General features: G+C 59.1%; 44 protein-coding genes and 1 pseudogene (2 of these 45 running past the window's edge). 20 read left to right on the top strand and 25 right to left on the bottom strand.

What is annotated here, in order from left to right; all coding sequences use genetic code 11:
* A protein-coding gene (locus tag ACYZTM_RS28670) for a beta-ketoacyl synthase N-terminal-like domain-containing protein (protein WP_461985997.1) crosses the window boundary here: on the bottom strand, positions 1–3,383 show its 5' portion. The gene continues 1,369 nt to the left of window position 1, outside the view; the window shows 3,383 of its 4,752 coding nt (coding positions 1–3,383); the start codon lies at positions 3,381–3,383; its stop codon lies beyond the left edge, outside the window.
* A gap of 473 nt (positions 3,384–3,856) precedes the next feature.
* Between ACYZTM_RS28670 and ACYZTM_RS28665 the strand changes: the two genes are divergently transcribed.
* The 5 genes and pseudogenes from ACYZTM_RS28665 (at position 3,857) to ACYZTM_RS28645 (ending at position 11,271) form a co-directional block, all read left to right on the top strand.
* Positions 3,857–5,290 carry a DHA2 family efflux MFS transporter permease subunit gene (locus ACYZTM_RS28665; protein WP_461985995.1) on the top strand — a complete coding sequence of 478 codons (1,434 nt, stop codon included), beginning with the start codon at positions 3,857–3,859 and terminating at the stop codon, positions 5,288–5,290.
* A 37-nt stretch (positions 5,291–5,327) separates the two neighbouring features.
* Positions 5,328–5,537 (top strand): annotated as a pseudogene (locus ACYZTM_RS28660) (BatD family protein); the annotation flags it as partial.
* Between the two features lie 258 nt (positions 5,538–5,795).
* Positions 5,796–7,040, top strand: coding sequence for an exonuclease SbcCD subunit D C-terminal domain-containing protein (locus tag ACYZTM_RS28655; protein WP_461985993.1), 1,245 nt, complete (start codon positions 5,796–5,798; stop codon positions 7,038–7,040).
* On the top strand, positions 7,037–10,678 hold the full coding sequence (locus ACYZTM_RS28650) for an AAA family ATPase (protein WP_461985991.1): 3,642 nt from the start codon (positions 7,037–7,039) through the stop codon (positions 10,676–10,678). The genes ACYZTM_RS28655 and ACYZTM_RS28650 overlap by 4 nt, the downstream gene beginning before the upstream one ends.
* Positions 10,675–11,271 (top strand): glutathione S-transferase, encoded by a 597-nt coding sequence (locus ACYZTM_RS28645; RefSeq protein ID WP_461985989.1) that lies wholly within the window; start codon positions 10,675–10,677, stop codon positions 11,269–11,271. The genes ACYZTM_RS28650 and ACYZTM_RS28645 overlap by 4 nt, the downstream gene beginning before the upstream one ends.
* A gap of 7 nt (positions 11,272–11,278) precedes the next feature.
* Here the strand turns inward: ACYZTM_RS28645 and ACYZTM_RS28640 are convergent, their stop codons facing one another.
* The 8 genes from ACYZTM_RS28640 to ACYZTM_RS28605 form a co-directional block, all read right to left on the bottom strand.
* Positions 11,279–11,536, bottom strand: coding sequence for a hypothetical protein (locus ACYZTM_RS28640; RefSeq protein WP_461985987.1), 258 nt, complete (start codon positions 11,534–11,536; stop codon positions 11,279–11,281).
* Positions 11,533–11,745: a hypothetical protein gene (locus tag ACYZTM_RS28635; protein WP_461985985.1), complete on the bottom strand. Its 213-nt coding sequence runs from the start codon at positions 11,743–11,745 to the stop codon at positions 11,533–11,535. The genes ACYZTM_RS28640 and ACYZTM_RS28635 overlap by 4 nt, the downstream gene beginning before the upstream one ends.
* A gap of 321 nt (positions 11,746–12,066) precedes the next feature.
* The gene (locus ACYZTM_RS28630) at positions 12,067–12,246 is read right to left on the bottom strand and encodes a hypothetical protein (protein WP_461985983.1); all 180 of its coding nucleotides are present in this window, start codon (positions 12,244–12,246) and stop codon (positions 12,067–12,069) included.
* A gap of 155 nt (positions 12,247–12,401) precedes the next feature.
* Complete coding sequence (locus tag ACYZTM_RS28625; protein ID WP_461985981.1) at positions 12,402–13,577, bottom strand: lactonase family protein; 1,176 nt, start codon at positions 13,575–13,577, stop codon at positions 12,402–12,404.
* Positions 13,564–13,860 carry a DUF5629 family protein gene (locus ACYZTM_RS28620; protein ID WP_461985979.1) on the bottom strand — a complete coding sequence of 99 codons (297 nt, stop codon included), beginning with the start codon at positions 13,858–13,860 and terminating at the stop codon, positions 13,564–13,566. The genes ACYZTM_RS28625 and ACYZTM_RS28620 overlap by 14 nt, the downstream gene beginning before the upstream one ends.
* Positions 13,861–14,000: 140 nt before the next feature.
* On the bottom strand, positions 14,001–15,581 hold the full coding sequence (locus ACYZTM_RS28615) for an aldehyde dehydrogenase (NADP(+)) (RefSeq protein WP_461985977.1): 1,581 nt from the start codon (positions 15,579–15,581) through the stop codon (positions 14,001–14,003).
* A gap of 10 nt (positions 15,582–15,591) precedes the next feature.
* Positions 15,592–16,584 carry an AraD1 family protein gene (araD1, locus tag ACYZTM_RS28610; RefSeq protein WP_461985975.1) on the bottom strand — a complete coding sequence of 331 codons (993 nt, stop codon included), beginning with the start codon at positions 16,582–16,584 and terminating at the stop codon, positions 15,592–15,594.
* 150 nt (positions 16,585–16,734) lie between these two features.
* A complete protein-coding gene (locus ACYZTM_RS28605; RefSeq protein ID WP_461985973.1) occupies positions 16,735–18,057 on the bottom strand; it encodes an MFS transporter in 1,323 nt (440 codons plus the stop codon).
* Positions 18,058–18,250: 193 nt separating this feature from the next.
* Between ACYZTM_RS28605 and ACYZTM_RS28600 the strand changes: the two genes are divergently transcribed.
* From ACYZTM_RS28600 to ACYZTM_RS28590, 3 genes are all read left to right on the top strand, one after another.
* Entirely contained in the window at positions 18,251–19,987 is a 1,737-nt protein-coding gene (locus ACYZTM_RS28600; RefSeq protein ID WP_461985971.1) for an IlvD/Edd family dehydratase, read from the top strand.
* Between the two features lie 180 nt (positions 19,988–20,167).
* Positions 20,168–20,887: a FadR/GntR family transcriptional regulator gene (locus ACYZTM_RS28595; protein ID WP_131062060.1), complete on the top strand. Its 720-nt coding sequence runs from the start codon at positions 20,168–20,170 to the stop codon at positions 20,885–20,887.
* 322 nt (positions 20,888–21,209) lie between these two features.
* Complete coding sequence (locus tag ACYZTM_RS28590; protein WP_461985969.1) at positions 21,210–25,796, top strand: dermonecrotic toxin domain-containing protein; 4,587 nt, start codon at positions 21,210–21,212, stop codon at positions 25,794–25,796.
* A gap of 78 nt (positions 25,797–25,874) precedes the next feature.
* Here ACYZTM_RS28590 and ACYZTM_RS28585 read toward each other — a convergent pair whose 3' ends face one another.
* The 8 genes from ACYZTM_RS28585 to ACYZTM_RS28550 all read right to left on the bottom strand — a co-directional run bounded on the left by ACYZTM_RS28585 (position 25,875) and on the right by ACYZTM_RS28550 (position 36,190).
* Positions 25,875–28,259, bottom strand: coding sequence for an efflux RND transporter permease subunit (locus ACYZTM_RS28585; RefSeq protein WP_131062059.1), 2,385 nt, complete (start codon positions 28,257–28,259; stop codon positions 25,875–25,877).
* Between the two features lie 28 nt (positions 28,260–28,287).
* Positions 28,288–29,361, bottom strand: coding sequence for a WD40/YVTN/BNR-like repeat-containing protein (locus tag ACYZTM_RS28580; protein WP_461985967.1), 1,074 nt, complete (start codon positions 29,359–29,361; stop codon positions 28,288–28,290).
* A gap of 314 nt (positions 29,362–29,675) precedes the next feature.
* Positions 29,676–32,333, bottom strand: coding sequence for an aminopeptidase N (gene pepN / locus ACYZTM_RS28575; RefSeq protein WP_461985965.1), 2,658 nt, complete (start codon positions 32,331–32,333; stop codon positions 29,676–29,678).
* Positions 32,334–32,343: 10 nt separating this feature from the next.
* Positions 32,344–33,174: a DUF2797 domain-containing protein gene (locus ACYZTM_RS28570; RefSeq protein WP_461985963.1), complete on the bottom strand. Its 831-nt coding sequence runs from the start codon at positions 33,172–33,174 to the stop codon at positions 32,344–32,346.
* Positions 33,171–33,431 carry a YeaC family protein gene (locus tag ACYZTM_RS28565; RefSeq protein WP_090183249.1) on the bottom strand — a complete coding sequence of 87 codons (261 nt, stop codon included), beginning with the start codon at positions 33,429–33,431 and terminating at the stop codon, positions 33,171–33,173. Before ACYZTM_RS28565 ends, ACYZTM_RS28570 begins: the two co-directional genes overlap by 4 nt.
* Before the next feature lie 31 nt (positions 33,432–33,462).
* Positions 33,463–34,332 (bottom strand): rhomboid family intramembrane serine protease, encoded by an 870-nt coding sequence (locus tag ACYZTM_RS28560; protein WP_461985961.1) that lies wholly within the window; start codon positions 34,330–34,332, stop codon positions 33,463–33,465.
* Complete coding sequence (locus ACYZTM_RS28555) at positions 34,329–35,303, bottom strand: metallophosphoesterase (RefSeq protein WP_371928431.1); 975 nt, start codon at positions 35,301–35,303, stop codon at positions 34,329–34,331. The genes ACYZTM_RS28560 and ACYZTM_RS28555 overlap by 4 nt, the downstream gene beginning before the upstream one ends.
* Entirely contained in the window at positions 35,300–36,190 is an 891-nt protein-coding gene (locus ACYZTM_RS28550; protein ID WP_010459816.1) for an NAD(+) kinase, read from the bottom strand. Before ACYZTM_RS28550 ends, ACYZTM_RS28555 begins: the two co-directional genes overlap by 4 nt.
* A 107-nt stretch (positions 36,191–36,297) precedes the next feature.
* Here ACYZTM_RS28550 and ACYZTM_RS28545 point away from each other — a divergent pair, with 107 nt between their 5' ends.
* Entirely contained in the window at positions 36,298–37,248 is a 951-nt protein-coding gene (locus ACYZTM_RS28545; RefSeq protein WP_131062052.1) for a DUF1853 family protein, read from the top strand.
* A gap of 104 nt (positions 37,249–37,352) precedes the next feature.
* Here ACYZTM_RS28545 and ACYZTM_RS28540 read toward each other — a convergent pair whose 3' ends face one another.
* From ACYZTM_RS28540 to ACYZTM_RS28530, 3 genes are all read right to left on the bottom strand, one after another.
* Complete coding sequence (locus ACYZTM_RS28540; RefSeq protein ID WP_461985958.1) at positions 37,353–38,636, bottom strand: arsenic transporter; 1,284 nt, start codon at positions 38,634–38,636, stop codon at positions 37,353–37,355.
* A gap of 31 nt (positions 38,637–38,667) precedes the next feature.
* Entirely contained in the window at positions 38,668–39,015 is a 348-nt protein-coding gene (locus ACYZTM_RS28535; protein ID WP_461985956.1) for a metalloregulator ArsR/SmtB family transcription factor, read from the bottom strand.
* Positions 39,016–39,283: 268 nt separating this feature from the next.
* The gene (locus tag ACYZTM_RS28530; protein ID WP_131062904.1) at positions 39,284–39,844 is read right to left on the bottom strand and encodes an NADPH-dependent FMN reductase; all 561 of its coding nucleotides are present in this window, start codon (positions 39,842–39,844) and stop codon (positions 39,284–39,286) included.
* Between the two features lie 174 nt (positions 39,845–40,018).
* Between ACYZTM_RS28530 and ACYZTM_RS28525 the strand changes: the two genes are divergently transcribed.
* Positions 40,019–40,279, top strand: a complete 261-nt coding sequence (locus ACYZTM_RS28525; RefSeq protein ID WP_131062905.1) for a hypothetical protein — start codon at positions 40,019–40,021, stop codon at positions 40,277–40,279.
* Between the two features lie 88 nt (positions 40,280–40,367).
* Positions 40,368–41,261, top strand: coding sequence for a LysR substrate-binding domain-containing protein (locus ACYZTM_RS28520; protein ID WP_461985953.1), 894 nt, complete (start codon positions 40,368–40,370; stop codon positions 41,259–41,261).
* On the opposite strand, the gene ACYZTM_RS28515 is transcribed toward ACYZTM_RS28520, so the two are convergent.
* The 3 genes from ACYZTM_RS28515 to dnaQ form a co-directional block, all read right to left on the bottom strand.
* Entirely contained in the window at positions 41,227–41,841 is a 615-nt protein-coding gene (locus ACYZTM_RS28515) for a GNAT family N-acetyltransferase (RefSeq protein WP_461985951.1), read from the bottom strand. The genes ACYZTM_RS28520 and ACYZTM_RS28515 overlap by 35 nt on opposite strands.
* A gap of 14 nt (positions 41,842–41,855) precedes the next feature.
* The gene (locus ACYZTM_RS28510; protein WP_461985949.1) at positions 41,856–44,111 is read right to left on the bottom strand and encodes an Orn/Lys/Arg family decarboxylase; all 2,256 of its coding nucleotides are present in this window, start codon (positions 44,109–44,111) and stop codon (positions 41,856–41,858) included.
* A 349-nt stretch (positions 44,112–44,460) separates the two neighbouring features.
* Positions 44,461–45,219, bottom strand: a complete 759-nt coding sequence (gene dnaQ / locus ACYZTM_RS28505) for a DNA polymerase III subunit epsilon (protein ID WP_131062909.1) — start codon at positions 45,217–45,219, stop codon at positions 44,461–44,463.
* Positions 45,220–45,409: 190 nt separating this feature from the next.
* Between dnaQ and ACYZTM_RS28500 the strand changes: the two genes are divergently transcribed.
* Positions 45,410–45,712, top strand: coding sequence for a DUF2388 domain-containing protein (locus ACYZTM_RS28500; protein WP_131062910.1), 303 nt, complete (start codon positions 45,410–45,412; stop codon positions 45,710–45,712).
* Positions 45,713–45,893: 181 nt separating this feature from the next.
* Here ACYZTM_RS28500 and rnhA read toward each other — a convergent pair whose 3' ends face one another.
* Positions 45,894–46,346: a ribonuclease HI gene (gene rnhA, locus ACYZTM_RS28495; protein WP_008028618.1), complete on the bottom strand. Its 453-nt coding sequence runs from the start codon at positions 46,344–46,346 to the stop codon at positions 45,894–45,896.
* A gap of 89 nt (positions 46,347–46,435) precedes the next feature.
* Positions 46,436–47,194 (bottom strand): class I SAM-dependent methyltransferase, encoded by a 759-nt coding sequence (locus ACYZTM_RS28490; RefSeq protein WP_131062911.1) that lies wholly within the window; start codon positions 47,192–47,194, stop codon positions 46,436–46,438.
* Between the two features lie 65 nt (positions 47,195–47,259).
* Between ACYZTM_RS28490 and gloB the strand changes: the two genes are divergently transcribed.
* The 8 genes from gloB to ACYZTM_RS28450 form a co-directional block, all read left to right on the top strand.
* Complete coding sequence (gloB, locus tag ACYZTM_RS28485) at positions 47,260–48,027, top strand: hydroxyacylglutathione hydrolase (RefSeq protein WP_131062912.1); 768 nt, start codon at positions 47,260–47,262, stop codon at positions 48,025–48,027.
* A 99-nt stretch (positions 48,028–48,126) separates the two neighbouring features.
* Positions 48,127–49,584: a transglycosylase SLT domain-containing protein gene (locus ACYZTM_RS28480; RefSeq protein WP_131062913.1), complete on the top strand. Its 1,458-nt coding sequence runs from the start codon at positions 48,127–48,129 to the stop codon at positions 49,582–49,584.
* Between the two features lie 457 nt (positions 49,585–50,041).
* Positions 50,042–51,457 (top strand): group II intron reverse transcriptase/maturase, encoded by a 1,416-nt coding sequence (ltrA, locus tag ACYZTM_RS28475; RefSeq protein ID WP_461985512.1) that lies wholly within the window; start codon positions 50,042–50,044, stop codon positions 51,455–51,457.
* Between the two features lie 330 nt (positions 51,458–51,787).
* Positions 51,788–53,620 carry an extracellular solute-binding protein gene (locus ACYZTM_RS28470; protein ID WP_461985946.1) on the top strand — a complete coding sequence of 611 codons (1,833 nt, stop codon included), beginning with the start codon at positions 51,788–51,790 and terminating at the stop codon, positions 53,618–53,620.
* A complete protein-coding gene (locus ACYZTM_RS28465) occupies positions 53,617–55,458 on the top strand; it encodes an extracellular solute-binding protein (protein WP_461985944.1) in 1,842 nt (613 codons plus the stop codon). The genes ACYZTM_RS28470 and ACYZTM_RS28465 overlap by 4 nt, the downstream gene beginning before the upstream one ends.
* Positions 55,459–55,462: 4 nt before the next feature.
* Positions 55,463–56,536, top strand: coding sequence for a microcin C ABC transporter permease YejB (locus ACYZTM_RS28460; protein WP_461985942.1), 1,074 nt, complete (start codon positions 55,463–55,465; stop codon positions 56,534–56,536).
* Between the two features lies 1 nt (position 56,537).
* The gene (locus ACYZTM_RS28455; RefSeq protein WP_461985940.1) at positions 56,538–57,557 is read left to right on the top strand and encodes an ABC transporter permease; all 1,020 of its coding nucleotides are present in this window, start codon (positions 56,538–56,540) and stop codon (positions 57,555–57,557) included.
* A gap of 1 nt (position 57,558) precedes the next feature.
* Positions 57,559–57,671: the 5' portion of an ABC transporter ATP-binding protein gene (locus ACYZTM_RS28450; protein ID WP_010459782.1), read on the top strand. It continues 1,498 nt past the right edge of the window; only the first 113 of its 1,611 coding nucleotides appear in the window; its start codon is at positions 57,559–57,561; its stop codon lies beyond the right edge, outside the window.

The raw sequence follows: 57,671 nt of genomic DNA, 5'->3' as shown, positions 1-57,671 counted from the left end.
GAGAACCTGGCCTGCAGCGTGGCGTAGTCGGCACCTGTTCCTGCGATATAGCAGCCGGTTCGACTGCCGGCCAAGGCGTGCGGTGCATACCCGGCGTCTTCAAGTGTGCGCCAGGTCGTCTGCAAGAGCAGGCGTTGACGCGGATCCATGTAATTGGCTTCCAGCGGTGAAATGGAAAACAACTTGGCATCGAACGCCTTGATATTTTTTAGAAAACCGGCCTGAAGCGGCGCGGTAAAACCGGGACGCAAGGTGCTGGAGATCAGGTTTCGATTGTCCAGCAAAGCCTGCCAGAAACCTGGGGCCTCAAGGTCTGAGGGCATCAATACGGAAAAACCGATGATCGCGATCTGATCGTCCCGTTCAGTTCGGGTCGCTGGCTGCGACGTCTCACTCGCCTGCTGGCTATCGGCATCTCCGTTCAGCGGCTGGCGGTCCGACAGCTCTTCGGTGATGGCAGCCAGCGTGTTGAGGGCATAGAAACGATGGGGGGCGATTCTAACCCCTAGTTCGTCGGACAGTGACTGTGACAACAGATTGTAGGAAATCGAATTCAGGCCCAACCATCCCAGAGGCAGTTGCCTATCGTGGACATCCACCCCAAGACAAGAAAGGATAATGGCCCGGACTTTGGCCTCGCGGCCCTCAGACTCGTGGTTTGATGGTGCCAGCGCAGAAACAGGCTTGACGGCGCCAGAGGGCAAGATGCTCAGCAGCTCCAGTGGGTCGCTGGCCAGGCTTCGTAAATCGACCTTGCCACTCGTAGTCAGCGGGATCGCCTCCAGACGCAAGAGAGCAGCCGGGATCATGTAAAGCGGAACTACTTTTTTCAGTTCAGCCAGGACGCGAAGCTCATCCACTGCATCGCCCTGCCCGGACCAGTAAAAGCTGTACAAGTGAGGGACGGCGCCGGTACGCACGACCGTGAACACCTCCACCGGCCCGAGCAACGCGGCAAGACGAACATTGATTTCGTCAAGTTCGATCCGATGTCCATTGAGTTTGAGCTGACTATCGGCCCGCCCCAGATAGGCCAACTGCCCCTCGCCGAAATGTCTGACCTGATCGCCCGTACGGTAGACTTTGCCGTGGATGCCGGGCACATCGATGAACGCCTTACGGCTGTCGACATTAAAATAACCCGGCGCCACGCTGGCTCCGCTGATCAGCAGTTCCCCTGCCTGGCCGTTGGCGACGGTTCGCAGGTTTTCGTCAACGACATAAAAGCGACTGTTGAGTACAGGACGGCCGAGGTAAATGACATCGGGATCGTCAATACGCGCACAAGAAGCCCAAACCGTTGCCTCCGTAGGACCATAAACGTTGTACAACAAGTGCCGGTCCCGGAGCAGGAACTGCGCGATATCAGCCGTCAATGCTTCTCCACCGCAAACAATCGTCAGCCTGCGAGGGCAGGACCATCGGGCATTCTTAAGCAATCGCCAGGTGGCGGGAGTAGCCTGGACTACCGTGGCGGCAGAGTCATTGATGTGCCGGGCGAGTGCCGTCGCCGAGCGACGAGTCTCGTCATCGACAATTTCCACTGTGCCGCCGACAACCAGTGGCAGCAGCAGTTCGAGAATCGAAATATCGAAACTAATGGGCGTCAACGCCAGGAAATGGTCTTCTTCACAGAACCCAGGCTCAAACGTCATGGCCATCAGAAAATTCGAAAGGTTGTCTCGGGTCGGTGCGACGCCCTTGGGCACACCAGTCGAGCCTGAGGTGAACAGAATGTAGGCCTGATCGCAGCCCAACTCCCGAAGCGGTTCCTCACTGATACTCGACAGCGTGCCGGAGTGAGGTAATTCGATCACCAGCACCCCAGGATGGCGAGCCTTTAATTCCGCGACATCCACCAGCCCATCGCTGAGCACCACCGCCAATCGCGTCGAGACAATGATCGCGTCTAGCCGTTGGCCCGGCAGCGCGCTGTCCAGGGGAATAAATGGGACCTGAAGATTCAATGCGGCGAGCATCGACACCGGTAGCCAGGAGGAGCGCCCTAGCAACAGGCCGATACCGTGCCGCAGCGGTGCTCCTTCGACAACTGCCTGAATTTGCCGGGCCAGATTTAGCGACTGGTCTGACAATTGAGCATACGTCAGCGCCTGATGTGGCGACTGCACGGCGGTTTTTTCCGGGCGCAATTGCACCTGTTCACGCAAGCGTGCAACCACACTATCAGTCTCGGTCAACGCCACTACATCGCCGCATGCCGCCGGGTGCAGGGGTTGGGTAAACTCGATGGCGTCGATGGGGGTATCGCCGTCACTCACGAAGCGATTCAACACCTGCATGAGGTTATCGGCCCACTGTTGGACCAGGGCGACAGTAGCAAGGCTTTCGGGGATATCGACACTCAGAGAAAGCCCCTCGGCATCGTAATGGAAATTCACCCCTAGATCGTATGGCCCCCCGGTCAATGGCGTTTCGATCAATTCGACCTTGAGCCCTTCCAGCTCAGGGCAGACGCTTGGCAACAGTCCCTCGGACTGGTTGACCACGACGTTCAGGACCGGACGATTACGATTTAGACGCTCATCCGCAAGCCCCAACATCGTCTGGGGTGCCAACAGTTGATGCGCCCTGAGGGCGCGGCGTTCCTGATCCACATGGCTCAGGTACTGGCGAGGCGACCACTCCGGGTGGTGTGGAATCCACAAGGGCACCAGGCTGGTGAAGCATCCCAGCGCACCGGGCTGCTGCCGAGTGTCGAGCGTATGCGCAATGCTGACCCCTTCAAGGTCCTGATCCTTGCTGTAACGGGCGATTGTTATGGCCGTCGCGGCTACGATCAATCTGAACAACGTACTGTTTGACGCCGCAACAAACGCCTGGAGGGCTGCGTAGTCCGAGCCGCTCAGCGAGCGTTTGACAGTCACAAAGAGGGATTCACCCCGATATCGCGCCTTGAGAAACGTCAACGTTTGGCCGAGCGGATATCGGCTCAGCCGGTCCTTCCAGAAAGCGACCGAGTCGGCCGATTGAAGGGACCTCGCCTCAAGAGGAATACATTGGGTACGTTGAGCTTCATCGACCGGGTCGGGTCGGACACGCGCTTGTCCGTAAAGTCGGGTTAGCAACGTACAAAATATCCGATAGCTCTGCCCGTCGAAAATCAGATGGCTGAACGTCAATCGAAGATGGTGGAGATGCTCCGAGTGTTTCGTCAGCGTGAAGCTATACAGCCGGCTGTCCGGGAGTGAAATCGTAGAACCGGGCATGAAAAAAGGCTCACTACGGGAGGTACACTCTACATATTCCAGTACATTCTTCGGCATTGCAGCCGGATAAACATGAAGACCAGACTCTCTTCTAACGAATGTGCTTAATGCCGTTCGATAATCTCGAAAAATCAATGTGTACAGTGCATCATTCAACACACTTGCCACTATTTCGCCACGAAGTAGAAAGGCATATGACAGCGTGCAACCGGGATCACCCCGATTTTTCTCTATTCGGTCGAATATAAGTTCCTCATGGCAACTCGCGAGCCTGTGCATTGTATATCGGCCCTCCCGGCCATTCTACGACGCCTTATTAAACGTCCAGTCCATAAATTACTAAAAATCACCTGAATACAACATGTTATGACTACTCAGCGAATTATAACCCTTTGCGAAATATCAACTATTGACGAAGAGCCTACAGCACAAAAAGCGTAGGAAGCAACCCGACTTGCAAATATCAAATATTGGGCTACATTAACTGCGAAACCACTTTCCTACATCTGCAATCCATTTAAAAACCACGATATTTGACTGACTTAACCTTCAGCAAATTCCCACATCAGCCAATGAATTCGGCACTTCGAAGACCTTTCACTCAGCAACTTCCTACATGGATATTTTTTATGGATGATATAAACACAAGCTCACTACCGCTGAGCTTGGAGCAGGACGCTTATCGTGAGAAACGCTGGCAAGCGTTAGTAATTGTCTGCCTGGCCACATTGATGATTGTGCTAGACACCACGATCGTTAACGTCGCGCTGCCCTCGATCAAATTAGAACTGGGCTTCAGCGATGTTTCGCTGGCCTGGATCATCAATGCGTATTTGCTGACGTTTGGAGGTTTCTTGCTGTTGGGCGGTCGTTTGGGCGACTTATACGGTCAGCGCAATCTTTTCATTGGTGGAGTCACCCTCTTCACGCTGGCATCACTGGCCTGCGGGCTGGCATCGACGCAATGGACCCTTGTGGCCGCGCGGGGTTTCCAGGGCCTAGGCGGCGCACTGGTCACAGCCACCGCGCTGTCGCTGATCATTCATTTGTTCACCGACCCGATCGAGCGCGCGAAAGCCATCGGCGCCTACAGTTTCGTATGTGCCGGCGGCGGCAGCATCGGTGTGTTGTTGGGGGGCGTCCTGACCAATACCTATAATTGGCATTCGATTTTCCTGGTTAACTTGCCCTTGGGGATCATCGTTCTAGGCCTGACCAACCGCTTGCTTCCGCCTGCCGAAAAAATCAACAAAGGTAAGCTCGATGTGGCCGGCGCCATCACAATCATTGCTGCACTGATGCTGGCGGTGTACGCGATCATGAATGGCAATCACGCAGGCTGGGGTTCCAAGCAGACGCTTGGCTTACTGGCACTGGCGGTCTTTATGTTCGTGCTGTTTTTAGCGATAGAGTTTCGCGTGAAGGAACCGTTAGTACCGCTGCGTCTGTTCCGCTTACGAAACCTGAGCACAGCCAACCTGATCGGTATCCTCTGGGCAACGTCGATGTTCGCTTGGTTTTTTCTGTGCGCCCTCTACCTGCAACAGATTTTGGACTACAGCCCGCTTGAAGTAGGACTGGCCTTTTTGCCCGCCAACCTGGTGATGGCCGTGTGTTCATTGAGCCTGTCCTCGAGGCTCATCATTCGTTACGGCATCAAGCCGCCGCTGGTCCTGGGTCTCGCGCTGGCCGCCGCAGGTCTGCTGCTACTGTCAAGGGCACCCGCTAACGGTGATTTTCTGTTTGACGTCTTACCAGGCATGCTGTTATTGGGATTGGGTGCCGGAATGGCGTTCAACCCGGTGCTAGTGGCCGCCATGAACGATGTGGAACCCAGTGAGTCCGGCCTCGCTTCAGGTATTGTCAACACATCCTTCATGATGGGCGGTGCATTGGGTCTCGCCCTCATCAGCAGTCTGGCTTCCTATCACCGTGATTACCTTATAGATAACGGTCTTGGACCTCTTGAAGCGTTGGGCGGAGGTTATGGGATGGCATTTTTAGTGGGGGCCCTGCTTTCCCTCTTAGCCTCGCTGATTGGAGCGGTGTTCCTGCGTAAATGATCCCTGACCCAAACACCAGCGAAGTAAATGGCCGACCCGGCAGCAACCGGAAGCCCTCGCCGACATGGCCGCCCGCTTCGTGCCACTGTCCGACGCGCTGGACGGCTTGAACGGCGCGCTCTACAGCGAAACCGGGCAGCACTGGCAAGGCGAAGAATTGTGGCGGGCGATCAAGGCGATCCCGATTGCCGAGCGGGTTCAGGACCCGGTGGGTGACAGTGGCCTTCCGCCGCTTTACCCAAAATAGTCACTGCCACCACACTCCCTGTAGCAGCTGGCGAAGCCTGCGTCCGGCTGCGCAGCAGTCGTAAAATCAGCGCATGCGGTGTATCAGACAAACCGCGCAAGCCGCATTTACGACTGCTGCGCAGCCGGACGCAGGCTTCGCCAGCTGCTACAGGGTTGTGGTGTTGGCCACATCCACCGCGTTTGCCAGTAAACTCTCTCCCCTTTCGCCGCCATCATTTTCCTCGCGGCCATTACCTTATTTCCTACGGAGTTCGCCTTGCGTCTGTTTCACACCTCCGACTGGCACCTTGGGCAGAACCTGCACGGCCAGGAACGCGATTTCGAGCACGCCTGTTTTCTTGAATGGCTGCTGCGCCAGCTGAAGCTGGACCAGCCTGATGTGCTGTTGATCGCCGGCGATATCTTCGACACGGTCAACCCGCCGGTCAAAGCCCAGGAACGCCTCTACGAATTCATCGTCAGCGCCCACGAGCAGCAACCGTTGCTGACCATCGTGATCATCGCCGGCAACCACGACTCCGGCTCGCGGATCGAACTGCCTGCGCCGTTGATGCGCCGTTTGCGCACCCACGCGCTCGGGCGTGTGCTGTGGCTGGATGACGGCCAACTGGATGCCGAACGGCTGTTGCTGCCATTGCCGGATGCCAGCGGTGAAATTGCCGGCTGGTGCCTGGCGCTGCCGTTTTTGCGGCCCGCCGAAGTCACCGGGGCGCAGTTGGGTGACAACTACCTGCGCGGCATTGGTCAGGTTCACGAGTGGCTGATCGAAGCGGCCAATGCCAAACGCAAGCCGGGACAGGCGCTGATTGCCATCAGCCATGCGCACATGGCCGGTGGCTCCGTCTCGGAAGACTCCGAGCGCAGCCTGATTATCGGCAATGCCGAAGCCCTGCCCGCCAGCCTGTTCGGGCCGAGCATCAGCTATGTCGCGCTGGGGCATTTGCACAAGCCACAGAAGGTCAACGGTGAAGAACGCATCCGCTACAGCGGCTCGCCGATTCCGTTGTCGTTCTCCGAAATCGGCTACCAGCATCAGATTCTCGACGTCACGCTCGACGGTGAAACCCTGGTCAGCGTCGAACCGAAACTGATCCCTCGCGCAGTCAACCTGCAACGCACCGGCCCGGCACCCTTGGCCGAAATCCTCTTGCAGCTGGCCAACCTGCCAAACATCGATTTGCTGGCCGATATCCAGCGCCAGCCGTGGCTGGAAGTTCGCGTGCGTCTCGACGAGCCGCAACCCGACTTGCGTCATCAAGTAGAGACCGCGCTGCAAGGCAAAGCCGTGCGCCTGGTGCGCATTGCCGCCGAATATGCCGGCAACGGCAGTCGCGAGGGTGCCGAAGACGGCACCACGTTGATCGAACTGGACCAGCTCACACCTCAGGAATTGTTCAGTCGCGCCTGGCAGGACAGTTACGGAAGCGAGGTCGATGAGCAAACACTGAAGGACTTTGCCGAGCTGTTGCAAGATGTGCAGATGGAGAGCGAACAACCATGAAGATCCTCGCGATCCGCCTGAAAAACCTTGCCTCGCTGGCTGGGCCATTCGAAATCGATTTCACCGCTGAACCGCTGGCCAGTGCCGGCCTGTTCGCGATCACCGGGCCGACCGGCGCGGGTAAAAGCACCTTGCTCGACGCCTTGTGCCTCGCCCTGTTTGGCGCCGTGCCGCGGTTGAGCAACGCCCAGGTGTCGGCCAAAGCGCCGGATGCCGATGGCGAGATTGGCACGGGCGACCCGCGCACCTTGCTGCGTCGTGGCACTGGCGAAGGCTATGCCGAAGTAGATTTCGTTGGCATCGATGGCCGTCGCTACCGCGCTCGCTGGGAGGCTAATCGCGCCCGCGAGAAGGCCGGCGGCAAGCTGCAAGCCAGCCGTCAGAGTTTGCGCGACATCGATCAGGATCAACTGCTGGCCAGTCAGAAAGTCGACTTCAAAACCCAGCTCGAAGCCGTGCTGGGCCTGAACTTCGAACAGTTCACCCGCGCCGTGCTGCTGGCCCAAAGCGAGTTCAGTGCCTTCCTCAAGGCTAACGACAACGAACGAAGCGAACTGCTGGAAAAACTCACCGACACCGCGCTCTATACGCGCCTCGGTCGCCGGGCTTTCGACAAAACCAAAGAGGCTCGCGAAGCGCACAAGCTGTTGCAGGACCAGGCCACGGGCGTGACGCCGCTGTCACCCGAATCCCGGGCCGAGCTTGATGAGCGCTTCAACGAGGCGCAGCAGCAACTCAAGACTCAGCAAGCGCAACTCAAACAGCTTGAATTGCAGCACACCTGGCTCAAGGACCTGCGTCAATTGCAGGACGAGCAACAGAGCGCCACCGAGCAACTGACCAGCGCCCGCCAGCACTGGGAAAGCCTGGCTGGTGAACGGTTGAAGCTGACGCGCCTGGAACATCTGGCCCCACAGCGGCACCAGTTCGCCCGCAAGACCGAACTCACCGCCCAGCTCAAACCACTGGCCGCACAGATTTCGCAACACACCCAACAGCAAACCGAACTGAGCCAGCGCCAGGCTCAGCTTGAACTAAGTCTGGGCGCTGCGCAGACCGCACTGGTCGAGACCCAAAGCCAACACACCTCAAGCGCACCGCTGCTTCGTCAGGCCTTCGAAGAGCAAAGCACCGTCGCCCGCCTGGTCAAAGACGTCGGCCTCTGTGCCGACCTCAAGCAGCAGGCGGAACTAGCCTGCACTCAGGGCCAATGCACGATTCAAGGCGTGCTCGACCAGCAAAAGCAGGTCGCGTCACGCCTGGAACAAATCGCCACGGCGCTTGAGCAAAGCACCCCTCTGGCGCCGTTGAGTGACGCATGGAACGCCTACCGTGATCGTCTTCAACAGTTGATGCTGATCGGCAATCGCTTGAACAAGGGCCAGGCTGAAATGGCCGCCCTCGAAGAAAGCGCCGTCCGCGCAACCGAAGAATTGACTGCACAAAAGCAAAGTCTGGAAGTGCTCTACAAAGAGGCCGGTGCCGAGCCTGAGGCAGTCGCCGAACAGATCCAGCTGCTCGGCAATCTGTTGCAAGACAACCGCAAGCAACAGCGGGCCTTTGAAGAGCTGACGCGACTGTGGGCCAGTCAGCAGGAACTGGACAAACGCGCGTCCGAACTCCAGCAGCGCCAGCTGACCGCTCAGCAAGAACGTGAGCGTCTGACCCAGGACGGTGTGCAAGCCAAGAACGAATTGGTCGTGGCCGAACAGACGCTGACCGTCACCCGCGAATTGCTGGAACGCCAGCGTCTGGCCCGCAGCGCCAGCGTCGAAGAACTGCGCGAGCAGTTACAAGACGATCAGCCGTGCCCGGTCTGTGGCAGCCCCGACCATCCCTATCATCAGCCCGAAGCCCTGCTGCAAAGCCTTGGCCGGCATGATGAAAGCGAACAGGCCAACGCTCAGAAAGCCGTCGACCTTCTGAAAGAGAAACTCACTGATCTGCGCGCTGAAGTGGGCGGTGTGATTGCTCAGCAAAAGGAGTTGCTGCAACAGCAAGAACAACTCGCGACCCAGCAGCAGAGCCTGGCGCCAAGCCTCGAAGCACATCCGTTGTCTGCGCAGCTGCTCACCCAGGATGAGCTCAAACGCGATGCCTGGCTGGCGCAGCAAAACAACCAGTTGAACCAAAGCATCACCCAGGACGAACAACGACAAACCGCCCTGCTCGCCCTGCAACAGGACGCCGCTCGCCTTCAACAGCAACTGCGTAGCGCTGAAGCGGCGAGCCAGCAAGCGTCCCAACACCTGGCCAACCAGCAACGTGAGTTGAGCAGTGATCGCCAGCGGCTGGACGAGGAGTTGACGGCGTTCAGCACCCTGCTCCCGGCCGATACGCTGCAAGCCTTGCGCGACGAACCCGCCGCGACCTTCATGCAACTGGATCGGCAGATATCCCAGCGTCTGGAGCAACTCGATCAGCAACGCGATGAACTCAGCGAACAGCAACAACGGCAGCAGACGCTAGAGAAAGAACAGGACCGCCAACTCTCGCGTGTCCAGCAGTTGGAAACCGCCCGACAGCAGTTCACCGCCCTCGCCGACCAGCAACAGGCCTGCCAGCAAAAACTGACGCAATTGCTCGGCCAACACACCAGCGCCGAGCAGTGGCAGCAACAGCTGGATCAAGCCGTCGAACAGGCGCGCAATGCCGAAGCGACGGCCAATCAGGAACTGCACACCGTGCGTACGCGGCTCGCGCAACTGGGCGCCGAACTCAAGGCTCAGCAAGAACGCTCGCAGGCACTGGAAACCGAAGATCGCGAGCTGAGCGGCAAGATTGCCGACTGGCGCGCCTTGCATCCGGAACTGGATGACGGAGGCCTGGAAGCCCTGCTGAGCGTTGACGACCAACAGGTCAGCGAGCTGCGCCAGCAGTTGCAGCAAAGCGAAAAAGCCATTGAGCAGTTCAAGGTGCTATTGCAGGAGCGGGATCAACGCTTGCTCAGCCATCAGGCCCAGCACAATGGCAATCTCGACGCCGAACAACTGGCGACAGCGCTTGCCGAGTTGCAAAACCTGTCCGCCGCCAGTGAACACCGTTGCGCCGAACTGCGCGCCGAGCAGGCCGAGGATCAGCGTCGGCAGAACGCCAATCAGGCCCTGGCTCTGCAGATCGCCGACGCCTACAGCGAATACCAGCGGTGGGCACGCTTGAATGCGTTGATCGGCTCGGCTACCGGCGACACCTTCCGCAAGATCGCTCAGGCCTACAACCTCGACTTGCTGGTGCATCACGCCAACGTGCAGTTGCGGCAACTGGTGCGGCGCTATCGCCTGAAACGCGGCGGCAGCATGCTCGGCTTGTTGGTGATGGACACCGAGATGGGCGACGAGCTGCGTTCGGTGCATTCGTTGTCGGGCGGCGAGACGTTCCTGGTGTCGTTGGCCCTGGCCTTGGGCCTGGCATCAATGGCATCGAGCACGCTGAAAATCGAATCGCTGTTCATCGACGAAGGCTTTGGCAGCCTTGATCCGGAATCTCTGCAACTGGCCATGGACGCCCTGGATGGCTTGCAGGCTCAGGGCCGCAAGGTCGCGGTGATTTCCCATGTGCAGGAAATGCATGAGCGGATTCCGGTGCAGATTCAGGTCCGCCGCCAGGGCAACGGCCTGAGTACCCTGGAGGTGAAATGAATACGCTGTATTCCTTCCGCCGCTGCCCCTACGCAATGCGGGCGCGCATGGCCCTGCGCTATTCAGGGGTTGCGGTGAACATTGTCGAGGTCAGCCTCAAGGCCAAACCTGCCGAAATGCTCGCGCTGTCGAGCAAAGGCACGGTGCCGGTGCTGAGCGTCGACGGTCAGGCGATTGATGAAAGCCTGGCGATCATGCACTGGGCTTTGGCGCAGAACGATCCGCAGGATTGGTTGCTCAAGGATGATCCTGTCGGGCAGCAACACATCGCCGGGCTGATCGAAGAAAACGATCAGGTGTTCAAGGTGCACCTGAATCGCTACAAGTACGCCGAACGATACCCCGAGCAGCCGATGACGTTCTATCGCGCCGAGGGCGAGGTGTTTTTGCGCAAGCTCGATGAGTTGCTGGAGGGACGCGACTACTTGCTTGCCGTGCATCCGAGTCTGGCGGATGTGGCGCTGATGCCATTCGTGCGGCAGTTTGCTCATGTGGATCGCGAGTGGTTCGGGCAGACGCCCTATCGGCATTTACAGGCTTGGTTGCAGCGGTTTCTGGCGTCGGAGTTGTTTGTTGGCGTAATGCAGAAGTAACACCGACTCACGCGAACACTTCACACATCTCCAACGCCGAGCAATCGACCTGGAACGGCCCGAAAAAACCGCCTTGGCGTTCGATCGGTGGATTGCCGGCCAGCAGCCCCAGGGCCTTCGCGGTTTCAATATTACGAGCAAGGTTGTGATTGGCTTCGATAGTCCGCGCCACCGACCCCGCCGAGCCCTGGCCGCCCCCCAACAAAGAGGATCCATTGGTCATGAACGCCAGGAAGGCGATGACCCAAAGTCTGTGTCCTTTCATGCTCCGGCGACTCCTGCGAGTTCAGTCTGATCGACCATCGCGTTGTGCGAACGGTGTTCAGACTGGATGCCGGGATGCGCGACTTGAATCGCTGCTTCAACAGGTTGATGCGATTGAGGCGACAGGCTGACAACCAACACCAGGACTACGTAAAGACCGATAGCCAGGTAGGCGCCGTGTTTGGCAGAAGTGATGAATGCGCTGGCCATGATGTTCTCCGCAGGCAGGTTTCGATGCCCACAGAATCGATCAGAAAAGCGGTGGTAACCACTCAGGGTTATCCATAGTCACCATCAGCTTCGTTGATCATCAAGCCAGACTATTTCAGTCTTCGATAAAACTCATCAAGCGCTCTCGGGCCGCATCCGGCTCGTCTGGAACGGGCTGGGCAGCCGAAGAATGGGGATTGAATAGAGAAACAGAAGTAAACGCGTTATGCAGGAGCGACATCACTCAGGCTTTCTCGAAGCGTTTCAGCTCGATCGGCGCAAGTGACTTCGCTCCTGCATAAAAGGTGCAGGGTTCAAATTTCAGGCTTGGGTTTTGTGATCCAGAGCCGCGTAAAAATTGGCGCTCTGTTGCAGGTACTTCTGGGTGTAGCTTTGCGCGTGGGATTTTTTGTCGCTGATTTCAATGTTGGCGCTGGCTGGCAGAGCAGCAGTGGCAGAGATAGCGGAAGCAGCGATTACGGAGAAGAGATTGAAGTTCATGGCGGTATTCCTCGGATTCAGTTGGTTTGTTTGCCCGGTGGGGCCGTGAAGCAAACTTAACCGTCGAGGTTGGTGTCTTGAAATCTTTTGTAGCATTAACAGATATCAGCGTCATTAATAGAAGGATGCAGGCCCCATCAACCGGGGCCTGCGGCCTATTGACGCACCAGGAACTTGAGGTCGCTCGGGGCATCCATCGGCAGTTTTTGCACGGTTTTACCCAGCAAACCGCTCTTGGCATCGCGCTCGACGACAACAATCTGGTTACTTTTCTGGTTGGCGATCAACACGAACTTGCCACTCGGGTCGAGACTGAACTCACGCGGGTGATCACCTTCCACTGAGCGGCGTTGCAGCTCCTTGAGGTGGCCGGTCGCAGGATCGATGGCGAACACCAGCAGCTGATTGGCGGTGCCACGGTTGCTGACATAGAGGAACTTGCCATCGACCGATGCGTGCAGCGCAGCGGCTGCCTTGTCCGAAGTGGGCTGACCCGTCGCCAATTCGACCATTTGCGTTTGCTCGAGTTTGCCGGCCTTGTAGTCGAACACCGCGACCTGCGCGCTCATTTCCATCGTCAGCCAGGCATGTTTGCCATCGGCGCTGAACAGCAAATGACGCGGCCCGCTGCCGGCTGGTAACTGGATGGATGCGGGTGTGGCGGCAATCAGCGGCAGCTCCGGATTCGCCTTGGGATCGAAGCGGTAGACAAAGACCTTGTCTGCCCCCAGGTCATTGGAGAACACAAACTTTCCGTCCGGCGACGAAACCGTCGAGTGCACATGCGCCGACATCTGCCGCTCAGGGTTAACCCTGCTCGACGGGTGACTGCTCATCTGCACTACGTTTTTGAGCTTGCCATCAGCGCCAACCGGCAACACCGCCAGCGTGCCACCCGGGTCTTCAACCACCGAATAGTTGCTGACGAACAAATGACTGGCATCACCGCTGAGGCTCGAATGTGTCGGCTCGTTACCCAGGCTCTGCACCTGATTGATCAGGCTCAGTTCGTGGGTCTTGGGGTCGATGGCATAACTGCTCACGCGCCCTACCGGATCTTTCTGTCCGGGGCCGTTTTCGTTGACCACGAACAGGCGCTGCTGATCCTTGGAGACGGTCAGCCAGGACGGGTTTTCACTGCTGACCACTTGCAGCGGCTTGGGGTTGATCTGCCCGGTGGCGCTGTCGAAGTTCAGGCGATAAATGCCCTGGCTCTGCCCCGCCGTGTAGGAACCGACCAGCAATTGATAGTCGTCGGCCGACGCAGCCTCAATGCCCATCGCGCCGATGCTGCCGGCCATCAACAGTGGCCAAAGTTTATGCATCCTCATTCCCTTCTTCATCCTCGTCGTCACCACGGAACGCGGTCATGCACACCAACCGGTGCTCGCCGGAATCACCGGTGATCAGCCAGCTTTGCAGGGTAGGGTCGAAGGTTGCGGCCTCGACTTGGGCCGGGGTGAACTCCCAGTGCTTGGACACGCGGCCGTCGAGGCATTCGATGTGCAGATTGTCGTCTTCATCGAGGGAGAATTCGAAGGCGTGCAGCCCGTCGATTTCCACCATATCGCAGTGTTCGAGGGTGGCGAGCAAGGTGTCGGTTGGGGCAGTCATGGCAGTCAATCTTTGAATGGGAAAGACGCAATGATAGCTCAATGTGAAGGTGGGCCTGTGCCTGGCACACATCTCACATACACCGCCGGACAAATGTAGGAGTGAGCCTGCTCACGCCTACAAGGGATTGTGCTCGGCGGTTAGAGGGCGTCGCGGGAGGGTTTGCCGTCCACCAAACGCTGGATTCGCAGAGGGTTGGCGTTCTTCAACGGTTCTGGCAGCAAGCTGTCCGGATAGTTCTGGAAGCACACCGGACGCAGGAAACGATCAATCGCCAACGTACCCACCGATGTGCCGCGCGCATCGGAAGTCGCCGGATACGGCCCGCCATGGACCATCGAATCACAGACTTCAACGCCCGTCGGATAGCCATTGAGCAGGATCCGTCCGACCTTTTGCTCCAGCAGCGCCGTCAACTCGCTGAACTGTTCGAAGTCCGCCGGTTCGCCAATGATCGTCGCCGTCAGTTGCCCGTGCAGGCCGTTCAATGCGACGCTGAGTTGTGCCTGATCCGCGACTTCGATGAACACCGTGGTCGGGCCGAAGACTTCTTCCTGCAAGACTTCATCGCCATTGATCAACAGGCTGACGTCGGCTTTAAACAGCTGCGGTTGCGCCTGATTGCCCTGCTGCACCTGGCCGGCCAGATGCTCGATACCCGGGTGAGCGAGGAGTTTTTGCAAGCCTTTGCCATAGCTGCTCAAGGTCCCGGCATTGAGCATCGTTTGCGCCGGCTGATCGCCGATGAGTCCCGCCACCTGTTGCGCGAACGCGGAGAATTGCGCCGAGCGAATACTGATGACCAGACCGGGATTGGTGCAGAACTGACCGCAGCCCTGCACCACCGAAGCGGTCAGGTCGCGGGCGACGGTGTCTGCCCGAGCGTCCAATGCTTGCGGCAACACGATCACCGGGTTGATGCTCGACATCTCAGCAAACACCGGGATGGGTTGTGGACGTGCGGCGGCCATGTCGCACAACGCACGACCACCCTTCAGCGAACCGGTAAAACCGACTGCCTGAATCGCCGGGTGCTTGACCAGTGCTTCGCCGACTCCGCCGCCGTAGATCATGTTGAACACGCCGGTCGGCATGCCGGTTTTTTCCGCTGCGCGTATCAACGCGTCAGCCACCTGCTCAGCGGTGGCCATGTGGCCGCCGTGGGCCTTGAACACCACCGGGCAACCGGCGGCCAACGCCGACGCGGTGTCACCGCCCGCCGTGGAGAATGCCAACGGAAAATTGCTCGCACCAAACACGGCGACTGGCCCGAGGCCGATGCGGTATTGGCGCAGGTCCGGACGGGCCAGCGGCTGGCGATCCGGCAATGCCTGATCAATCCGCGCGCCGTAGAAATCACCGCGACGCAGCACTTTGGCGAAGAGTCGCATCTGGCCGCTGGTGCGACCGCGCTCGCCTTGAATACGTCCGGCAGGCAATGCCGTTTCGCGGCAGACCACAGCGACAAAGTCATCGCCCAAGGCGTCGAGTTCATCGGCAATCGCATCTAGAAATTGCGCGCGACGTTCGGCGCTCAGGCTGCGATAGGCCGGGTAAGCGGCGGCGGCTGCCTTGGCGGCGGCATCGACTTCTTCAGGTGTGGCCTGGAAGAAATCATGAAGCAAGGCTTCGCCGGTGTTGGCATCGACGCTTTGCAGTTTGACGGTACCGGCAGCGCTGCGCTGGCCGCCGATGTAGTTGTGACCAAGAATCCGGGTCATGGGTGTCTCCTTAAAGGGTGCCGACGGTGCCGGGCTCGAACGCTGCTTCAACCGGTGCAATCCCGTTGATCAACGGTGCGCCGAACTCGGCCTGACTGATCTCGAACACATCACCCGGTCGGGTGCGAATGCCGTCGGCAAAGGACAGGGTCGCGGTGCCGAAGAAATGAATGTGTACGTCCCCCGGACGCAGGAACTGGCTGTACTTGAAATGGTGGTACTCGAGGTTTTCCAGGCTGTGGCACATGTTGGCCTCGCCGCTGAGGAACTCGTTTTGCCACAGCACCTCGCCGTCACGCAGGATGCGGCTGGTGCCGGCCAGATGCTCCGGCAATTTGCCGACGCGAAGCTCCGGGCCATAGCTGCAACTGCGCAGTTTCGAATGCGCCAGGTAGAGGTAATTCTTGCGCTCCATGACGTGATCGGAGAACTCGTTGCCCACCGCGAAACCGAGGCGATACGGTTTGCCATCGTGGCCGATGACGTAGAGGCCACTGAGTTCAGGCTCTTCACCCGCGTCCTCGGCAAAGGGCGGCAGCGGGAACGGTTGGCCCGGACGCACGACGATGCTGCCGTCGCCCTTATAGAACCATTCCGGTTGCACACCGACCTGCCCGGCCGCCGGTTTACCGCCCTCCACGCCCCATCTGAAAATGCGCATGGTGTCGGTCATCGCCGCTTCGTCGCCGACCTGTTGATGCATTTTGTCCCGGGCCGAAGCGCTGCCGAGATGGGTCAGGCCGGTGCCGCTGACCAGCATGTGCGCCGGATCCGGGTGATCCAGCGGCGGCAGGATCCGCAGTTGGGCCAGCAACTCTGCGTAGTCATGGCTGATGCCAAGGCCAAGGGTTTTCACCTGCTGCTGCAGATTGACGCCCGCCTCGATCGCCGCCAGGGCCAGGTCGCGAACAGTGCGCGCGTCCTGCACTTCGCGGATCAGCCCCTCTTCGACCACGCCCACCCGACGCTCGCCGTTACTCAGTTCGAACTGCACTAAACGCATGGATTTTCTCCTTTAAACAAAACTCGAACACACCGCAAAACCCGTGTGGGAGCGGGCTTGCTCGCGAAAGCGGTGTGTCAGCTGACATCAATGCTGAAGTTCAATCGCATTCGCGAGCAAGCCCGCTCCCACATTTGAATCGTGTTGGCCTCAGGTACGTGTCGCCCCTCGAGCACTCGCCGCAAACTGATCCGCCGACAGCACATGCTTGCGCTCCAGCAACCGATACACCACGCCGGTCAACACCAGCCCGAACACCATCACACCCGACAGGAAATACAGCCCCGATGCCAGGTTGCCGGTGTATTCCTTCAGCGCACCAATCACGAACGGCCCGATATAGCCACCCAGGTTGCCCACCGAGTTGATCAACGCGATCCCCGCCGCCGCACTGGCGCCTGCGAAGAAACGACCGGGCAAGGTCCAGAACACCGCCGTGCAGGAAAACAGCGCAAACGCTACCAGGCACAACGCCGCGAGTTGCAGCATCGGCACCGTCAGCCAGGCGCTGAGGAACAGGCCGATGGCACCCAGCACATAAAGCACAGCGAGGTGGCCGTAACGATCATTCAGGCGGTCGGAACTGCGCGGAATGATCAGCAAACCAATGATCCCGAAGATGTACGGCACCGATGACACGAAACCGGTCACCAGATCAGAGCCGCCGAACTGTTTGATCAACGTGGGCAGCCACAGGCCCAGGCCATAAATGCTCAAGGTCACCGGCAGATAAAACAGCGCCAGCAGCAACACGCGCTTGTCTTTCAGGGCATGCAGCGGATTGCCGTGCCGGGTCTGGCCGTATGCCTCAAGGTCCTTTTTCAGCTCACCGGTCAGCCAGTCTTTCTCGGCCTGATCCATCCATTTCACCTGTTGCGGGCCGTCCGGCAGATAGCGCAGCACCGGCCAGGTCAGCAGGATCGCCGGGGTGCCGATGACGATGAACAGCCACTGCCAGCCATGCAGACCCAGGATGCCGTCCATGCCGAGCAAGCCGCCGGACACCGGGCCGGTGATCATCATCGCGATGGGTTGGGAAAGGATGAACAGCCCGAGGATCTTGCCGCGATGGCGAACCGGGAACCATTGGGTGATGTAGTAGAGAACGCCCGGAAAGAACCCGGCTTCGGCCGCGCCGAGCAGAAAGCGCATGACATAGAAGCTGTGCGGCCCCTGGACGAAGGCCATGCCGATGGTGATGGCGCCCCAGGTGACCATGATCCGCGCGAACCAGCGCCGGGCGCCGAAGCGGTCGAGCATCAGGTTACTGGGGATTTCCAGCAGGAAGTAGCCAATGAAGAACAACCCTGCGCCGAGACCATAGGCCGCATCGCCCAGGCCAATGTCGGCGCCCATGTGCAACTTAGCGAACCCTACGGCGGAGCGATCCACATAGGCGATCAGGTACAGCAGGATCAGGAAGGGAATCAGTTTCAGCGTGATGCGACGAATAAGCCGCAGTTCCTGGCTCATGAGATCGGTCTCCGTTTGTTGTTGTTATAGAACCTCGGGGGACGCCTCTCGCCGAGAACTGCCAGGGCAATCCCTCCGTTGAAAACGACTATATAGTAATACTAATTAGCCAACAACACTTCCAAACTGGCGAACTTGCGCTTATGTTAGGCCGTAGCTCGAACAATATAGTCATACAATAAGAGAATCGATCATGTCTGATAAGAAACCCAACCTGCGCTCCGCCCAATGGTTTGGCACCGCCGATAAGAACGGCTTCATGTACCGCAGCTGGATGAAGAATCAGGGCATCGCCGACCACCAGTTCCACGGCAAGCCGATCATCGGCATCTGCAACACCTGGTCGGAACTGACCCCGTGCAACGCGCATTTCCGCCAGATCGCGGAGCACATCAAACGTGGGGTGATCGAGGCCGGTGGCTGGCCGGTGGAATTCCCGGTGTTTTCCAACGGCGAATCGAACCTGCGCCCGACCGCGATGTTCACCCGCAACCTGACCAGCATGGACGTCGAAGAAGCGATTCGCGGCAACCCGATTGACGGCGTGGTGTTACTGACCGGTTGCGACAAAACCACCCCGGCGTTGTTGATGGGCGCGGCCAGTTGCGACGTGCCGGCGATCGTGGTCACCGGCGGGCCGATGCTCAACGGCAAGCACAAAGGCCAGGACATTGGCTCCGGCACCGTGGTCTGGCAGCTCAGCGAACAGGTAAAAGCCGGCACCATCACCATTGACGATTTCCTCGCGGCCGAGGGCGGCATGTCCCGTTCGGCCGGTACCTGCAACACCATGGGCACCGCGTCGACCATGGCCTGCATGGCAGAAGCACTGGGCACGTCCCTGCCCCACAACGCGGCGATTCCCGCGGTTGATGCGCGGCGTTATGTGTTGGCGCACATGTCTGGCATGCGCGCGGTGGAGATGGTTCGCGAGGATTTGAAGTTGTCGAAGATCCTGACCAAGGACGCCTTCGAAAACGCCATCCGTGTGAACGCCGCCATCGGTGGCTCGACCAACGCCGTGATCCACTTGAAAGCCATCGCCGGTCGCATCGGCGTCGAACTGGACCTGGATGACTGGACGCGTATCGGTCGCGGCATGCCGACCATCGTCGACCTGCAACCGTCCGGGCGCTTCCTGATGGAAGAGTTCTACTACGCCGGCGGCCTGCCAGCAGTACTGCGTCGCCTCGGTGAAGCCAATCTGATTCCCAACCCGAATGCCTTGACCGTCAACGGCAAGACCCTCGGCGAGAACACCAAGGACGCACCGATTTACGGCCAGGACGAAGTGATCCGCACCCTCGACAATCCGATCCGCGCCGACGGCGGGATCTGCGTATTGCGCGGCAACCTGGCGCCACTGGGTGCGGTGCTCAAGCCCTCCGCGGCCAGTGCCGAACTGATGCAACATCGCGGGCGTGCGGTGGTGTTCGAGAACTTCGACATGTACAAGGCGCGGATCAACGATCCGGAACTGGACGTCGATGCCAACTCGATTCTGGTGATGAAGAACTGCGGACCGAAGGGATATCCGGGCATGGCCGAAGTCGGCAACATGGGCTTGCCGGCGAAGCTGTTGGCTCAGGGAGTGACGGACATGGTACGCATTTCCGACGCTCGCATGAGCGGCACGGCGTACGGCACGGTGGTTTTGCACGTTGCCCCGGAAGCGGCGGCCGGCGGGCCTTTAGCCACAGTGAAGGAAGGTGACTGGATTGAACTGGATTGCGCCAACGGGCGTTTGCATCTGGATATTCCGGATGCGGAACTGGCGGCGCGCATGGCGGATCTGCAACCGCCGCAGCAATTGATCGTGGGCGGTTATCGTCAGCTGTACATCGACCATGTGCTGCAAGCAGATCAGGGTTGCGACTTTGACTTCCTGGTCGGTTGCCGCGGCTCCGAAGTGCCTCGCCATTCTCATTAATCCTCTCCACCGATCGTTCCTACGCTCTGCGTGGGAATGCAGCCCGTGACGCTCCGCGTCACTTCCCGCGAGGGGACGCAGAGCGTCCCTTGATACATTCCCACGCAGAGCGTGGGAACGATCACCGCGCGCCTGTTATCATGCGCCGCATCTCCATCGCACAGGATCGCGCCGTTCCCCATGGATTACCGCAAACCCTCCGACCGCAAAAGCATGCACTCGCGCATCGTCCAGGAATTGGGCATGCAGATCGTTTCCGGGCGCTTCAAACCGTGTGACAAGCTGCCCGCCGAAGCCCTGCTGTGCGAGGAGTACGCGGTCAGCCGCCCGGTTTTGCGCGAAGCAACCCGCGTGCTGGTTGCCAAAGGCCTGGTGTATTCCCGTCCGCGGGTCGGCACCGTGGTCAAGCAGCGCAAGGAATGGCACATGCTCGATCCGGATGTGCTGCATTGGCTGATGCAAAGCAGCCCGCAGAATGAATTCTTCGATTTGCTGACCAGCGTACGCAGCATCATCGAGCCCGCTGCCGCCGCCCTCGCCGCACAATTCGCGACCGACGCTGACATCGCTTCCATCGGCGAAGCCTACCAGCGCATGGAAGCCGCACCGACACCAGAAGCGCTGTTGCAACCGGACCTGGACTTTCACAGCCGCATCGCCGATGCGACCCACAACGATCTGCTGGCCAACCTGTGCAACATGCTGTCGGTGGCGATTGCTGAAGCGCTGAAGCATTCCAACCAGCGGCCAAATCTGCATGAACTGGCGTTGCCGCGACACAAGGCGATTCTGACGGCGATCGAGAACCGTGATGCGCTGGGTGCGCGGCATGCGACGCTGGTGCAGCTGGATGATGCGCGCAGTGCACTGAATGTCGTGCTCGGCAGCGATCCCTCTTAACAGCAAAAATCCCATGTGCGAGCAAGCCCGCTCCCACAGTGGTTGGTGTGAAATTTGAGAGTTAAAAAAGCCGCAACCCGGGTTGCGGCTTTTTCGTTTCGGCTTGAAAGCGTCCCCTGGCACATCGAATTGAACAATGTGCGGTAAGCGGCTACCGCACATCCTGTCCGACGTTGATTTACGTTGCGGAACCCTTCATGCAATGGATTGCATAATGCCGACATCTACCCCACTACCCGCCGCGGGCTACACCAATATCATCGCGCGAGCGGTCAACACGCGATTCAATACCCGACCCACCTTTCGCTCGCAAACCGTTCGCATGCTCAAGGACGGCATTCTGGAAAAATACCCAAAACTGGAGTTCGACCCTGACCGAACCAAAGTTGCCCAACCAATCCCGGATGGTGCCTGGCGGCTGACACTGCTTGTGGACGTGGTGCTGGAATATCTGGCCAGCGGTGCGTTTCCCGATTTAGACGAGCAATTTGGTCGCAGCTGCTTTTTGACAAACCGAGCCCCCGCGCAACTCACCGTCGATAAAACAACGTCCCGGCTGCCCGATATGCAAGTGATCGCGAATGTCATCCGCGAATTACCCAACATTCTCTATATCGGCTTTCAGGAAGCATTGACGACTTACTGGAACGAGAAAGACGAAACCGGCGTGAGCCGCTGGCAATGGCTGGGGGATTTACTCACCGGCGTGCTGGAAACGTCGGCTACGCGCCTGTCAGCGGTAAATGCGTTACAGGCAGAGGTCCTCATGGAATTGGTCCGCCAGCCAGACAACCGGCAACGCCTTCAGCGACCTTGGGAAAAAAGCACTATTGAAGCCTGCACGCTTCAAACCACGCTGACCAAAGGCGACGTGTCTATCACGCTGCAGACTTCCGACATCCTGGTGATTTGCGGTGATACCCATTTACTGTGCAGCGTGACCGGCAGCATCGAGTCTTACCCTTCCCTGCAAGCTTTTGGTCAGTCGTGGGGTACCCGGTTTCAGAAAAACTTCATGTTTGATTCCATGAAGTGGAAACGTTTTAAAGCGGACGGCAATATCTTTGATACCCAGGCAGCCCTGCTCCTGAACCAGCAACTGGAAGATCTCGAGTCGCTCAAACTGCCTGCCTCACAAAGTCTGGATGGCCTTGAAAAACGTTTTGATTCAGTCACCGATTTGGCCGCGCGGTTTATCGGTGGCGACAACAACCCGGCGCACCTTCGACCGATACAGACAACGATTCCCCAGTGGTTGCAGGACACGGGCAGCACGGATCGGATGGCGTGGCGCAAACACACGTTGTCGATGGCTAGCGTCTACCAGCAGATCCAGGGACGCTCGTTACGCGACGATGTCGTTGACCTTCGCACGTTCGCCAGAAATGCGCTGCTTGAACAAATGCTCAAAGACCAGCCTCTGGCACCCGGCTACAAGTCAGATGAACTGGAGTTAACCTTTCATGTGCCTGTCGGTGACCTGGGCAGCGGCTACATCGAGCCCGTTCAAATGTCACTGACCGATCTGGCGATCAAAAATCTCGCAGGCAAACCCAAAGGCCGGATGACCATCCGCCACACCGGGAATCAGCTGATTCAAGACTGGACAACCGAGACCTATTTGCTTGATCTGGTGAGTCGGGTCGATGTCGGAAAACACTACCCCGAATACATCGATGCGCAACTGCTTGGGGATAGTCCCAAGATCAAGGAGCGGCTACGACTCTTCGGTCTGGAGCTGAGCATACAGTTGCCGCTGCGTGCCCTTGAGTACTCGATCAAGGGTGAGCACGGCTTCACCCGCCAGGGCTATCGATATGTCGATGCAGTGTTCCATCCACTTGCTGCCGAGCGAATCGTTGATGAACAGTCGATCGTTATCAGGCCTTTGGCGTTTCAACGCAAGGCAGGCGCCACGTGTGACGTGGTCAGCAACATGTTCATCATCGAGCCAAAAGACCTGAATGCCGTCAACCCACATATTCTTTACCGACCGCTGTACTCAGATCCCCTGCACCAATACCCCACCCGTCAGGACTTGCTGAATGCGATAGCTCATGCCGGCCCGTTGCAAACCAGTGTGCTGACCTGGCTGCCGGATCGCGCACGGCCGATCTACGACAACAACGGGTTCAACGAACCCCACATTGTTCACTTCCATGCCGGCGACGAATTCACACTGCCGGATAAGCCGCAACCGGCGATTCTCGCAGGCGACGAAGCGGCCGGCGACTGGCTCACCGCGCTGGACGAAGGTCGATTGTTGACCAGCCTGTTTGTCAGCAACGCACGCACACTGATTGATCTGGCGGACCGGCAATCGGTGTCGAATGCCGAGAGCCGGTGGGCGATCATCCTCGAGGGTGGATGGCTGGTGTTCAACAACGTGATTCTGCCGCTGCTGCGCGGCCCCGCCATGGTCGTGGGCTGGATGCTGCAAATCGCCCACAGCCTGATCAACGATCTTCCAGCGCTGGACAGTGATGACCCGAAGGCGCGGAACCAGGCTTGGATCGATGTGCTGTTGAACATTGGCCTGCTGGTTCTGCATGTGGCCCGAGAAGACGGAGCCCCAGCACTTTCCAACAGCGCAGCGACGGAAATCCAGGACGCCCTCGCCTCCTTGCGCCGGCCTTCGCAGACGTTCTCATGGCCCACGGAGGCAACCATCACCCAGGACACTCCGGGCCTGCCCTCCGAGCCGCCGGGCAGTGGCAATACCCTGTTGGACTTCAACCTGTCGAGCGCTCGCGATTCGGCATCGGCCCGGCTGTTCAACACATTACGGGAGGTTCAGGTGCCATGGCCGACACCTCTGCCAACGCCCATTACAACCGGCGCCTTCAGAGGTTTGTACCTGATCGGCAACAAATGGCACGGCACCGTCGCGGGTCTGCTGTTTCGCGTCAGTATCGTGCCCGGGTTCGGTGAGGTTTATCTCATCCATCCAGAGCACCCGGATCATCCGGGGGTCAAGCTCAAAACCAATGGAGATGGCCGCTGGACACTGGATCAAGGGCTGAAACTGCTCGGCGGCGGGCGCAACGCACGAATCAACGCCCGGCGGGAAATCACGCAACAACGCATCAGCCTGCTGGAATTGAATCGTCAGGAGTTCGTGGACCAACAAGCTCGAGGGCAGAAGCGTGTCGACATCGCTGAAAACCTGATGCAGCTGAAAAGAAACGACCCCGCCAGCACCGAACTCGATCGCGCCACCTACAGGCAACGGTTCGTTGATGAACTGGGCAAACAGACCGAAAGCTACGCCACACTGTTGGTGGAGATCAGGGAACTGGGCGAATTGACCAAATCCGATCCCGATCCGGTGCAGCTATGCAGCCTGTCAGAAAATCTCATCAACAATACTCGCAAACAGATCGTCATCGCTGACTGGGAACGCGAAGCTGCCGATCGCCAGTACGCAGATTTGAGAAATGGTGTCGGGCATTTGCATGAAGCGCTGAAAACCGAAGGCACCGTGGTGCTGGAACGGTACTTTGAGTTCATGCGCAAAACCTCCGACATCAACGAAACCATGATCAAGCTTCTTGAACAGGTGGACAGTCGACTGCAGGAACTCAAGCGGGTCCCTCGCCTGGGCATCGAGTACTGGAAACGACTGACCGGCAACAGGCCCGAAAATGAAATGACGGCACTGCGAGTCAAGTGCTACCAGATGAGTGTCTTGCGCCTGCTCAGTCTCAAGGCCCTCGGAAGCAACACCATGGGTGTACTCGAACACACCCTCAGCCCCTTGCTGCTGCTGTCTCGCTCGCATGCAGAACTGCAAACGGAGCACTCCTACAGCAATAGCGACCGGATCGCCGTTCTGGAGAATCTGGTCGATCAGTACAACAAGGCACAGGACGGACTTGAGGCGATAGGCATTTTCAGTACAGATGAACTGCAGACACATCCCTTCAATCGTCTGCGCGAGCTCATTGATCAGCTGCGTGTTGATGCCGAGCGACGTCTGGCGGAAGCGCTTCAACTGCAGCCGCAACCGCAGGAGCCGTCAACGTCTGCATCCGGACCCTGGCCGCCGTTGAAACGTCCCTATTCATGGTCCAGTCGCAAGAGGGTTATCAAAACTGCCAAAGGCACATTGATTGGCGATCTGCGCCAACGAATCGCCAACCAGGGAGGCGACATTGTCGACATCAACCACCCTTTCGAAGAAAGGCCACTGGCTTCGTTCCACGAGCACGAGCCCAATGTCTGGGTAGAAGTTGTCGATATCAGGCCGGTAACTCCCAAGGCTCCGCACCCCTATCAGCAGCTCAAGGGTGATGCCCGCAAGGCGTTGGCCGATGTCGATAAACACGTGCAAAAGATTGAGGGTTACGCGCAACGCGCCAGTTCTCCCAAGGAAATCGAAGAGCAATTGCAACGTGAGGCACAAAAGCTGATCGGGTACGCCGATAGCCTGGAGCAGCACGAAAGCCCTCCGTCCAACCGGGATCCAGACGTTTCGCTGATCAATGGACTCAGGGACAAGGCGCGCATCCTCAACACCAAGGCGACCGAACTTCGCACCCGCATGACTCTCGCCCGACCGCCCAGTAGCGAGGGCGTGGAATACCTGCTGCGGCGCAACGCCATTTTTGCGCGAATCATCGGCCAACGGGTTCAGCTGAAAACCGGACGGCGTGACTTCATGCAAGAGTACGTCTTGTTGAATAACGACAATCAAGCCTGCTGGTACGGGCATTTTCACTATGCCAACGCGGATGATGCCAAGATTGACTACACCCAGGCCCATCTAAAAACGAGAGAACAACGCTTCGAAACCTACGAATCGGCCATGGCCAAGGCCAAGGATCCGAGGCAAAAAATCGATATACATCATGGAATCATCAGCAAGGAACTAGCGAACAGCGATTTTTTACCGTTGGAACCGCGCTGAGTTTTCCAATCCCCGTTAAAAAAGCCGCAACCTGAGGTTGCGGCTTTTTTTGGTTTTGTGTCTCGTCCTGAATAAGGTTTAGTGAGCGAACAACGAGTTGCCCTTCTGCCCCGCCAGTTTCTCCGGTTTGATGAGGAACCGTGCCAGCGCTGGCAGCAGCCACAGTGCGCCGAACATGTTCCAGAGCAGCATGAAGGTCAGCATCAGGCCCATGTCGGCCTGGAACTTGATGGCCGAGAAGATCCAGGTGCACACGCCGATCGCCAGGCACAGGCCGGTGAACAGCACGGCTTTACCGGTGGACTTCAGCGTCTGGTAGTACGCCTCTTGCAACGGCAGGCCCGCACGCAGGAAGCTTTCCAGACGGCTATAGATGTAAATGCCGTAGTCCACGCCAATCCCCACCCCGAGCGCCACCACTGGCAGGGTCGCGACTTTCACGCCGATGCCCATGAAGGCCATCAGGGCGTTGCCGAGTACCGACGTCAGCACCAGCGGCAGCACGATGCACAAGGTCGCCGCCCAGGAACGGAAGGTGATCATGCACATGGTCGCGACGCAGATGTAGACGAGGATCAGGATGGTCAGCTCGGATTCCTTGATCACCTCGTTGGTGGCCGCCTCGATGCCCGCGTTACCCGCCGCGAGGATGAATTCCAGGCCGTCCTTGTTGTTTTCCTTGGCGAAGTCCTGCACCGCATGCACCGCGCGATCCAGGGTGGCGGCCTTGTGGTCGTTGAGGAACACCAGTACCGGCGCCAGGGAGCAACTGTTGTTGTACAAGCCATCGGCACGGGCGATGGAGTTGTTCAGTACGTCAGGGTTGCGCGACAGGGTTTCCCATTTCAGGTTGCCCTCGTTCATGCCCTTGATCATCTGTTTGGATACGGTCACCAGGGAGATCGCCGACTGCACGCCCTCGGTGTTCTGCATCTTCCACATCAGTTCGTCGATCGGCGCCATGGCTTCGTAGCGCGAGCAGCCTTCGGACTTGGTCTTGACCATCACCACCAATACGTCGGAACTGGTGGAGTAGTTGCTGATGATGAAGTTGTTGTCCTTGTTGTAACGCGAGTCCGGACGCAACTCGGGAGCACCCTGGTCGAGGTCACCGATCTTCAGGTTCTGGCTGTACCAGAGGCCGCCACCGAAGGCCAGCAAGGCCAGGATGATCGACACCGGTGCGACTTTCGGGCTGGCGAAGCTCGACAGCAGGCGCCAGAACGGGTGTTCGCGGTGTGCATCCTTCTTGCTGCGTTCGACGGCGCGTTTGCTGATACCAACGTAGGAGATCGCCACCGGCAGCAGGATCAGGTTGGTAAACACGATCACCGCTACACCAATGGAGGCGCCGATGGCCAGTTCACGAATCACACCGATGTCGATGATCAGCAGCGTGATGAAGCCCACTGCGTCCGCGAGGATCGCGATCATCCCCGGCAGGAACAGCTGACGGAACGTGCGCCGTGCGGCGGTCAAGGCGTTGTCGGCTTCGCTGGACTGCAACGCGATCCCGTTGATCTTCTGCACGCCGTGGGAAATACCGATGGCGAAGATCAGGAACGGCACCAGCATCGAATACGGATCGAGTCCGAAGCCAAAGAAGTGCATCAACCCCAACTGCCAGACCACCGCCACCAGCGTGGTACTCAACACCGCCACAGTGCTGCGCATGCAGTTGGTGAACCAGTACAGCAGGATCAGCGTGATGATGAAGGCAACGCCGAAGAACATCACCACCATGACCAGGCCATCAATCAGGTCGCCGACTTTCTTGGCGAAACCGACGATATGGATCTGCACGTTAGGGTTCTGCGCTTCAAACTTGTCGCGGATCTTTTCTTCCAGCTCGTGGGAGAACTTGCGGTAGTCCAGCGCCAGCAACTTGCCCTGGTCCTGCGGATCCGGGTAGGACTCCAGCAGCGGGATATCGACGATGCTCGACTTGAAGTCGTTGGCCACCAGGCGCCCGACCTGACCGGACTTGAGCACGTTATTGCGCAGCAGGTCGAGGCTTTGCTGGGAGCCGTTATAGCTCTGCGGAATGACTTCGCCACCGGCAAAACCCTCCTCCGTCACCTCGGTCCAGCGTACGCTTGGGCTCCACAACGACTTGAGGCCGGAACGATCGACACCGGAGATGTAGAACACCTCGTCGTTGATCTGACGCAGGGTCTCCATGTATTCCTTGGAGAAGATGTCGCCATCGGTGGCTTCCACCGAAATGCGCACCGTGTTGCCCAGGTTCGCCAGATCGTTACGGTGCTCCATCATCTTTTGAATGAATGGATGCTCCAGGGGGATCATTTTTTCGAAACTGGTGGACGGCCGGATCAGCGTCGCCTGCCAGAACAGGAAGATGCTGACCAGCAGGCAGATGACGATCACTGCCGGGCGGTTATTGAAAATCAGGCGTTCAAGAAACGTCGCCTTGTCTTGGTGATGACTGCTCAAGGATGTCATAGACCCGCCTTCTTGTTATTTGCCCGGCTCATTTGGACGACCCGTTTTTGCCATTCTCTGCGCCGGCACCGGTTGGCGAGGTGATGCGAACGCCGCCCTGCCCCGCCAGAATCAGATTGCCGTTGCCTGCTGCAGTCACTGCCGAAACGGAAATGCGATCCGGACGGTTGAACACGCTGAAGGTTTCGCCGTTGTCGTTGCTGCGGATCACCGAGCCGCCGTTGCCGACGATGACGATGGAGCCGTCGTCAAGCAACGTTGCGCCGGACAGACCGAACTCCAAAGCGCCGCGGGCAGCCTTGAGCTCGACCGGCTCCCAGGTGGTGCCGAAATCGGTGGAGCGAAACAGATTGCCGCGCAACCCGTAGGCCAGCAGCGTGTTGGCCTGAGCGGTGCCGATCACGCCGAACAGCGAACCTTCGTATGGGCCTTCAAGCTTTTCCCAGGTCTGGCCCCAGTCGGCAGAGCGGAACATGCTGCCCTGCTCGCCGACGATGAACAGCCCGGCATCCTTGACCGCCGCAATGCCGTTGAGGTGGTACTGGTCTTCGTTGTCGAGGCGATCGCTGGCATCCTCCCAATGCTTGCCACCGTCGGTGGTGACCAGCAACGCGCCGTAAGCACCCACGGCAAAGCCGCTGTTGACGTCCTGGAACCAGACGTCGAGCAGCGGCGATTCGCGTTTCAAATCTTCGAATTGCTTGGTCCAGGTAGCGCCACCGTCCTCGCTGGCGAGGATCTGTGCGTCATGGCCGACGGCCCAGCCGTGCTTGTCATCGGCGAAAAACACCGACGTCAACAATTGCCGGGTAGGCACCTTGGCCTGGGTCCAGGTGGCACCCTGGTCATCGGAATACAGAATGTGCCCGCGATCACCGACGGCCACCAGGCGCTTGCCGGCATGCACGACGTCGAGCATCAGGCTCTTGCTGGCTTTGGCAGATTCAACGGAATACACGATGTCGGATGCTGGCGCCGCAGCAGCCAACGCAGGTGCCGACAGCACCGCACAACCCAACAGCGAGAGCGCTGTAGCCAGCAACGCGAACTTGCGTAATACCGGCGGGCGGCAAATACCCACACCCATGACAGGCTCACTCATAGACCTTCCCCCATTATTATTGTTAGGTCATTAAACCTTTCAGGGCGCCGTAACGGTGCTCATCGGGATTGCCTGTTCTGGAGCATAGTCCTGAAATGCGCAATCTAGAGCCCCTTCGGAAGCTGGCTTATCCTATCGGGGTTTGGAAAGGTCTGACAATCGACGCCACGTTATGTTTTGTTAACTGGGGGGCATAACGGGCGTGAGTGAATGGGGAGGTATTCTGAGGGGTGATGTTTAGCAAGATCGTGAAGATCGTTCCCACGCTCTGCGCGCAGAGCGTGGGAACGATCAGGTACTCCGCGGAACAGGGATCAAGCCAGGCTTTTGCTGACCACCTCGAACACATCACTGGACAACTGACCCGAAGCACGAATCCGCTCCAGCTCACCTTTCATCAAAGCCTGACGAGCGTCGTCGTATTTGCGCCAGCGAGTCAGCGGTGCCAGTTGGCGAGAAGCGATCTGCGGGTTAAACCCGTTCAACTCGATCACCAGATCCGCCAGGAACCGATACCCGGACCCATCAGCCGCATGGAAGTTGATCAGGTTCTGCCCGGCAAACGCACCGACCAGTGCCCGCACCTTGTTCGGGTTCTTGATGTTGAACGCCGGATGCTCCATCAACTGACGAACACGCTCCAGACCACCCGGCAACGTGCTGCCCGCCTGGACACTGAACCACTGATCCATGACCAGCGGATTGTCCTTGAAGTGCTCGGCAAAACTCGCCAGCGCCCGTGCTTTGTCTTCTTCATAGGGCGAGTTGACCAACACCGCCAACGCCGTCAGGCGTTCGGTCATGTTGTCGCTGGTCTCGAATTGTTCAAGCATTGCCGCCAACACTTCCGGCTTGCCGCTGAGCATCAGGTACGACAGCGCAATGTTCTGCAACGCGCGACGCGCAAAATGCTCCGCCTCGGCCACATACGGGGTTTTCTTCGACAGGTCGCGGTTGGCCTGATAACGCAGCCACAGCGCTTCGAACAAACCTTCAGCCAATTGCTTGCGGGCAAACTCGCGAGCGCTATGGATGGCATCGACGTCAGCCACTTCGCTGATTTCAGTCAGGTACGCCTCGCCTGGCAGCGAAAGCATTTCCGCAACCATCGCCTGGTCCAGCGTCTCGTCGGACAGCACGGTACGCAAGGCAGAAATCAGGCGCTGATCCAGCACCAGTTTCTCGCCCTTCTGCTGCTGAGCGATCAGCTCTTGCAGCACCTGAACTGACAATTGCTGACCGGCATCCCAGCGGTTGAAACCGTCGCTGTCGTGCTGCATCAGGAACATCAGTTGATCGCGGTTGTACGGGAAGCTCAGTTTCACCGGTGCCGAGAAACCGCGCAGCAACGAAGGCAGCGGCTGTTCGGCGATGTCGACGAAGGTGAAGGTCTGCTCGGCTTCGGTCACCGAAATGACCCGCGAAGTGCCTTGGGCACTGGCTTCACCGGAAAGACGCAACGCAAGGGCCGCCCCTTTCGGGTCCAGCAGGCCCAATTCCACAGGAATCACGAACGGCAGTTTTTCAACCTTGTCCGGGGTCGCCGGGCAGCTCTGGCGGAAGGTCAGGCTGTAGGTTTTCGCCGCCGCATCGTAAGACTCGCTCACCGCCAGACGCGGCGTGCCGGCCTGGCTGTACCAGCGTTTGAACTGGGTCAGGTCGACACCGTTGGCGTCTTCCATGGCTTTGATGAAGTCATCGCACGTCACGGCCTGGCCGTCATGGCGTTCGAAGTACAGGTCGCTGCCTTTGCGGAAGCCTTCGGCGCCGAGCAAGGTGTGGATCATGCCGACCACTTCCGAACCCTTTTCGTACACGGTCAGGGTATAAAAGTTGGAAATCTCGATGAAGCTGTCCGGGCGCACGGCGTGAGCCATGGGACCTGCGTCTTCGGCGAACTGATGGGTGCGCAGGTACGCCACGTCCTGGATACGCTTCACGGTCGCCGAGTTCATGTCGGCGGAGAAGCCCGAATCGCGGAACACGGTGAAGCCTTCCTTGAGCGACAACTGGAACCAGTCGCGGCAGGTCACGCGGTTGCCCGACCAGTTGTGGAAGTACTCGTGAGCGACGATCGCTTCGACACGCTGGTGCGCGGCGTCGGTCGCGGTTTCGGCGCGGGCCAGCACGGCGCTGGAGTTGAAGATGTTGAGGCCCTTGTTCTCCATGGCGCCCATATTGAAGTCGTTAACCGCGACAATCATGAAGATGTCCAGATCGTACTCGCGACCGTAGACCTCTTCGTCCCAGCGCATAGACTTCTTCAGGCTGTTCATCGCGTGCTGGCACTTGTCGATGTTTTCCGGCTCGACATAAATGCGCAGCGCGACGGAGCGCTCGCTCATGGTGGTGAAGGTGTCTTCGACGCACCACAAGTCACCGGCCACCAGCGCGAACAGGTAGGCAGGTTTCTTGAACGGGTCTTCCCAGGTCGCCCAGTGCCGGCCCTCTTCGCCGGGACCTGAGGCAATCGGGTTACCGTTGGACAGCAACACCGGATAGCTGTGCTGCTCGGCGACCACCGTGGTGGTGAAGGTGCTCATCACGTCCGGGCGGTCGAGGTAATAGGTGATCTTGCGGAAGCCTTCGGCCTCGCACTGGGTGCAGAACATCGTGCCGGATTTGTACAAACCTTCCAGGGCGGTGTTGGTTTCCGGGTGGATCTTGACGCTGGTATCGACCGTGAACGTGGTGCTGGTCGGGTGCAGGGTCAGATGGCTTTCAGTCAGTTGATAATCAGCGTCGCTCAACTCGTTGTCGGCCAGGGTGACCGACAGCAGTTCGAGTTGCTGGCCATCCAGCACCAGCGGCGGCAGGCCCAGACCACGCTCAGGATTGCGGCGCATCACCAGTTGCGCATGGACCAGGCTGTGGTCCTCGAACAACTCGAAGGTCAGGTGCGTCTCGTCGATCAGGTACTCGGGCGCCTGATAGTCCTTCAGGTAAATCATCTTCGGTTGTTCGGTGCGCATGCTGGAGTCCTTACTGATGCACGGCGAGCTGATAAGCCGTGTATTTACGAATATTGATCACGCCGGTGTCGAATATCAGGTATTGGCCCTTGATCCCCAACAGCGTGCCTTCGGCAATCGGATTCTTGTCCAGGTTGAAGCTGACGATTTTGGCCGGGTATTGCTCGACCGGATAGCGGATTTCGAGGGTTTCTACGTCGGCAATGGTCTGGATCGCTTGTAGGCCAAATCGTTCCTGCAAACCTTGCAAACCTTCGGCGCAACTATCAAATAGCTGATCGCGAACCTCGGCCAAGTTCACCGACACGGCGTCGCCCTTGAGTAAAGCACGCCAATTGGTCTTGTCTGCCACCTGACTGCGGAACAGGTCTTCGACAAACCCCGACTGTTGGCGGGTCGAGACGCGCATGATCGGCAACGCCTGACGGGCGCCCTGGTCGATCCAGCGAGTCGGCAGCTGGGTGGCGCGGGTAATCCCGACCTTCACCCCGGATGAGTTCGACAGATACACAATGTGATCGGTCATGCAGAACTTCTCGCCCCACTCCGGCTCACGGCAGGTGCCAGCGTCGTAGTGGCAACGCTCCGGGCTCATGATGCAGAGATCGCACTGCGCCAGTTTGGTCATGCACGGGTAGCAATACCCCTGGCTGAAACTGGTTTTGGTCTTGCGCCCGCAATGGGAGCAATGGATTGCCCCCAAGTATTCCAAACGCACCGTGGAGCCGATCAATGGATTGACCGGCACCTCGACGTCGTCCAGACGAAACGCGTACTGCACGTTCGGCCCGTCAAGGCGCGCCGACATTTTGCTGATTGCACCGCGGCCAATCTCAATCAATGGACGGCATCCGATTTGAACAGGATGTTCGGTACGCTGATCGACTTCGAACTGCATTCCTGCGGGCCCATGTAGCCAGTACGTTCTTCCTCGGGCAGGTTCTGGATTTCCCAGGCGATCATCGCTTGCAACGACAGTTCGCGTTGCTCGGCGGTGAGTTTGCCTCCGTCGGACCATTTGCCGATTTCCACCGCCAGTTTCAGGCTCTGGTAGATATCGGGGGTGATGTTTTGAATCATTTCGTTAAAAGAGGACATCAAGGGCTCCGCTCTTTAATACATAACTGATTTAGACGGCCAGTTTACGGCGGTTGTACAAACCACCCAACAAACCGGTCAAGCATCCGACGAGCAACCCGCTGACGTGGGCTGCGTTGGCTATTTCACCGAAACCGATCATCGAGACCAGCCCCGACAGGCACAACACCAGCCACACCAGCATCATCACCAGCACGCCGCGCGGCAGGCGATAAGCCGGGTTCGGCGACAACAACTGGAAAATCCAGCAATGCCCGAGCAAGCCGTACAGCACACCGGACAACCCGCCAAACAAGGTCGGGCCGCTGAAAACAAACTGGGCGTAGTTCGAGACCAGGCTGAAGAGCAAGGTCAGGCCGATCAGGTTGATGCTGCCTTGGCGCGACTCGATGCGCCGCCCCAGCTCCCAGAACCACATGCCGTTCATGGCCAGGTGCAGGATGCCGAAATGGATCAGCATCGGCGTCACCAGACGCCACCACTGCCCCGCCGCCAGGCTGTCAGCCAAAGGCACAAAATGGATGTACTCGCCGACGATGCGGAAATCGAGAAAGGTCAGCCAGCGCATCGTGTCGAGGTTTTCGCCCAGCAGCGTCACCGCACCGACAATCAGGCTCAGCAGCAACACCAACCCGGTCGCCTTGGCATGACGCAGCTGCTCGACGAAACCGGGACGTTTGGTGGTTTGCGCGACCGGAATGTCCAGCTGCTGATCAGGGTCGCCCGCCGGAAAACGTTCATATAAAGAGCGGACGTCTTCGCTGATACTGGCCGGCACCCACAGCACCTGTTCGCCCGACTCTTCGCTGACCCGATGCGGCACTTGCATGCGTTGCAGCAGTTTGACGAACCCACTCAGATCCACCGCCAGCGGCAGACGTAAAACGGCAACGGTACTCATTGCAGCATCTCCGGCCGCTCGACATCGACCCAGACAAATTTGTGCGGGTCGAGACGGGTTTCCTGATCCAGGCGATAGGCGACCAGTTTGCCGTAGAGCACCGCGCTGTAATCCAGGCAGGCCAGGTTTGGACGGATCGGTGCCGGTTTGCCGCTGCGCCAGTAATGGCCGACGAACAATAGCGGTTCATCGACGCCGTAACGCAGCAAAGTGTTTTTTTCGGTGGACGACAGTGGCGTCTGGGCCACGGGTTCGGGCAAGGCGTCAGGCTGGAACACAATGTCTCCGTAGGTTTGCGGGTCGTCTTCCCAGAATTTGGTGCGGAAGAATGAACGCGTCAGGCCATCGCCGCTGGTCATGGTCAAGCCGTGCGGCAAACGCATGTCGGTGCCGCGCAGCAAGCGATCGAACACGGTGCAGGCGAAACTGCCCGGCACAGCGGAGGCCTGGAGGAAATGTTCGTCGACGCAACCGTTGGGGAACAGCGCACGCAACGGCTCGATCAGGCCGGAATCCCAGCAGGCATGCACCACGCGGAAACGTCCGGCATCCACGAACAATGGCAATTCGTAGAACCATTGCTGGAAGTCATGCCAGTCGCCCGGATGATCTTCAAATTGAGTCAGGGTTTCACCAAGCAGGCGCGCATGGCGTGGCGTGTGTTCGCGCACGAACTGCTTGCCACTGCCCGGCGGCGCCGGTGTAGCCCAGCCGAGGGCGTTGAATTCATGGTTGCCCATGATGCACAACGCCTGACCGGCCTCGACCATGTCGTGGACGATGTGCAGCGCCTCGCGAATCCGCGGGCCGCGGTCGATGATGTCACCGACGAACACCGCCATGCGCGACGGGTGCCGCCAGACGCCACCTTGTTTGTGATAACCGAGCCGGTCGAGCAAGTGCTCAAGGGTCAGAGCGCAACCGTGCACGTCACCGATCAGGTCGTAGCTACGCGCGGGATCGAGCATCAGTCGCCTCCACCACCCAACCGGCTGCCCCAGCCAAGCTTGGTCCGGCAGACCTCATAGTAGTTGTGGTCGAGCGGGTGAATCAGCCGCAGCTTCTGGGCTTTTTTGCTGATGGTGATGGTGTCGCCCGGCGCGCAGGTGAAATGGTTCTGCCCGTCACAGGAGACTTGCGGGTAAATCTGCATATCTTTGGACACGACGATTTTCAGCTCACTGTTGCCATCGACCACAATCGGCCTGCCCGACAAGGTATGGGGGTACATCGGCACAATCACAATAGCGTCGAGCTTTGGATGCATGATCGGCCCGCCCGCCGACAGCGCATAGGCGGTCGAACCGGTGGGCGTGGCGACGATCAGGCCGTCGGCCTTCTGGCTGCAGACGAACTGGCCGTCGATGTACAGCTCGAACTCGATCATCCGCGTCGATTTGCCGGGGTGCAGCACCACGTCGTTCAGCGCGTCGCCCTGGCCGATGGCTTCGGCGTGGCGCCGCACTTCGGCTTGCAGCAGGAAGCGGTTTTCCACCAGATAGTGGCCGTCGAGCACTTCGGCGACTTTGACTTCCAGTTCATCAGGGCGAATATCGGTCAGGAAACCGAGGCTGCCCCGGTTGATGCCGAGCACCGGGATATTGTGTCGGGCCAAGGCACGCGCGGCGCCGAGCAGGCTGCCGTCACCGCCGACCACAATCACCATGTCACATACTTCGCCGAGCATCTTGCGTGACGAGGTTTGCAGGCCATGACCCGGCAGGACTTCGGCGATGGTGTCTTCGAGGATCACGTGCAGGTGACGATCGAGCAGAAACCGTTTCAGTCGGCGGACGGTATCCAGCACCTGCGAACTGCCCAGGCGACCGATGATGCCGATATTACGAAATTGCTCCATGAGGTTCCTGCGCGACGGTGAAAAACACGATTATGGTCGAAAGCGCGGGATAGACAAAATCCTTTCAGCCACAAGGGTGTACTCATGTTTAGGGCTATGCTCGCAAGATGATCCTATTTCCCGATTTGCTCCAGTTACCCCACCGGTTGCGCCACCCCGAAGTGCGCGACCTGGCGTGGGTCATCCTCGCGCCGCCGATGCTCGACATCACCCCGTGGCCGCAACGCCATCCGCTGGCCGGCAGCGACTGGGTGCAAGCACCGGAGCGGCTGGAACATTGGCTGAGGCAACTCGATCGTGACAGTTATGACTTGCTGCACTGGCTGGCACAGGCCAGGACCCGGCGACTGGGTCTGTATTACGAACGCCTGTGGCAATACGCCGTGCGCCATGCCCCGGGCATCGAGTTGATTGCCGCCAACATGCCGATCCGCCGCGAAGGCCACACGCTGGGTGAGCTGGACATGCTGTTGCGCGACCGCGATGGCGTGCATCACCTGGAACTGGCAATCAAACTTTATCTGGGCCCGCAGAAGGGTGACGGACACGACACGGCGCAATGGCTCGGGCCGGGCTGCCACGATCGGCTGGACCGCAAGCTGGCGCACCTGTCGCAGCATCAATTACCGATTTCCGCCCGACCCGAGAGCCGCGAGGTGCTGGCGGCGCTGGATATCCAGCAGTTCAGCGCGCATCTGTGGCTGGGCGGCTATCTGTTGTATCCGTGGCCAGGACAAGCCGCCCCCCCCAGCGGCGCGCATCCGCAGCATTTGCGCGGCAGCTGGCTGCATCAGAAGGACTGGGCGGATTTTGTCGTGCAGCGCCCGTTCGGCCGCTGGCAACCCCTGCCCCGCCATGCCTGGCTGGCGCCGGCGCATTATTCTGTGGAACAGACCTGGAATACCGAGCAGTTGAATGCGTGGCTCAGCGATCTGGAGCCTTTGGCCCCGGCGCAACTGATGGTGCGGCTGATCGAGAATGCCGACGGTGATTGGGAGGAAGCTGAGCGCTTGTTTCTGGTGGCGGATCTTTGGCCGAATGTGCCGGGTAGTGGCTGAGAATTGTAGTGTCTGGTCTGACCCCTTCGCGGGCAAGTCTCGCGCCTACAAAAGCACCCATACCCTGTAGGAGCGAGGCTTGCCCGCGAAAGGGGCGACAAGGTCTATATGGATAACCGCAAAGCCAAAGCCGCCAACGTCACCAACAAAACCGGCACCGTCAACACAACCCCGACCTTGAAGTAATACCCCCAGCCAATCTGAATATTCTTACGCTGCAGCACATGCAACCACAGCAACGTCGCCAGGCTACCAATCGGGGTAATCTTCGGCCCCAGATCGCTGCCAATAACGTTGGCATAAATCATCGCCTCCTTCACTGCCCCTGTGGCCTGGCTTGCATCGATCGACAGCAAGCCAATCAACACTGTCGGCATGTTGTTCATCATCGACGACAACAACGCCGTCAGCACGCCCGTGCCCATGGCCGCGCCCCAAACGCCGTAATTCGCAAACCCGTCCAGCCACCCGGCCAGATACCCGGTAAGCCCGGCATTGCGCAGGCCATACACCACCAGATACATGCCCAGCGAGAAAATCACGATCTGCCACGGTGCTTCTTTAATCACCTTGCGCGTGGAAATCTTGTGGCCACGGGCGGCGATGGCCAGCAGCAACGCCGCGCACACGGCCGAAATGGCGCTGATCGGAATGCCCAGCGGTTCAAGGGCAAAGCAGCCGAGCAGAAGAATCACCAGCACCACCCAACCGGCATAAAACGTGGTCTTGTCATGGATCGCGGTCGACGGAAGTTCCAGTTGTTCGGGGTCGTAATCCTTAGGAATGTCACGACGGAAAAACCACATCAGCATCGCCAGCGTGGCGGCAACACTGACGAAGTTGACCGGAATCATCACCGCCGCATAACGATTGAAGGTGATATTGAAGAAGTCCGCCGAAACGATGTTCACCAGGTTCGACACCACCAGCGGCAGGCTCGCGGTGTCCGCGATGAAACCGGCGCCCATCACGAACGCCAGGGTGGCGGCCGGGGAAAAGCGCAACGCCAGCAGCATGGAAATCACAATCGGCGTCAGAATCAGTGCCGCGCCGTCATTGGCAAACAATGCTGACACCAGCGCGCCGAGCAGCACCATATAAGCGAAAAGTTTTCGTCCGCTGCCCCGCCCCCAACGGGCCACGTGCAAGGCAGCCCAGGCAAAGAACCCCGCCTCGTCCAGCAGCAGGCTGATGATGATCAGCGCCACGAAGGTACCGGTAGCATTCCAGATAATCTGCCACACAATCGGGATGTCACCCAGGTGCACCACCCCGAAAATCAGCGCCAGCACTGCGCCGAATACCGCACTCCAGCCAACACCCAGGCCTTTGGGTTGCCAGATCACCAAAGTGATGGTCAAAAGAAAAATCAGCGACGCGATGAGCATGCGGAGCAGCCTTCAAAGAAAAATCGGGGGATTAGCAGCAGCGTACCGGGCGATCAGCCATTGCCTGCAAACGGTCGACATCAGCGGCCAGCCACTCACCGTGATTGGCCAGTGCGCCCTGCAACAGCGTGATGACCCAAGGCGACAATTGCGGGTGCAGGCGATAAAAAACCCACTGACCCTGACGCCGGTCTGCCAGCAGACCATTGCTGCGCAACTGCGCCAGATGACGGGAGATCTTCGGCTGGCTAAGCTCCAGCCCGGCCGTTAATTCACACACGCACAACTCGCCTTCGCGGGCGATCAACAGTGCGATACGACTGCGGGTGTCATCGGCCAGGGCCTTGAAAATATCGACGGGACTGCGAGAGCTGGACATGAGGGGACACGCCTCTGGACAAACAAGGCGTGAATATATGGAATTTCGAATATGCAGTAAAGCAAAGACTGGATTGCCCCGCTTCTGTAGCAGCTGCCGAGCAGCGCGCTGTGGCGAGGGGATTTATCCCCGTTCGGCTGCGCAGCAGTCGTAAAACCTGAACGAACGGTCTGTCTGATGCACCGCGTTGCTTGATTTCACGACTGCTTCGCAGCCGAACGGGGATAAATCCCCTCGCCACAAAGCAGCTGCTACAGGGGATTTCCAGTCACTCTTTTTTGTGTTGCTCGACCCACTTCCCATAAGCATCGATAAATTTCTGCAAGAACGGCCTCACCGATTCGGACAACTTGCCCGCCTCATCAAACGCCGACCCGGCGCCGTTCAGATAGGCTTCCGGTTGCTGCATGCACGGCACATCCAGAAACACCATGGACTGCCGCAAGTGATGGTTGGCCCCAAACCCGCCGACAGCGCCCGGCGAAACGCTGATCACCGCCCCCGGTTTGCCGCTCCAGGCGCTCTTGCCATACGGGCGCGATCCCACGTCGATCGCATTCTTCAGCGGTGCCGGCACCGAGCGGTTGTATTCAGGGGTGACGAACAGCACTGCGTCGGATGAACTCACTTGTTGGCGGAAAGTGCTGTAGGCTGCCGGCGGTGAAGTTCCATCGATGTCTTCGTTATAGAGCGGCAGGTCGCCAACTTCGACGATAGTGAGCTTGAGATTGGCAGGCGCCAGGTCGGCCAGGGCCAGCGCCACCTTGCGGTTGATCGATTCCTTTCTCAAGCTGCCGACCAGTACGGCGATCGTGTAGACGTTGCTCATGGAAGATTCTCGACTGTTCGATGGAAAGACTTGTAGTTATAGATGACGAATCACCCAGAGGGCTGCTGAATTCACCGCCCCTGACTATTTTTTTCCTGTAGGAAAACTTACCTCGCCCAAGCACGGTCTACAGAACCGCAAATTGAGTGATTTATCTCCAGAGGTTCTAAGCAGATGGCAGCAGTACTCGTCGGTCAGTTCCATGCAAGAGACGCGGAAGGCCGCGTTTATTCCGTGCATGAGTTCCAGGAATCCACCCCCTCGCATGACGGCCTCACTGGCTCGGTGCCTGTGACCACCTACAAACTGGCCATTGGCGATCGCGTCAAAAAGCTCGATGACAACCAGTTTCTGCTGGTGCAATCGGACGTCACCATCGTGCGCGAACCCGACACCTATGTCGGCAGCCTGCCGGAAACCACCGTCGCCTCATAACCCTGCGTTATGAGCAGAAGTCATATGCGCGCACTTGAGTTAGGATTCAGTCACTGACTCCCTCACCTGCTGAACATGGACTTCACGCATGCGTTTACGTCATATCGAAGTGATCCACGCGCTTTTGCAGACCGGTCACCTGAGCACCGCCGCCGAATGGCTGCAGTTGCCGGTGGCCGAGGTCGAAGGCATTTTGCGCGACGCCGAGGATCAGTTGGGATTCATGCTGTTTTCCAGCGTGCGGGGACGTTTGCAGGGAACACGCGAGGCGCGGGAGCTACAGGTTGAAATCGCCCACGTCTACGATGCGCTAGAGCCGGTCCAGCGACTGGCCAGCAGCCTCAAGCAATATCAGGCGCACCCGCTGCGCATCATCTGCACCCCGCCGTTGGCGCAACAGTTGTTGCCCCACAGCATCGCGGCCCTGCGCCGACGCCTTCCCGATGCGCCTTGCACCCTGCTGAGCCAGCCCACCCGCGAAATCGTCAGAAGCCTGTTGCTGCGTGAAAGCGATCTTGGACTGAGCCTGCATGATCCCGACCACGCCGACATTCATTGCCAAGTGATTGCCCAAGGCAAACTTCAGTTATTGGCGCCCCATGGCTGGCTGCAACCCAAACAGAAGTACATTTCGTTGCAGGATCTGGCCGGCCAATCGATGGTTGGCCTGGAAGGTCATGACCCATTGAGCCCGGCGCTCGACAACAAACTGCATGCCTTGCGCCCTGCACCGGTCATCCAGACCCGGGTGCAGACTCATCAGATGATGCGCAGCATGGTCGAGGCCGGCGAAGGCCTGGCGATCGTCGACCCGTTCACCGCCCTCGGTGCCAAGTCGAGCGGTCTGGATGCTTGCCCGTTGGCGCCTGCGGTGCCGATCAGCCTCTATGCCCTGACCCTGAAGAACGGCGAGCCAATGCCGGCCGTTCAGGTGCTGCTGGAGATCGTCATGGAACAAGCCGCGGCGATGTTGTCGAGCTGAGCGGATTTTCCAGCGGATTATCGAACAAGCGATACCAGAACAGCGCCACTTCGGCGGTGTTCGGGTCGATGCCGCGATAACGCAGATGATCGATCCCGCCAATCAAGAAACCAGAGCGCTCATACAGTCGACAGGCTCCCAGATTGTTGTTCTGGGTTTCGAGCATGATGCCCGGCAGTTTCTTCTTGCGACTCCAGAACTGCGCCACATCCAGCAACGCCTTGGCCGCACCATGACGGCGCGCCGGCGCATGCACGGCCAACTCGTCGATATGGGCAAAGCCGTTCCAATTGGTGCTGACCACCAGATGGCCGACCGGTTCGTCATCGAGATAGGCCATGAATACCGCACTGTCGGCGGCATCGCGGAAACTGCTGAACTCTTCGGGATCAATGCCGTAGCACTTTCGATAAGGGGTGATCGGCGTTACCAGCCACTGCTCCACGGGTTTGCCGATTTCGGCTGCGCCATAGGCCGCGACTTCAAAACTGAAGTCGCTGCCCCAGATATAGGGCGCGAAACCCTCGTCGGCGACACGCACCGAGAGGCCTGGGTATTTGGGATTCATGATCGGTTGCATACTCGGAAAGGTCCTCATTCCTTGATGCAATCAACGGTGTAAAGCCGTCCATTGCCCTCGTCTTCGTTTTGCAGTCCGTGCACATCAGCGACAAACCCGGGGAAACTGCTGTCGAACGTGCGAGCAAACGACAGGTAATCGATGATCGACCGGGTTGACTCGGTGAACCGCTCACCCGGCATGATCAACGGGATGCCTGGCGGATACGGAACCAGCATCACCGCGGCAATTCGCCCCTCCAGGGCATCGATCGACACCGCCTCTACTTCACCACGCACCAAATGATCATAGGCGTCCGCCGGCTTCATGGCGATTTCCGGCAGCACGGTGTACATGCGCTTGAGGTGTTTGGCCGTGGCATTGCTGCGATAACAGGCGTGCAATTGATCGCACAAATCCCGCAATCCCATGCCCTGATAACGTGCGAGATTCTGTTGCGCCACGCACGGCAGGCACGTTGCCAGACTGACGTTGGCGTCGTAACTGCGCTTGAACTCCAGCAACTCGGTCAGCAGCGTGCTCCATTTACCCTTGGTGATGCCCATCGAGAACAGCACCAGAAATGAATACAGGCCAGTCTTCTCGACCACCAACCCACGCTCCCAAAGGAACTTGCTGACCACTGCCGCCGGAATCCCGCGCTCGCTCAGCGCACCACCCGCGGTCAGGCCGGGCATGACCAGGGTGACCTTGATCGGGTCGAGCAACACGTAATCGTCGGTCACGCCACCGAAGCCGTGCCAGTCGGCGTCGGGTTGCAGCAGCCAGTCTTCGGTGACAACACGGTCGATGCCTTCCACCGAGGGCGGCTGCCAGATGGAAAACCACCAGTCATCCGCAGCGATGTGCTGACGCAAATTGGCCAGGGCCCGGCGAAAGCTCAGCGCCTCGTCGAACATTTCCTGCAACAGCGAACGCCCGCCCGGGCCTTCCATCATCGCCGACGCGACGTCCAGCGACGCAATGATGCTGTACTGCGGCGACGTCGAGATATGCATCATGAACGCTTCATTGAAGCGGTCGCGGTCCAGTTGCCGCGCGCCGCCGTCCTGGACATGAATCATCGAGGCCTGGCTGAACGCGGCCAGCAGCTTGTGCGTGGAATGCGTGGTGAACACCAGCGGACTGTCTTCGGTACGGGACGTGCCCATGCCGTAACGGCCGGCGAAAAACTCGTGAAACGCCGCGTAGGCATACCAGGCCTCGTCGAAATGCAGGACTTCGACGCTGTTGCCCAGGTTCTGCTTGATCAACTCGGCGTTGTAGCACAGGCCGTCGTAGGTCGAATTGGTCACCACGGCCAACTTGACCTTGGGCTCACGGCCCTGGGTCAGCGGGCTGGCGTCGATCTTGGCCTGAATCGATTCGCGGCTGAATTCGCTCAGCGGAATCGGACCAATGATCCCCAGTTCATTGCGCTCCGGGCACAGGTAAAGCGGAATCGCGCCGGTCATGATGATCGAGTGCAGCACCGACTTGTGGCAGTTGCGGTCCACCAGCACCAGGTCATCGCGAGCGACCATCGAATGCCAGACGATTTTATTGGCGGTCGAAGTGCCGTTAATTACGAAAAAGGTGTGATCGGCGCCGAAATTGCGCGCAGCCCTGGCTTCCGCCTCGGCCAGCGGGCCGGTGTGATCGAGCAAGGAGCCCAATTCCGGCACCGAGACCGACAGGTCCGAACGCAGGGTGTTCTCCCCGAAAAACTGGTGAAAGGCCTGCCCAACCGGGCTCTTGTGATAGGCCACACCGCCGCCATGACCGGGCGTGTGCCAGGAATAGTTGGAGTCGGCGGTGTGTTGCACCAGCGCCTTGAAAAAGGGCGGGAGCAAACCATCAAGGTATTTGCGGGCTGCCCGGGCCACTTGCCGGGCCAGAAAGGGCACGGTGTCTTCGAACAGATAGAGAATGCCGCGCAGCTGATTGAGCTCGGCCATGGCATCGGCCGGGGCGTTTTCCAGCGTCACTTGTTCGCCCAGCGCGAAGATTGGCAAGTCCGGCGCACGCACCCGCGCCAGACCGATCAGCTCAGCCATGTTGTGTAACAAATGCGAATGGGCGCTGGCGTCTTCAGCGGCAATCAGCATGCAGGAAAGGCCGTGATGGGTCGAAGCGACCAGCCGCCCTTCGGTGTAATCCACCGCCGAAACGATGCTGAAGCCTTCCTGCTCCAGCTCCCGGGCGATGCCACGCACGCGATCGCCGGCGACAGTATCGGCCTTGATGTCGCGGTGGACGATCAAAACCGGGAATTTCAAATCTTTATACATGAGGCTCAGCGTCCTGAGGCTGCAGACCGTGGCCTGCCAATCACCTCAGGGTAGAGGGTTCAAGCGCATGTGGCGAGCGCGATGCCCCGAAGCGGGTCAATGAGCGCACCATCATGTGGCCATCAAACTCGATCTGAAATGGACACTTTTGGCTCAACAAATGACCTGTGGTGAGGTGTGGCTTCTGTGGCGAGGGGGCTTGCCCCCGTTCGGCTGCGAAGCAGTCGCCAATTCTGCCGAGATAGTATGCCTGGAAGAATGCAAGGCGCCGCTTCGCAGCCCAACGGGGGCAAGCCACCTCGCCACACGAGCTCCCTCGCCAAAAAAGCCGTGTCACATTAGCTCTGATTCACGCCTGCGCCTTGGCCTCGACCAGTTGCTGCCACAGTGACGGGGCGCCGGCAGACTTGGCGATGGCTTCCAGGCGCGCCACGTGCCGGGCCAGGTCGTCTTCGCTGGCGGGGATGATTCGAGTCGGCTGGCGATCGGCCGGCAAGCGGCGGATTTCGGTGGCGGAGTTGTCTGCGCCTTCGCCAGAACCATTGCCGTCGGACGCATTACCGGCCAGCGACAGGCTGGTCTGGCCGCCGGTCATGGTCAGGTAAACGTCGGCGAGGATCTCGGAGTCGAGCAAGGCACCGTGGAGTTCACGGCCAGAGTTGTCGACACCATAACGTTTGCACAACGCATCGAGGCTATTGCGCTGCCCAGGGTGACGTCCCCGGGCCATCATCAGGGTGTCGAGGATCGAGCAGTGCTGCGTGATGTCCGCACGATCGTGCTGGCCCATCAGGGCGAATTCGTTGTTGATGAAGCCAACGTCGAACGCCGCGTTATGGATGATCAGCTGCGCGCCCTTGATGAATTCGAAAAACTCATCGGCCACTTCAGTGAAACGCGGTTTGCCCACGAGGAATTCGTTGGTGATGCCGTGGACGCCGATGGCGCCTTCGTCACTCTCGCGATCCGGTTGCAGGTAAACGTGGAAATGCCGGCCCGTCAGGCGCCGACCGATCAACTCGACACAACCGATTTCGATAATCCGGTGGCCGTCGGTCACCGGCATGCCGGTGGTTTCGGTATCGAGTACAACGGATCTGGTGGCCATCAGTGCTCAGCTCTCAACGGGTCAATCGTGCAAAAGCGGCGATGTTAACACGCTCGCGGGATCCGGCGCGTGCACAGCCAGGTGACCGGCGCTCATGCAACTTTTAACAATCATTAGCAATGTTCATAAAGTCTGGAGCAGAACGGATTGCTAGCGTGCGGGGCTTGTTTCCAAAGGGATTGAGTCCGCCATGAAGACTGCACGATTTCTGTTATTGAGTACCTGCCTGCTGGGCACAGGGGCCCAGGCCACCAGCTTCGTGATCAGCACTGACGTGACGGTGAGCCTGACGCTGAGCTCGAGCAAAGGCACCAGCGGGTCATTCAGCGACGACAAGATTGTGCTGGCGGCGAAGGATGATGCGGCGGCGTTTGTGGCGAGCGAGGGGGAGATTCGAGGGGCGCGAATCGAGGCGGCGTTTTTGCGGATTCGCGGGGTGGTCAATGATCAGCATTCCGACCAGCAACTGGCCACCGCAATCTTGATGCTGTGACGCCCTGTAGGAGCGAAGCTTGCTCGCGAAGAACGAAAACGCGGTCACTCTGTCACACCGCGGCGCCTTCTTCGCGGGCAAGTCGGACGCCGCACCGCTCTCATCCTCAGTCTAAATCCTGCGTAAGACACAAGCGGGCTTGCTCGCGAAGGTCGCGACGCGGTGCACTGGCAGAACCAAATCAAGCCTGCTTGTACCCGCGCACTTCATCCACGCCACGGTTGGCCAACTGATCAGCCCGTTCGTTGCCGTGGTGGCCGATGTGCCCGCGCACCCACTTCCAGGTGACGTTGTGGCGATTGACCTGCTCATCCAGCAATTTCCATAAGTCAGCGTTTTTGACCGGCTCCTTCGCCGCCGTTTTCCAACCGCGCTTCTTCCAGTTGTCCATCCATTCGTTGATGCCTTTCATCACGTACTGGGAGTCGGTCACCAGCAGCACGTCGCAGGAACGCTTGAGTTCTTCCAGGCCGCGGATCGCGCCCATCAGCTCCATGCGGTTGTTGGTGGTATTGGCTTCGCCGCCCCACAGTTCCTTTTCCACGCCTTTGCACACCAGCAATGCGCCCCAGCCGCCAGGGCCAGGGTTGCCTTTGCAGGCGCCGTCGGTGAAGAGTTCTACGCTATCGCTCATGCCAATCTATCCAGAAAATGCGGTGGCTCGCCGATCAGTGACCGACGATGCCCGAGGCCGGGGCGAACCCGGCCGGGAAATAAAGTGTATTACGGTTCGATATTGCGACGGTTGACCTTGGCCATCGGCAATGGAATCAACTTGCCCATCGGTTCGCGCCGTTCCTGGCGCACTGGCCGCAGGCCCACCACGATCTTGCGCGCCACCAATAAATAAAAGCCGCCACCCGACAGTTGCCAGTCACCGGCCTTGCGCTCCCAACCAGCCAGACGAGCCTGCCAGGCGGGTGACGCAAGCGGCGGACGATAGCACCCGAAGCGGCGTTTCTCCAGCGCGAAGCCCAGCAGATTGAGCCAGTCGCCGACCCGCGACGGCGAGATGCAGCGAGCCTTGCGCAAGCCGTCGTGGGCGAACACATGGCGCAAGCCCCAGCTGCTCCAGGGATTGATTCCGATGATCAGCAGATGCCCGCCGGGCCGCACACTGCTTGCGGCTTCACGCAGCAAACCGTGGGGCGACAGACAGAAATCGAGGCCGTGCTGCATCACCACCACATCAGCGGCATGCTCGCTCAACGGCCAGGCCTGCTCTTCGCAGACGATCTCGACACCCGGCAACGGCGCACCGAGCCGCACATTGCGCTGTACCTGGGGTGCCGACGGTGGCGTCTGGGCCGACGGACCGTAATGCACCAGGTAGCCACCGAAGAAGCGGCCAAGCTCGTCTTCGAGCATGCGTCGTTCTTCGTCCAGCAGAAATTGCCCGATGGGGCCGGACAGCCATTCACGGGCTGCGCTGATCAATGCCAGCCAGTCAGGATCGGCCTGAGCGAACGCTTTATCGGTCATTGCATTCTCCAACGCGCCAGGAAGTTCTAAGATGCGCCATTGTTTTCCGCTTGGCGAATCCGACGATGATACAGATCAGTGCCCTGCCCGCCTTCACCGACAACTACATCTGGTTGTTACAAGACCACAACACCCAGCGCTGCGCCGTGGTCGATCCGGGTGATGCTGCGCCCGTGCACGCTTGGCTGGCAGCGCACCCGGGTTGGGTATTGAGCGATATCCTGATCACTCATCACCATCATGATCATGTCGGCGGCGTCGATCATCTGAAAAATGCGACGGACGCAAAAGTCTACGGTCCGGCCAGCGAAACCATTCCGGCGCGGGACGTGGCGCTCAAGGACAAAGACCGCGTCAGCGTGCTGGGCTGGGACTTCGACGTCCTCGCCGTTCCTGGACACACCCTGGGACATATCGCCTATTACCATCACGGCCTGCTGTTCTGCGGCGACACCCTCTTTGCCGCCGGTTGCGGGCGTTTGTTCGAAGGCACGCCTGAGCAGATGCACACCTCGCTGAGCCGCCTCGCGGCCCTGCCTGAAGATACGCTGGTTTACTGCACCCACGAATACACCCTGAGCAACCTGAAGTTTGCCGCAGCGGTCGAACCGGGCAACCGGGACACCACCGCACGTCTGGAAAAAGTCACCGCGCAACGTGCAGCCGGAATCATGACGCTGCCCTCTACTTTGGCGCTTGAGAAGCTGACCAACCCGTTTTTACGTGTCGACGAAACATCCGTTAAAGAAAAAGTGGACGAACGGAATGGAACCCAAAACCGGGCTCCGAGTGCGGTCTTTGCTGCTCTTCGGGCTTGGAAAGATAAGTTCTAAGTAGCTGGCCCGTTGGTACAAAAATTCTGAATGGTTGACCACAAGGGGTGCGCTTTCTAGAATCGCCCGACATTTTTGCCCGGAACATACTTCCAGCCAATGTCGTCATCTATTCGTAAAGCCATCAAATCAGACGCATTGACCCGCTTGGCTCAAGCCATAGCGGTGGCTGTGTCCGCCACTCTGGCGGGCTGTTCCAGCCATGTGCCGCAGACCGAAGCGACACACACTCCGAATATCGCCGCTCGCGCCAAGCAGAAACCTATCTGGCTCAGCGAAAAACCGACTCCGCAAATTCCACAAGATGTCTGGGAGCGCATGCGCCAAGGCTTCCAGTTGCAGGACAACCTGGGCGTCAACCCGCGCATCGAGCAACAGCGCCTGTGGTTCGCCAGCAACCCGTCCTTCCTCGAAAACGCGGGTGAACGCGGCAGCCTCTACATTCACTACATCGTCGAACGCCTTGAAGAACGCAACATGCCGCTTGAACTGGCGCTGCTGCCAGTGATTGAAAGCGCCTACAACCCGATGGCCTATTCCCGGGCCAACGCGGTGGGTCTTTGGCAATTCATTCCTTCTACCGGCCGTTACTTCAACCTGCGTCAGACCCGTTTCTATGATGGCCGTCGCGACATCACCGCTTCGACTACTGCGGCCATGGATTACCTGACCCGCCTGCACGACATGTTCAACGGTGACTGGTTGCTGGCCCTGGCGGCCTATAACGCTGGCGAAGGCACGGTCAGCCGCGCCATCGAGCGTAACGAGAAACTCGGCCTGCCGACCGATTACTGGAACCTGCCGCTGCCCGCCGAAACCCAGGCCTACGTGCCGAAGTTGCTGGCCTTGTCCCAGGTCGTGCTGGCCCCCGAAGCGTATGGCGTGAACCTCAACCCGATCGCCAACGAACCGTACTTCCAGGTCGTCGAAATCAACCAGCGCATGGACCTGTCCAAGGTTGCCGCGGTGGCCAACATCGACGAAGACGAACTGTTCCAGCTCAACCCGGCCTTCAAACAGCGCACCACCATCGACGGCCCCCAGCATTTGCTGGTGCCAACGTCCAAGGCGCAGTTGCTGACCGCCAGCCTGTCGACCATGCGTCCTGAAGAGTTGATCAGCAAGAAGTCGCTCAAGCCGGTCTTCGAAGGGGCTGATGAATCCGAGATTGCCAGCCTCAAACGTGCCTACCGCGTAAAGCGCGGCGACAACCTGGCCGCCATCGCCAAGGCCAACAAGGTCGACGTCAAGGACCTGCAGCGCTGGAACAAGATGACCGGCAAGAACCTCAAGGTCGGCCAGACCCTGGTGATGCAGGACACCACCAAGCGCAACAGCAGCGGTCGCGTCAACACCGTCGTGGCGGCGAACAGCAAGACAAACAGCAAAGCCGCCAAGGAAAAGCCGCAGACCCAATACAAGGTCAAGCAAGGCGATTCTTTGTACATGGTTGCCAAGCGCTTCAATGTTGAAATGCAGCACCTCAAGCGTTGGAACCCGCGTGTCGGTCAGGCTCTCAAGCCTGGGCAGATGTTGACGGTCTCTTCGCCGCGCTAAAAACGAGCCCCTGATTTCAGGGGTTTTTTTTGGTGCGCCAGGCATGGCGCGTTGCGCGAAGCGCAACCAGCTTGGCTGTGGTGGCCACGCTGGTGACTTGGAGGTGAAAGTCCTCTACACACCCGGCAAGGGGAAGTGTTAGCCAGAGGCAAGGGTGTCGCGGGTGACTGCGAATCTGAAGGAAGCCCGAGGCAAAATGCTGGCCTGACGAACAGGAAGCGGATTAGGCGGTGCAGCGGGGTAAGGTAGCCAAAATTGCCAAAGCCCAATACTTGCACGCAACGCTGTGACGTAGATCCGACAGGCATAAGCAGGAAGGTCGCGCGAATTACCCTGGGAGATCTGCACGTTTGCCTGAGTGCTACCGAGCGCCGCGAGGCGACGGGATGAACGCGCAGAAGTCAGCCGAGGCCGTAGTAAGTGACGAGTAACTCCGTCACCAAGGGCCGAACAGGTTATGCCGCCAGTAGGCGTCAGAGTCTCGTTGAATACCGAAATGCAGAAATTTCTCCCAGAGAAGACTGTCACTCCGAGTCCCGGACAGAATCCGAGGATGACGGCTGACAGCGCAGAGGTATCGGCGGCATCTGTGACGTGGACGAACGCGGAGCCGGACACGCTGATGGCGCGGGTGCTCGCACCGGCCAACCTCAAGCGTGCGTATCAACGCGTGGTCAGCAACAAGGGCGCACCGGGTGCCGATGGCATGACGGTCGACGACTTGGCGGGCTACGTGAAACAGTATTGGCCGATCCTCAAGGCTCGGTTGCTGGCCGGCGAGTATCATCCGCAAGGTGTACGCGCCGTCGACATTCCCAAGCCCCAAGGTGGAACACGACAGCTGGGCATTCCCTGCGTCGTGGATCGCCTGATCCAGCAGGCTTTGCTGCAACAGCTCACGCCAATCTTCGACCCTCTGTTCTCGGACTACAGCTACGGTTTTCGTCCGAATAGAAGCGCTCATCAAGCCATCGAAACAGCCCGAGCCCATGTGGCGGCGGGCCACCGCTGGTGTGTGGCGCTCGATCTGGAGAAGTTCTTTGATCGAGTCAACCACGATGTCCTGATGGCTCACGTGGCGCGTCAAGTCGAAGATAAGCGGGTGCTCGCGCTGATCCGTCGTTATCTCGAAGCGGGAACGATGTCAGGTGGTCTTGTCAGTCGACGACAGGAAGGGGCGCCGCAAGGCGGCCCACTCTCGCCGTTGCTGTCGAATATCCTGCTCAACGAACTCGATCGCGAATTGGAACGGCGGGGCCATCGTTTCGTGCGCTATGCCGATGATGCGAACATTTATGTACGCAGCCGTCGTGCTGGCGAACGAGTGATGAACAGCGTCGAATGCTTCCTGAGCCAGCGTCTGAAACTGACGCTGAATCGGGAAAAGAGCCGCGTGGCGCGACCGTGGGCCTGTGATTATCTGGGTTATGGGATGAGCTGGCATCAACAGCCAAGGCTAAAAGTGGCGAGGATGAGTCTGGGGCGTCTACGCGACCGACTCAGAGACCTGCTGCGCGGAGCGCGGGGCTGCAAGATGGCGAGCGTCATCGAGCGGATAAACCCCGTACTGCGCGGATGGGCTGGCTACTTCAAGCTCAGTCAGAGCAAGGGGCCCCTCGAGGAACTGGACGGCTGGGTGCGTCGAAAACTTCGCTGCATCCTCTGGCGCCAATGGAAGCAGTCCTCAACGAGGGCGCGTAACCTGATGGGCTTGGGGATCAACGAAGGACGTGCTCGTAGATCAGCGTCCAATGGGCAGGGCCCATGGTGGAACTCGGGAGCGTCACATATGAATCAGGCGCTGCCGAAGAAACTGTGGGATCGACTCGGTTTGGTCTCGATACTGGATACGATAAACGGCTTAATCGCATAACCTGAACCGCCGTATACGGAACCGTACGTACGGTGGTGTGAGAGGACGGCGGATGTAAATCCGCCTCCTACTCGATCCTGCAACCCGGTTTTTCTGGCGAGAATGCAATCCCTGTGGGAGCGGGCTTGCTCGCGAATGCGTCTTTTCAGCCAATATCAATGTTGAATGTAAAACCGCATTCGCGAGCAAGCCCGCTCCCACAGATTCTGCGATGTGCAGGGCTATCGCGCCAGCCGTTAACAGCGCATTAAGCCCGTGTCTTTTTCCTGTCGATACAAGCTGTTACTGTACGGCCCACAAAGCCCAAGCCGCCTGGATCGGATCTCTGACTTGAAGCGTCCCCTCCTCCTATTCCTGACCAGCCTGGCCTTGAGCTCCCCCGCAAGCGCGACGATCAGCGAAAGCCATGGTTATGCGCAGTTCGGCACGCTCAAGTACCCGGCCAGATTTACCCACTTCGACTGGGTCAACCCGCAAGCGCCCAAGGGCGGTACGTTGCGGGCGATGGCGTTTGGCACCTTCGATACGCTCAACCCCTACACTTTCAAGGGCTCCAGCCCGGTTTCCACGCCGAATTTCCTGCAATACGGCATCAACGAACTCAACGAACCGTTGATGGTCGGCACCGGCCAGTACGCGCCGTCCGGCGATGAGCCGACCTCCAGTTATGGCCTGATTGCCCAATCGGTGGAATACAGCGAAGATCGCAGCTGGGTCGTGTTCAACTTGCGTCCTGAAGCGCGGTTCCACGATGGCACGCCGATAACCGCCTACGACGTGGCGTTTTCCTACCGCTTGCTACTCAAGGAAGGTCATCCGCAGTACCGCACCAGCCTTCAGGAAGTATTGCGGGTCGACATCCTCAATCCGCAGCGCATTCGATTCGTGTTCAAGCGCGCCGGCAATCCGTTGCAGATCCTGCGTCTGGGCGAATTGCCAGTGCTGCCGCAGCATTACTGGAAAGGTCGTGATTTCAAGGCCACCACCTTCGAGCCGCCACTGGGCAGCGGGCCGTATCGCATCACGTCAGTAACGCCTGGACGCCAGATCATTTTCGAACGGGTCAAGGATTACTGGGGCAAGGACTTGCCGGTCAATCGCGGCAAATACAACGTCGATCGCATGGAAGTCGAGTTCTACCGCGACAGCGATGTGGCCTTCGAGGCCTTCAAAGCCGGCGAATTCGACATCTACATCGAGCATCAGGCGAAGAACTGGGACAACGGTTACAACTTCCCGGCCGTGCGCCGCGGCGACGTGATCAAGGCGCAGATCCCGCACCAGATCCCGACCCAGACCCAGGGCCTGTTCATGAACAGCCGGCGCCCGGCCTTCTCCGAGACCAAAGTCCGTGAAGCGCTGGGGCTGATGTTCGATTTCGAGTGGACCAACCGCACCCTGTTCAGCGGCGCATACAAACGCGCCATGAGTTATTACCCCAATAGCGAGTTCTCCGCGACTGGCCTGCCGGTCGGGCACGAATGGCTGATGCTCAAGCCGTATCGCGAGCAGTTGCCCGCCAAGCTCCTCACCGAGCCGTTCAGCCTGCCAAAGACCGATGGACGCGGTATCCCCCGGGAAACCATGCGCAAGGCCCTGGCGCTGCTCGCCGAGGCCGGCTGGAAACTCAACGGGCAACGGATCGAGAACGCCAAAGGCCAACCGCTCAAGCTCGAGATCCTGCTGGTCAACCCGAACCTGGAACGCATCCTTCAGCCTTACGTCGAGAACCTTGCCAGCATTGGCATCGACGCGCGCCTGCGCACGGTCGACCGCGCCCAGTACAAACAACGTCTGGATCAGTTCGATTTCGACATGATCCTGATGACGCTCAACCAGACCCTCAGCCCGGGCCTGGAGCAATGGCAGTATTTCCATTCCAGCCAGGTCGGGGTCAAGGGCAGTAAAAACTACGCCGGCATCGCCAACCCGACGGTCGATCACCTGCTCGAACAACTGCTCGCCGCGCAAACCCGCGACGAACAAGTCGCGGCCGGTAAAGCCCTGGACCGGGTCTTGCTGTGGCAGCACTACATCATTCCCAACTGGTACCTCAATTATCACCGCCTGGCCTACCGCAACCGGTTCGCCTTCGTCACCACGCCGCCCTACACCCTGGGCCTCTCCGCGTGGTGGCTGAAATCTTCGGAGAAAGATCGATGAAACCCGTACGCGCACTGCTGTTGCAGGCCAGCGGTCTGCTGTTCGCCGGGCTGGCCTGCGCCGCCCCGCAACATGCCGTGACCCTGTACAACGAGCCGCCTAAATACCCGGCCGACTTCAAGCATTTCGACTACGTGAACCCCGATGCGCCCAAGGGCGGAATCTTTCGCCAGGCCGGATTCGGTGGCTTCGACAGCCTCAACCCGTTCATCAGCAAAGGCGTGCCGGCTGACGACATCGGCATGATCTACGACACTTTGGCCAAACAGGGTCTGGACGTGCCGTTCACCGAATACGGGCTGGTCGCCGGCAAGATCGAAAAAGCCCCGGACAACAGCTGGGTGCGTTTCTATCTGCGCCCTGAAGCACGTTTCCACGACGGTCATCCGATTCGCGCCGAAGACGTGGTGTTCAGCTTCCAGGTGCTGACCAAGGACGGCGCTCCGCTCTATCGCGGTTACTACAGCGATGTCGACGAAGCGGTCGCCGAAGACCCGCTCACCGTGCTGTTCAAGTTCAAGCACACCAACAACCGCGAACTGCCGCTGATCCTCGGCCAGTTGCCGGTATTGCCCAAGCATTGGTGGGCAAACCGCGATTTCAACAAGGGCAACCTGGAAATCCCGTTGGGCAGCGGCCCCTACAAGGTGACCGAAGTGAAGGCCGGGCGCTCGATACGCTATGAGCGGGTCAAGGATTACTGGGGCAAGGACCTGCCGGCCAACCGTGGCTTCTACAACTTCGACGTGATGACCACTGATTACTACCGCGACAACACCGTGGCGCTTGAAGCCCTCAAGGCCGGGCAGTTCGATTACTGGCTGGAAATGGCCGCGAAGAACTGGGCCAACGCCTACAACATTCCAGCTGTCACCGAAGGCCGCTTGATCAAGGAACAGATCCCCAACGCCAACCCGACCGGCATGCAGGGCTTTGTGTTCAACCTGCGCCGTCCGGTGTTCCACGATGTGCGCGTGCGTCAGGCGCTGACGCTGCTGCTGGACTTTGAATGGACCAACAAGCAACTGTTCAACGGCGCCTATGTGCGTACCCGCAGTTTCTTCGAGAACTCGGAAATGGCCGCGACCGGCCTGCCCGACGCTGATCAACTGGCGATCCTCGGCCCGTTCCGCGGCAAGATCCCCGAGCAGGTGTTCAGCGAAGCGTTCCAGAACCCGATGACCGACGCCAGCGGCATGATCCGCACCCAGCAGCGCAAGGCCTATCAACTGCTGCAAGAGGCTGGCTGGCGGATCGTCGACGACAAGATGGTCGACGCCAACGGCAAACCGGTGACCATCGAGTTCCTGCTGGCCCAGACCGAATTCGAACGCGTGCTGCTGCCGTTCAAGCGCAACCTCAGCGACCTGGGTATTGACCTGGTGATCCGCCGGGTCGATGTCTCGCAATACATCAACCGCGTGCGTTCACGGGACTTCGACATGATCGTCGGCAGCTTCCCGCAGTCCAACTCGCCGGGCAATGAACAGCGCGAATTCTGGATGTCTGCCGCGGCCGACAAACCCGGCAGCCGCAACTCCATGGGCCTCAAGGATCCGGTGGTCGATCAACTGGTCGAGCAACTGATCAACGCCGATTCGCGCAAAAGCCTGGTCGCCCACGCCCGGGCACTGGACCGCGTGCTGCAATGGGGCTATTACGTGATCCCCAACTGGCACATCAAAACCTGGCGCGTGGCGTACTGGAACCACATCGGTCACCCGAAAGTCTCTCCCAAGTACGACATCGGTACGAACACCTGGTGGGTCAAGCCTGACGCGACACCGGCGATAGAAGTCGAAACCAAACTGCAAGCCGACCCTGCGGGCACGGAGTAATCAGATGCTGGCGTATATTTTTCGGCGACTGCTGCTGATCATTCCGACCTTGCTCGGCATTTTGCTGATCAACTTCGTGATCATCCAGGCCGCCCCCGGCGGGCCGGTGGAGCAGATGATCGCCAAGCTCGAAGGCTTCGAAGGCGCCACCAGCCGCATTGCCGGCGGAGGTGCCGAAGTCTCGGTGGCCGGCTCCGCCTATCGCGGTGCGCAAGGCCTGGACCCGATGCTGGTCAAGGAAATCGAGCACATGTACGGCTTCGATAAATCGGCGCCGGAACGCTTGTGGATCATGATCAAGAACTACGTCACCCTGGATTTCGGCGACAGCTTCTTCCGCGACGCCAAGGTCATCGACCTGATCAAGGAAAAGATGCCGGTGTCGATCTCGCTCGGGCTGTGGAGCACGCTGATCATGTACCTTGTGTCGATCCCGCTGGGGATTGCCAAGGCGACGCGACACGGCAGCCACTTCGACGTCTGGACCAGCTCGTTGATCATCGTCGGTTACGCGATCCCGGCGTTCCTGTTTGCGATCCTGCTGATCGTGGTGTTTGCCGGCGGCAGCTACCTGGACTGGTTCCCGCTCAGGGGACTGACCTCGAACAACTTCGATGAACTGAGCACTGGCGGCAAGATCCTCGATTACTTCTGGCACCTGGCATTGCCGGTGACAGCACTGGTAATCGGTAACTTCGCGACCATGACCCTGCTCACCAAAAACAGCTTCCTTGACGAAATCAACAAACAGTACGTGGTCACCGCCAAGGCCAAAGGCCTGACCAATCACCGCGTGCTTTACGGCCACGTGTTCCGCAACGCCATGCTGCTGGTGATCGCCGGTTTCCCGTCAGCGTTTATCGGGATCTTCTTCACCGGCTCGCTGCTGGTGGAAGTGATCTTCTCCCTGGATGGCCTCGGTTTGATGAGTTTCGAAGCGGCGATCAACCGCGATTACCCGGTGGTGTTCGGCACGCTGTTTATCTTCACCTTGCTCGGTCTCGTGGTGAAATTAATCGGTGACCTGACCTACACCTTTGTCGATCCACGCATCGACTTCGAAAGCCGGGAGCATTGAGATGAATTTGTCCCCGCTCAATCGCCGACGTTTCGAACTGTTCAAGGCCAACAGGCGTGGCTGGTGGTCGCTGTGGCTGTTTCTGGTGCTGTTCGGCCTGAGCCTCGGTGCCGAGCTGGTTGCCAACGACAAACCGCTGGTGGTGCATTACGACAACGGCTGGTACTTCCCGGCGCTCAAGCGCTACCCGGAAACCGCGTTCGGCGGCGAATTCCCGCTGGAGGCCAACTACAAGAGCCCGTACATCCGTGAACTGCTCAAGGCCAAAGACGCCTGGGTGCTGTGGGCACCGATTCCTTACAGCTACCAAAGCATCAATTACGACCTGAAAGTCCCGGCGCCTGCGCCACCCTCCGCCGACAACCTTCTAGGCACCGACGATCAGGGCCGCGATGTGTTGGCGCGGGTGATTTACGGCTTCCGGATTTCGGTGCTGTTTGCGCTGACCCTGACCATTCTCAGCTCGATCATCGGCGTGATTGCCGGGGCCTTGCAGGGGTTTTATGGCGGCTGGGTGGATTTGACCGGGCAGCGCTTCCTGGAGATCTGGTCCGGCCTGCCGGTGCTGTATTTGCTGATCATCCTGGCCAGTTTCGTGCAGCCGAACTTCTGGTGGCTGCTGGGGATCATGTTGCTGTTCTCGTGGATGAGCCTGGTGGACGTGGTGCGCGCCGAGTTCCTGCGCGGGCGCAACCTTGAATACGTGCGCGCGGCCCGGGCGCTGGGGATGCAGAATGGCGCGATCATGTTCCGCCACATTTTGCCCAACGCCATGGTCTCGACCATGACCTTCATGCCGTTCATCCTGACCGGCGCCATCGGCACGCTGACCGCGCTGGACTTTCTGGGTTTCGGTTTGCCGCCCGGCGCGCCGTCGTTGGGTGAACTGGTGGCCCAGGGCAAATCCAACCTGCAAGCGCCGTGGCTCGGCATGAGCGCGTTTGCGGTGTTGGCATTGATGTTGAGTTTGCTGGTGTTTATCGGCGAGTCCGCTCGCGATGCCTTCGACCCGAGGAAGTGAAATGAATCAGGACAATCTGATCGAAGTGCGCGACCTGGCCGTCGAATTCGTCGTCGGCGATCACTGTCAGCGGGTGGTGGAAGGCGTCAGTTTCGACATCAAGCGTGGCGAAAC

The sequence above is a fragment of the Pseudomonas sp. MDT2-39-1 genome (assembly GCF_054898085.1).
The sequence above is the reverse complement of the archived record's forward strand: the minus strand, read 5'-3'. Positions and strand labels throughout refer to the sequence as shown.

Bases quoted from the DNA above. Each gene is read 5' to 3' on its own strand.
- ACYZTM_RS28565 (WP_090183249.1), bottom strand. From the start codon at position 33,431: ATGTCCTCTTTTAACGAAATGATTCAAAACATCACCCCCGATATCTAC.
- ACYZTM_RS28515 (WP_461985951.1), bottom strand. From the start codon at position 41,841: ATGCAACCGATCATGAATCCCAAATACCCAGGCCTCTCGGTGCGTGTC.
- ACYZTM_RS28620 (WP_461985979.1), bottom strand. From the start codon at position 13,860: ATGACTGCCCCAACCGACACCTTGCTCGCCACCCTCGAACACTGCGAT.
- gloB (WP_131062912.1), top strand. From the start codon at position 47,260: ATGATACAGATCAGTGCCCTGCCCGCCTTCACCGACAACTACATCTGG.
- ACYZTM_RS28480 (WP_131062913.1), top strand. From the start codon at position 48,127: ATGTCGTCATCTATTCGTAAAGCCATCAAATCAGACGCATTGACCCGC.
- ACYZTM_RS28530 (WP_131062904.1), bottom strand. From the start codon at position 39,844: ATGAGCAACGTCTACACGATCGCCGTACTGGTCGGCAGCTTGAGAAAG.
- ACYZTM_RS28560 (WP_461985961.1), bottom strand. From the start codon at position 34,332: ATGAGTACCGTTGCCGTTTTACGTCTGCCGCTGGCGGTGGATCTGAGT.
- ACYZTM_RS28615 (WP_461985977.1), bottom strand. From the start codon at position 15,581: ATGACCCGGATTCTTGGTCACAACTACATCGGCGGCCAGCGCAGCGCT.
- ACYZTM_RS28545 (WP_131062052.1), top strand. From the start codon at position 36,298: ATGATCCTATTTCCCGATTTGCTCCAGTTACCCCACCGGTTGCGCCAC.
- ACYZTM_RS28580 (WP_461985967.1), bottom strand. From the start codon at position 29,361: ATGAGTGAGCCTGTCATGGGTGTGGGTATTTGCCGCCCGCCGGTATTA.
- ACYZTM_RS28525 (WP_131062905.1), top strand. From the start codon at position 40,019: ATGGCAGCAGTACTCGTCGGTCAGTTCCATGCAAGAGACGCGGAAGGC.
- ACYZTM_RS28550 (WP_010459816.1), bottom strand. From the start codon at position 36,190: ATGGAGCAATTTCGTAATATCGGCATCATCGGTCGCCTGGGCAGTTCG.
- pepN (WP_461985965.1), bottom strand. From the start codon at position 32,333: ATGCGCACCGAACAACCGAAGATGATTTACCTGAAGGACTATCAGGCG.
- ACYZTM_RS28520 (WP_461985953.1), top strand. From the start codon at position 40,368: ATGCGTTTACGTCATATCGAAGTGATCCACGCGCTTTTGCAGACCGGT.
- ACYZTM_RS28635 (WP_461985985.1), bottom strand. From the start codon at position 11,745: ATGGCCAGCGCATTCATCACTTCTGCCAAACACGGCGCCTACCTGGCT.
- ACYZTM_RS28605 (WP_461985973.1), bottom strand. From the start codon at position 18,057: ATGAGCCAGGAACTGCGGCTTATTCGTCGCATCACGCTGAAACTGATT.
- ACYZTM_RS28625 (WP_461985981.1), bottom strand. From the start codon at position 13,577: ATGAGGATGCATAAACTTTGGCCACTGTTGATGGCCGGCAGCATCGGC.
- araD1 (WP_461985975.1), bottom strand. From the start codon at position 16,584: ATGCGTTTAGTGCAGTTCGAACTGAGTAACGGCGAGCGTCGGGTGGGC.
- ACYZTM_RS28460 (WP_461985942.1), top strand. From the start codon at position 55,463: ATGCTGGCGTATATTTTTCGGCGACTGCTGCTGATCATTCCGACCTTG.
- ACYZTM_RS28490 (WP_131062911.1), bottom strand. From the start codon at position 47,194: ATGACCGATAAAGCGTTCGCTCAGGCCGATCCTGACTGGCTGGCATTG.
- ACYZTM_RS28500 (WP_131062910.1), top strand. From the start codon at position 45,410: ATGAAGACTGCACGATTTCTGTTATTGAGTACCTGCCTGCTGGGCACA.
- ACYZTM_RS28465 (WP_461985944.1), top strand. From the start codon at position 53,617: ATGAAACCCGTACGCGCACTGCTGTTGCAGGCCAGCGGTCTGCTGTTC.
- ACYZTM_RS28630 (WP_461985983.1), bottom strand. From the start codon at position 12,246: ATGAACTTCAATCTCTTCTCCGTAATCGCTGCTTCCGCTATCTCTGCC.
- ACYZTM_RS28510 (WP_461985949.1), bottom strand. From the start codon at position 44,111: ATGTATAAAGATTTGAAATTCCCGGTTTTGATCGTCCACCGCGACATC.
- ACYZTM_RS28650 (WP_461985991.1), top strand. From the start codon at position 7,037: ATGAAGATCCTCGCGATCCGCCTGAAAAACCTTGCCTCGCTGGCTGGG.
- ACYZTM_RS28600 (WP_461985971.1), top strand. From the start codon at position 18,251: ATGTCTGATAAGAAACCCAACCTGCGCTCCGCCCAATGGTTTGGCACC.
- ACYZTM_RS28585 (WP_131062059.1), bottom strand. From the start codon at position 28,259: ATGACATCCTTGAGCAGTCATCACCAAGACAAGGCGACGTTTCTTGAA.
- ACYZTM_RS28640 (WP_461985987.1), bottom strand. From the start codon at position 11,536: ATGAAAGGACACAGACTTTGGGTCATCGCCTTCCTGGCGTTCATGACC.
- dnaQ (WP_131062909.1), bottom strand. From the start codon at position 45,219: ATGGCCACCAGATCCGTTGTACTCGATACCGAAACCACCGGCATGCCG.
- ACYZTM_RS28455 (WP_461985940.1), top strand. From the start codon at position 56,538: ATGAATTTGTCCCCGCTCAATCGCCGACGTTTCGAACTGTTCAAGGCC.
- ACYZTM_RS28645 (WP_461985989.1), top strand. From the start codon at position 10,675: ATGAATACGCTGTATTCCTTCCGCCGCTGCCCCTACGCAATGCGGGCG.
- ACYZTM_RS28540 (WP_461985958.1), bottom strand. From the start codon at position 38,636: ATGCTCATCGCGTCGCTGATTTTTCTTTTGACCATCACTTTGGTGATC.
- ACYZTM_RS28590 (WP_461985969.1), top strand. From the start codon at position 21,210: ATGCTCAAGGACGGCATTCTGGAAAAATACCCAAAACTGGAGTTCGAC.
- rnhA (WP_008028618.1), bottom strand. From the start codon at position 46,346: ATGAGCGATAGCGTAGAACTCTTCACCGACGGCGCCTGCAAAGGCAAC.
- ACYZTM_RS28595 (WP_131062060.1), top strand. From the start codon at position 20,168: ATGGATTACCGCAAACCCTCCGACCGCAAAAGCATGCACTCGCGCATC.
- ACYZTM_RS28535 (WP_461985956.1), bottom strand. From the start codon at position 39,015: ATGTCCAGCTCTCGCAGTCCCGTCGATATTTTCAAGGCCCTGGCCGAT.
- ltrA (WP_461985512.1), top strand. From the start codon at position 50,042: ATGCCGCCAGTAGGCGTCAGAGTCTCGTTGAATACCGAAATGCAGAAA.
- ACYZTM_RS28665 (WP_461985995.1), top strand. From the start codon at position 3,857: ATGGATGATATAAACACAAGCTCACTACCGCTGAGCTTGGAGCAGGAC.